This is a genomic window from Labrys sp. E2SS-1L (genome assembly GCF_057073705.1).
Genome location: NZ_CP172714.1, coordinates 379,131 through 436,129, shown reverse-complemented (window position 1 = coordinate 436,129; position 56,999 = coordinate 379,131). Strand labels below are relative to the sequence as shown.

The following is a 56,999-nucleotide window of genomic DNA, read 5'->3' as shown; positions in this document are numbered from 1 at the left end:
ACCACGTCGTAGCCGGAGCGGCCCGCCAGCAGCTTGGTCTCCAGCATCTCGTTGCCGTCGTAATTGTCGTAGACGACCTTGATTCCGGTCTCCTTCTGGAATTTCTCCACCGTGTCGGGCGCGATGTAGTCCGTCCAATTGTAGACATTGACGGTCTTCTCGTCCTCGGCCCGGACTGGAGCCAGGCCGATAAGGGCGAGACATATGACAAGGACGACCGAACGAAGCAGGGAGCGCATGCGAACCTCCTTTGCAGCCGATGGAGCGTTTCCGGTCCGCTCAGACCAGGAAGGTCCCATCTCGTTGAGATCATGAGGAGAATTATCCAAGCAGACCGAAGCCCGCTCTAACCGCGACGCCCGGCATAGACGGGCAGCGTGATGCAGGCGACATTGCCGCCGCCGAGCAGGATCTCGCGGGAATTCTCTATGCCGACGATGGCATGGCCGGGGAAAAGCCCGGCCAGGACGGCTTTGGCGGGACGATCCAGGGCACAGCCGAATTCGGGCACCACCACCACGCTGTTGCCGGGATAGTAGTTGATGTAGCTCGCCGCGATGCGGTTGCCCACCGGCCGCGCCCAGGTCAATTCGACCTGGTCCACCCCCTCGCTTTCCTCGGCCGTGGTCTCGATCGGCAGGGGATGGGGCAGCTTGTGCACTTTCAGCGCCCTGCCTTGGGCATCGCGCGCCGAGCGCAGCACGTCCTCGGCCTCGCGCACGATCTCATATTGCGGATCGTCCTTCTCGTCGGTCCAGCTCAACACCACCTCGCCCGGGCGCACGAAGCAGCAGATGTCGTCGACATGACCATCGGTCTCGTCGAAGGCGAAGCCCCGAGGCAACCAGACGATGGTGTCGATGCCGAGATAGTCGGCGAGTTGCTGCTCAACCGCTGCAAGGCCGAGATGGCCATTGCGGTTGGCATTGAGCAGGCATTGCGCGGTGGTGATCAGCGTGCCCTGCCCGTCGCATTGCAGGCCGCCACCCTCGGCGATCAGGGTGGAGCGATAGCGGTGCATCCCCTCCATTTCGAGGATCTTGTGGGCAAGCTGGTCGTCGAGGTCCCAGGGAAAATACAGCCCGCCATTCAGCCCGCCATAGGCGTTGAAGGTCCAGTCGACACCGCGCACCTCGCCGTGGTCGTTGACGACGAAATTGGGGCCGCTGTCGCGCAACCAGGAATCATTGCTCGACATTTCGACGAGCCGCACCGTGTCGGGCAGGCAGGCCCGGGCATGACGCCACTGCCGCGCCGAGACGATCACCGTGACCGGCTCGCTGGCGGCGATCGCGGTGGCGACGCGGGCGAACAGCTTCTGCGCAGGCTTGGCCCCCAGCCGCCAGGTGTCGGGCCGTTCGGGCCAGATCAACCAGCAACCGGCTTTCGGCTCGAACTCGCCGGGCGCGCGGAAACCATCCTGCCGCGGCGTGGTGGTGAGCGTCTTCGACAAGGCCTTCCCCTCTGATCCGGTACCGCCTCAGCGGCTTGCCGGCCATCGTAGGAGCCTTGTCGGCGCCGACGCCATGTCCCATTTGGGATAGAGCGTTTCGCAGGGAAGTCGCCGAAATCGTGCTTATGCCGGGCGGCTTACCCCGCCTTTCGCCGCGCCTCCACCGCCGTGATGAAACCGGCATAGCTCCAGGCCAGATGCTTGGCCGAGGTGTGTTCGCCGGTCGCCTGGTCGAACTGCTCGGACATTTCGCCGTCATCGGGCGTGAAGGCACGGATGGTCTCGAGATAGGCGTCGCCCCGCGCCTTGAGGCGATCGGCAGCGGCAGGGTCCGCCGCACGCAGGGCCGCCGCGCGCAGATAGCAGAATTCTGCCGCCGCCTGCGTCGAGAAGTAATAGGCCCCGCCGGAGTAATATTCGTCGCCCCGGTAGCGGCCAAGCGCAATGCCGCGTCCCTCGGGCCGGCCCCGGTTGATCGCATAGTCCTCTTCGAAGATCTCATCGAGGCGATCCAGCGTCGCTTCCATCCTGATATCGTGCGGCGAATGGGTGGGCAGGGCGCCGGCGGCATGGATCGCGGCGAGGATGACGGCGATGTCGAGATCCTTCGGCGTTGGCTTGCCGTCCTCGGTCAGGCGGGAGCGGTAGAACTCCTCCTCCGGCTGCCAGAAATGATGGAGGCGGCCCTGGATCTCCGCGGCATCCGCCCGGGCGCGCTGGGCGGTCGCGGCATCGCCCTGCGCCGCCAACCAGGAGGCCCCTTCCTCCAGCGCCGCCGCCTCGATGCGCAGCGTATAGTAGTGATGCGCCTTTTCCTCCTCCCAGATGTCGTAGCTCGGCTCGCGCCAATGGGCGAGGACGAAACGGATGTCCTGGTCCAGCAGGGTCGCGACGGCATCGTCGTGCCTGACACCGAAGGATCGGCCGGAGGCCCAGCGCAGCACGGTCAGCACACGGGCCGCGATGCCGTCATATTGCGGCCGGTTCCAGCGCGAGATGTCGAGGGATCCATCCGGGTTGACCCGCGTTTCTCCACGCACCACCGCGCTGGCCAGATCCGCATCCTCGCGCACGAATTGCCGATAGTCCTCGGCGACCTTGACGCGCCAACCCGGCTCCGCGACCAGATCGGCGCCCCTGAGAGCGTTGAGCGACAGGCTGAAATCGACGAAATCGCAGAAATGCGCCGCTGCCATATCGCCGTCCAGCCAGCGGGGATCGATCTGCCGGAGGGCATCGATCACCACGGCCGAGTCGCGGTACCAGTGAAAGAAATAGTCGGGGTCCGGATCGTAGGAGGCCGGTACGGGCGATGCCACCACCGAACCTCTTTTCGGCGTGATGGTCTGGCCGAAACCCGGCCGCTCCTTCACCGTGGCCGTGGCGGAGATCGCAAGCTGCATGTTCCTGACGGCAATGGGATATTGCTGTTCGATCCAGCGATCCAGATCCGTGATCACGCTCATCTGCCCTCTCCGATTCCCAGAGCAAAACACGTTAGCGGGAAACGTCGTTCTTGCTCTAACTCTTTGTTCCCGGCCAATTCAACGGATTGGCCACAGCGCCCTTGCGGTTCCTGGCGATTCCGCCAAACCGCACGATGTTCCGGCGATGCTAACCAAGGCGGGGGTTGAACAGAAGCCGCGAGGCGTTAAGCAAGGAAGAGAGGCTGATTTGCACATCGGCCCCGCCGATCCGGCGATCGGCGAAAGCCTGCCGAACGAGGAGTTATGATGAGCCGCATCGAGACCCTGTTGTCCAAGATGACGCTGCGAGAAAAACTCGGCCAGCTCAATATGGTTGCCTCGGGCTATGCGGTGACCGGCCCCCTGCTCGGCGGGGACTCGCCCGACGCCATCCGCTCCGGCGATATCGGCAATCTGCTCAACATGGTCGGCGTCGATCACGTCAACGAGGTCCAGCGCATCGCCGTGGAGGAATCGCGCCTCGGCATTCCGCTGCTGCTCGGCTTCGACGTCATCCACGGCCACAAGACGGCCTTCCCGGTGCCGCTGGCGGAAGCCGCCATGTTCGATCGGGCTGCCTGGGCCCGCACGGCGCGCATCGCGGCCGTGGAAGCCTGGAACGACGGCCTTGCCTTGACCTTCGCGCCGATGATCGATGTCTCCAGGGACCTGCGCTGGGGCCGCATCGTCGAAAGCGCGGGCGAGGATTCCTGGCTCAACGCCGAAATGGCGATTGCCAAGGTCAAGGGGTTCCAGGGCTCGGATCTGTCGGCCATTGGCTCGATCGCCGCCACCGCCAAGCATTTCTGTGCCTATGGCGCGCCGGTCGCCGGGCGTGAATATGCCTCGGTCGATATTTCGGATCGGGCTCTGCACGAGATCTATCTGCCGCCCTTCGAGGCTGCCGTCAAAGCCGGGGTGGCCGCGATCATGCCCGCCTTCAACAGCCTGGCCGGCATGCCGATGACGGCGCATGAGCCGCTGCTCAAGGGCTGGCTGCGCGACAAGCTCGGCTTCGACGGCGTCATCATCAGCGACTACAATGCGGTGGCCGAGCTGCTGAACCATGGTGTCGCGGGCGACCTCGCCGAGGCGGCAGCCCTCTCCCTGCGGGCCGGCGTCGACATCGACATGGTGTCCAACGCCTATCGCAAACATCTGCCGGAGGCCCTGTCGCGTGGCCTCGTCACCATGGCGGAGATCGACGCCTGCGTCAGGCGCGTCCTCGCCCTCAAGGAACGGCTCGGCCTGTTCGACCAGCCCTATCGGCGCGGTACGGCGCCCCTGGCCGCCATGGCCGGCAACATCGACCATCATGAGGTCGCGCGCGACGCGGCGCGCAAATCCTGCGTCCTGCTCACCAATTACAACGAGGCCCTGCCGCTCACGCGTACCGAGCGAATCGCTCTGATCGGTCCGCTCGCCGACGCCCAGGCCGACATGCGCGGTCCCTGGGGCGGCGCCTCGGTGGCCGAGGACAGCGTCACGCTGCGTACCAGCCTCGGCAAGGTCGCTACCGTCGTGGCACAGGCCGAGGGCGTGAAGATCAACTCGGACGACACCTCCGGCATCGCCACTGCGGTGGAAGCGGCGCGCGTTGCCGACACCGTGGTGCTCTGCCTGGGCGAGACGGCACCGATGAGCGGGGAAGCCGCCAGCCGCGCCCATCCGGAATTGCCGGGCAAGCAGCGCGAGCTCGCCGAGGCGATCCTGGCGCTCGGCAAGAAGGTGGTCGTCGTGCTCTTCGCCGGCCGGCCGCTGACCTTGCCCTGGCTGTTCCACAAGGCATCGGCCGTGCTGATGGCCTGGTGGCCCGGCGAACAGGCCGGCCCCGCCATCGGCGATCTCCTGATGGGGCAGGAATCGCCTTCCGGCCGCCTGCCGGTGAGCTGGCCCGATGCAGTCGGGCAGGCCCCCCTCTACTACGAGCAATATCCGACGGGCCGCCCCTTCAACCCGAACGACCACTACACCTCCAAATATATCGACGCCCCCAATGCGCCGGCCTTCCCTTTCGGCCATGGCCTCACCTATGGCGCCTTCAGCCTGTCGGGCCTGAAGGTGAGCAAGGCCGTGTTCGGCCCCGACGACACCATCGAGATCAGCGCCACTGTAACCAACACCGGCAAGCGCGCGGCCCAGGAAACCGTGTTCCTGTTCACGCATGATCTGGTGGCGAGCCTGTCCCGGCCCCTGCTGGAACTGAGGGGCTTTGCCAGGATCAGCCTCGATCCCGGCCAGAGCGGCACCGTCACCATCGCGCTGGCGGCGAGGGATCTCGCCTTCCCCGGCAGGGACCTGCAGCCGGTGTTGGAAGCTGGCGACTTCGAGATCAAGCTGGGTTCGAGCGCCAGGCGCAGTCAGCTCCTCAACACCAGGGTGACGCTCAAGCTGTGAGACGCCCCATCGCGGATCGCGCTTGCCGGACCGGGCGCGGGCCGGGAACCGTTTCAAGAACGCAGGCGAATGTTCTGGCGCGTGAGTTGGGCGACGGACGTGCAGCCCATCAGCTTCATGCCTCGCTCGATCTCGATCCGCATCAGCTCCAGGGCGCGCTCGACGGCGGGCTGCCCGCCTGCGGCAAGCGGGAATAGGTAATACCGGCCCAACCCGACAGCCTTGGCCCCCAAAGAGAGCGCCTTGAGGACATGCGTCCCGCGCTGGACACCGCCATCCATCATGACGTCGATCCGGTCTCCCACCGCATCGACGATCTCCGCCAGCTGGTCGAAGGCGCTGCGCGAGCCGTCGAGCTGGCGGCCGCCATGATTGGAAAGCACGATCGAACTGCAGCCGATTTCCGCCGCACGCCGTGCATCCTCGGCCGACATGATCCCCTTCAGGCAGAACGGTCCGTCCCAAAGCCGCACCATCTCCGCCACCTCGTGCCACGACATAGAGGGGTCGAGCATCTCGGTGAAATAGCGGCTGATCGACAGCGCCCCGCCGTCGAGCTTGAGGTGTTCCTGCAACTGAGGCAGCTGGAAGCGTTCATGGGTGAGATAGTTGATCGCCCAGGCCGGCTTGATCGCGAACTGGGCCATGCCGGCGAGCGTGAGCCTGAAGGGAATGGCAAATCCCGTGCGCTTGTCGCGCTCCCGATTGCCGCCGGTGATACTGTCGACGGTCAGCATCATCGCCTGCACGCCGGCGCTCTTGGCGCGCGCCATCATATCGTGGTTCAGGCCCCGATCCCTGTGGAAATAGAACTGGTAGACTTGCGGACCGCCGCTGATCCGCCGCGCCTCCTCCAGGCTGACGGTGCCGAGCGAGGACACCCCGAACATCGTGCCGTATTTTCCCGCCGCCGCCGCGACGGCCCGCTCGCCCTGGTGGTGGAAGAGGCGCTGCAGCGCGGTCGGCGAACAATAGACCGGCATGGCCAGCTTCTGGCCCATCACCGTGACCGACATGTCGACTTCCGCCACTCCGCGAAGCACGTTCGGAACCAGGTCGCAGGCCTCGAAGGCAGCGGTATTGCGCCGATAGGTCACCTCGTCATCAGCACCGCCGTCGATATAGTCGAAGATCGGCCCCGGCAGTCGCTGCCTGGCCATGCGACGGAAATCGTGAAAATTGTGGCACTGCCCGAGGCGCATCTGGTTGCTCTACCGGTTCGATCCGGGCGTACTCTACGGCATGGTTCGCAATATTGCCCAGGCGCCGCGTTGCAACCGGATGCACGAGGCTGAGGACGACAGGTGCGCCATCCAGCCACGGACGTTCATCGATCCTAGCCCGGCATGGGAGGCAGGCTGAGGCACTGCTCGAAACTGAACGGGCGCACCGTCAAGGGTGCGATCGAGCCCGCCTTGGGATGTCTCGGATTCATCAGGATGAGCCTGGCTTCCGGCAGCACGGCGGAGGGCACGGCTGCGAGCAGGGAGCGGTTCGAGGACAGCCATGCATCCCCCCTCGCCCGCTTCTCGACCGGATCCGGCGTGAAGGGAATGTCCTCCGGTTCTTCCTCAGTCTCGGTCCAGCCCAGCAAATAGTCCTGATCGATTCCCTCCAGATCCCGCGGCAAGTAACGCAGGACGATAAGGACGGAGAGGGCCGCTTCCGAGGCGAAATTGACGACCGGCCGGCCCGGCGACGTCCAGCGGGCGCCATGGCGCTCCGCGCCGCTGCCGTCGAGAGCCAGGAAGGAGCGTCGCGCCAATCGCCATAACCGCATATCCGTCCCGCTTCCCTCATCGCCTGCAACAGGTCGGCGCCGAGAGATACTCCGGCAGCAGCCTTTTACAACGGGAAAAGCGAACGATCTTGCGCGGGTCCTGTCGGCCCCACGTGCAGACGAACGTCCTTGTGGCAACGGGCGGACAACCCGTTCCGCCAACACGGAGACGAAGCCATGCCGAACGAAACCGCCTCCATCTCCAGGGGTGCCTATTGGACGGGCATCGTGCTCAGCACCCTGGTGGTGGTCTTCCTCCTCTTCGACGGTGCCATCAAGCTGATGCCCCTGCAGGTGGTTATCGACACCATGCAGGGCCTGGGCTATCCGCCCGAGCATGCCCGCACCATTGGCGTGATCACCCTCGCCGCCACGGTGCTCTACGCCATTCCGCGCAGCTCGATCCTGGGAGCGGTGCTGCTCACCGGCCTGCTGGGCGGCGCCATCGCCACCAATCTCAGGGCGGGCACGCCGGTCTTCAGCCACCTTCTCTTCGGTGTCTATCTCGGGGCGCTGATGTGGGGCGGCCTCTATCTGCGCGATGTCAGGGTCCGGGCCATCCTGCCCCTGCTGCGCTGAGGTGGGGGCTGGTTCAGCCCCGCACCATCACCGGGCCGCCGGCCGCCTTCTCGGCCTCGCTGAACTTGGCGGCGGCGCACAGGAAGGCGATGCCGCCGCAGACCAGAGCGATCTGGATCCACAGCGCATCATGGCCCGTCATCAGCACCACCTGGCCGGCTCCGGCCAGCAGCGAGAGCAGGAAGAACACCAGCAGGCTGTGGCGACCGAGCATGATCAGCGGCTGCATCACCCGCAGCGACGCCAGCTTGGGCGAGATGCCCAGTCCATAGATGAAGGCGGCCATGCCCAGGAAGTGCACGAGGCGGCCAAGGCCGAGATTGGTCTTGTCGAGGTCGAGCCAGCCATAAACAGCCTCACGCACGCCGAAGGACAGGCCGAAGCCGTTGGTGACGACGAAGGCACCCGCGAAGACGATCAGGCCGCCAAGGGCGAACAGCGGCTTGGAGATGGCGAGCCGCCCCTGCTGCAGCAGCAGGCCGACGGCGATACCGATCGCCATCATGAACTGCCAGGTGAAGGGGTTGAAGAACCAGCCGCCGGCGATCGGCCAGGACGGCAGGTTCCAGCCATAGTGGCGGGCCAAACCGTAGAGCAGTGCCGACGCGGCCAGCATCACACCGATATGCAGCCGCGCCAGATAGAACAGAGCGGGCACCAGGGCGATCAGGGCGATATAGAGCGGCAGGATGTTGAAATAGCCGATCTGATGGCCGAGCGAGAGCGTGCCGAGCAGGAAGGTGCCGGCATCCTGGATGTAGAGATCACGTCCATGCATCGCCATGAGATCGGGCATCCGCCAATGCAGGGCACCTGCCGCGAAGATGGCGATGCCGGCCAGCGTCATCAGGACATGCACGCCATAGAGCTTCAGGGCGCGCTTGCCGAGCGCCAGCGAGACATCGACTTCCTTGCCGGCATTGAACTTGCGGCCATAGGCAAGCGCCATGGCGACACCGGACATGAAGACGAAGGCTTCGGCCGAATCGGACAGACCGAAATTGCGCGAAGTGATGACCTCAAAGAGGTTGCCGGGCATGTGGTTGATGAAGATCGTGCACAGCACGAAGCCGCGCCACATGTCGACGGAGATGGCGCGCTGATTGGGCCTCACCGCCGGGCTGGCGGCAACCGGCTTCGGAGGGTTTTGCCGACGATCGGCAACATAGTCGATCAACAGGCGCACCGCCTCGCAAGCGCCGAAGATCAGGATCGCCGTAAGGGCAAACAAGGCCAGCGCCGGAAGCTGGGCGGGCGCCAGCCACAGCGTATAGAAGGGCTGGATGAACAGGAACGTGACGACGGTGGCCGTCAGCAGGATGGCAAACAGGCCAATGCCGAAGCCGAACAGAACTTCCGCAAGCACGACCGCCGGCAAGAAGACAAAGTATGAATAGCTGTGCCAGCCCAGGTAGGCCTGCAGAAAATAGCAGGGCACGAACAAAAGCGCCGTAAGCAGATAGGGGCGCATCGGCCGTGCCAGCTGCAAGAAGCTGAATTGATTGTTCATAATACGCGCCTTCCACTTCCATCACTGCTGTCGCCGCGGCGCGCTTGAATTGCCACGACAGGATGCCAGCACTTCGGCATCCTTCCTTCAGCACCTCGCTCAACCAAGTTCAGAAGCGATTCTTGGAGCCTGGCGACATAGTGGCGGCCTCATCCTGTACCGGGGATGAACGAAGTTGCGGCCAAAAAGTTGCATGCCCTGTTGCATCATCGCCACGCTGTTCGACAAAATGACGCTCCGGCAACGTCAAGGCCGGAAATTGTCGTTGTTTTCCAAATTTGTGACACAGCTTGCCGTCATAAGCGGCTGGTCAAACGGCCTCAGCGCAGCAACCATGCGATGGATGCGAGCAGCGATCGCCGGCTTTCGACGAATTCGCTTGTCGCACGGCACAATACGAGCTTGAAATGCGCATGGTCCGCACCGAACCCGCAGGAATTTTTGCTGTTGCCCGCAGGGCCATGACGCTTTGTCTCGGCCTCGTTACCGGATTGACCATGCTCGCCGGGGCCAGGGCCAGCACGCTCGAGGAAATGTCCTTTCCCAGCAAGGCCTTGGGCCGGCCCTTGACCGTGTCTGTCTATCGTCCGGACCTGCCGGCGCCGGAAACCGGCTGGCCGGTGCTCTATCTCCTGCATGGCCGCGACGCCAATAATCGCGACTGGTCGTCGCTCGCCACCATCAAGGTGACGCTCGACCGTCTGATCAAGAGCGGGCGCATCAACCCGATGCTGGTGGTGATGCCCTCCGCCGGCAACAGCTGGTATGTCGATTCCGCCGATGTGAAGGGGCCGGGCAATTACGAAACCGCGCTCCTCAACGAGCTGCCTACCGCTTTCGAGAAGCGCTTCGCACCCCATTGCACCCGCAAATCCCGCGCCATCGCCGGCATTTCCATGGGTGGATTCGGGGCGCTGCGCTTTGCCTTCAAGCGGCCGGACCGCTTCGTCGCGGTCGCCAGCCTGTCCGGTGCACTGTGGCAGAACATCCCGACCTCCCAGACCATGACGGCATGGGCGGGCGCGAGCGGCAGCTATTTCAAGCGCATCGACCAGGCCACCGTGGTCGGAGGCCCCGATCTGCCACCGGAGGGCGCCCATTTCGGCGGTGCCTTCGGTACGCCCTTCGACGCCCGGCGCTTCAATGACGCCAATGTGTTCACCCTGCTCGCCCGGCAGATCGAAGCCGGCAGCGAACTGCCGGCGATCTATCTCACCGTTGGCGACCATGACGGCCTCAATTTCTGGCGCGGCTCCATGGCCCTCTACGAGACACTGATGGCCGACAGGATCAACATCGAATTCCGCGTCACCGATGGCGACCACACCTGGTCGCTGTGGCGCAAGACTATCGAGGATGCCCTCGAATTCGTGGATTCGAAATTCACGCCGGTGACCGCCCCGCCCCTGGTGGCGGTGAGCCCTGCCATGCCGAGCAGCGCCAGCGGCGAACCGGCACCCAAGATGGCCGGCGGCGAGACCGTGGTGAAATAACCCGATCGGGGCTCTCCGCCGCTTCGATGCTTCAAGGGGCCGGCGCGCGAACCACGGTGAGTCCGGTGCGCCCGGAAAACCTCATTCCGGCAGCACGATGCCGAGCTTGGCCATCACGCCGCCATCGATCTTGAAATCGCTGCCGGTGATGAAACGCGCCTTGTCGCCGGCCAGGAACGCGACGGCCTCGGCGATCTCCCAGGGCTGGCCGATGCGCCCGATCGGGTGGCCCTTGCCCCAGGCGGCAAGGGTGGCTTCCGCGGTCGAATCGCCCTTGTAGAGATCGGCGGCCCAGCGCAGCATCGGCGTATCGACCGAGGCCGGGCAGACGCTGTTGACGGTGATGTTCTCGCCGGCATGGTCGAGCGCCATCGCCCGCACCAGCGCGTTGATGCCCCCTTTGCTGGCGGTATAGGCGGCAACCGAGGTCTGCGACGCGAAGGCCTGCACGGACGAGATCGCCACGATCGCGCCCCCGCCGCGCTTGCGCATCTCGGGAATGGCGTATTTGGCCGCCAGATAGATGCCCTTGAGATTGACGTCGAGCACGTCGTCCCAGACCTCCTCCGGCGTCTCGACCACCGTGCCGTAGCGCTGGATGCCGGCGCAGCACACCAGGATGTCGACGCCGCCAAAGGCGCTCGCCGCCTCAGCAGCGGCTGCCTGCATGTCTGCCGCCTTGCGCACATCGCCCACCAGGCCGCGCACCTGCGGGCCAAGGCTGGCAAGGGCGGTCTCGATGGACGCCTTGTCGTTCGCCACGATCAGCACATCCGCACCGCCCTGCACGAAGCGTGTGGCGCAGGCCAGCCCCATGCCAAGGCTGCCACCGGTCACGATCACGGACTTGCCGGCAAAATCACTCATGACTTCCCCCTTGCGCCAGCGGCCCTTGCCGGACCCGGCGCTTCATCTTTTCTTGCCGAGTTTCTGTAGAAAGATTCTGCCGCCCTGTCCCCTCTTTTGAAAGTCATGTCCAAGTCGGGCGGCATCGGCGCTGTTGCAAAAATGTCCCATTTAGGGCAGGAGCGACGCTGGCTTGCCGGTTTGTGCCGCGGAGGCCATTGATCTGCCACAATGGAGCTTCCAAAAAGGCAGTTCATTCTACTAAATTGTTTTTGTTTTTTATTTTGATCCAGTTTGTCTCGTGGCGCCGCATCACTGCGATGGGGATGCCAAGCGCCGCAGCGGCTGGCATCTTGCGACAGGGCGCGTGATGATAGCAGCAATTCTACGGCGTTTTCTTTCTTCCAATTCCTACGCCCAGCCCCGCCCCCTACCAATGCTCGCCCTCGCGGCATTGCTCGGCTCGACCGCGATGGTGCCGGTTTTCGTCTCGCCGGCCGCCGCCCAGATGCCCAACGCCGGTCCTCCGGCCGTCGGCTTCATCGTCGCCGCCAAGATGCCGATCACCCAGACCCAGCAATTCATCGGCCGCATCGAGGCGATCAATCGGGTCAGCATCGTAGCCCGCGTCACCGCCCAGCTCGAGGAAACCCCGTTCACGGAAGGACGCGAGGTCAAGAAGGGCGAAGTGCTCTTCCGGCTGGAGCAGCCGCCCTACCAGGCCGCCCTCGACGTCAACAAGGCCCTGATCGCCCAGTATGAAGCGCAGCTTCGCAATGCGAAGCTGACGACCGAGCGTGCGCAGGCCCTGCTCAAGACGCCTGCCGGCCAGCAATCGACGGTCGACACGGCGATCGCCTCGCAGCAGGCTCTCGAAGCCCAGATCCTGGGAGCGAACGCCCAGCTGCGCACCTCGCAGATCAATCTCGACTACACCACCATCACTTCGCCGATCGACGGCAAGATCGGGCGCTACGCCGTCACCACCGGCAACATCGTCGGACCGACCTCGGGAACGCTCGCCACCATCGTCAGCCAGGATCCGATGTATGTCACCTTCCCGGTGCCGTCGCCGCAATTCCTGGAAATGTCGAAATATTACGGCAGCCGCGGCGGCTTTGCCGCCGTGCGCATCAAGCTGAAGCTGCCCGACGGCTCGACCTATGAGCAGGACGGCAAGCTCAACTATGTCGATCCGACGATCGCCAACGGTACCGACACGGTGACCCTGCGCGGCGAGATCGCCAACCCCACCGTCTCCGGCGCAACGCCTGGCGAGATCAACCGCCGCCCGCTGATCGACGGTGAGTTCGTCACCGTGCTGCTGGAGGGCGTCGAGCCGATCCAGGTTCTGGGCATTCCGCGCGGTGCCGTGCTGACCGACCAGCAGGGCAGCTACGTCTATGTCGTCGGTCCCGACAACGCCGTCGAACAGCGGCGCGTCCAGCTTGGCCAGACGACGCCGGCAACCGCCATGGTCTCGGCCGGCCTCAACGAAGGCGAGAAGGTGATCGTGGACGGCATCCAGAAGGTCCGTCCCGGCATCAAGGTCGCCCCCTCGCCGGTCCCCGCCTCCAACAATGGGGCGGCCAAGTAAGATGTTTTCATCCGTCTTCATCGACCGGCCGCGCCTCGCCGTCGTCATCGCTATCGTCATCACCCTGGCGGGCGCGCTGGCGATGGGCTTCCTGCCCGTCGCCCAATATCCCGACCTGGTGCCGCCGCAGGTCCAGGTCAGCGCCACCTATCCGGGTGCCTCGGCTTCCGTGGTCGAGTCTTCCGTGGCCCAGCCGCTGGAAGCCCAGATCATCGGCGTCGACAAGATGCTGTACATGCAGTCGAACAGCGGCAATGACGGCAGCTACGGCCTCACCGTCTCCTTCGCGCTCGGCTCCGATCCCGACATCGACACGGTGAACGTCAACAACCGCGTGCAGGCCGCGCTCGCCAAGCTGCCGGACACAGTGCGAACCCAGGGCGTGACGGTGCAGAAGCGCTCGTCCTCGATCCTGCAATTCGTGCTGTTCTCGTCGGACGATCCCAAGCTCGATCCGCTGTTCATCACCAATTACCTGGCGATCAACGTGCTCGACCGGCTGTCCCGTACGCCCGGCGTCGGCCAGGCCAGCCTGTTCAGCAAGCAGAACTATTCCATGCGGATCTGGTTCGACACCCAGCGCATGACCAATCTGGGCCTGCAGCCCTCCGATATCGCCAGCGCGATCCAGTCTCAGAACGTGCAGGCGCCGGTCGGGCGCATCGGCGCGCAGCCGGCGGCCGCGGACCAGCAATTGCAGCTCAACCTGCAGACCCAGGGGCGCCTGACCACGCCGGAGCAGTTCGGCAATATCGTGGTGCGCGCCAATCCTGATGGCTCGGTGCTGCGCGTGCGTGACGTCGCCCGCGTCGAAATGGGCGCGCAAAACCTCGACACCACCTCGCGCCTCAACGGCAAGCCGGCCGTCGCGGTCGCCATCTATCTGTCGCCCGGCGCCAATGCCGTGGCAACTTCGAAGGAAGTGCAGAAGACCCTCGCCGCCGCGCAGAAGAACTTCCCCAAGGGGCTGTCCTCCACAATCGTCTACGACACCTCGACCTTCGTCTCCGATACCATCGGCGAGGTGATCCGGACACTGATCGAAGCCTTCATCCTGGTGGTGGTCGTCGTCTTCCTGTTCCTGGGCAGCCTGCGCGCCACCATCATTCCGGCCATCGCCGTGCCCGTCAGCCTCGTCGGCACCTTCGCCATCATGCTGGCGCTCGGCTATTCGGCCAATACGGTGTCGCTGCTGGCCCTGGTGCTCGCCATCGGCATCGTCGTCGACGACGCCATCGTCGTGGTGGAGAACGTCGAACGCGTGATGGAGGAGGAGCCGGAGCTGTCGCCGGTCGCCGCCACCAAGAAGGCGATGAGCCAGATCACCGCGCCGATCATCGCGATCACCCTGGTGCTGCTGTCGGTGTTCGTGCCGATCGCCTTCATCCCGGGCCTGACGGGCGAGCTGTTCCGCCAGTTCGCCGTGACCATCTCGGCCGCCATGCTGATCTCGGCCCTCAACGCCCTGACGCTGTCGCCCGCTTTGTGCGCCGTCTTCCTGCGCCACAGCAAGAAGCGCGGCATCATGGCCTGGGTGATGCGGCGGATCGACAATGTCCGCGACGGCTACGCCGCCGTGGTGACGAGGCTGGTGCGCGTCTCCGTGCTGAGCGTGGTTGCCGTCGCCGCCTTCGCGGCGGGTACCTATTTCCTTCAGCAGAAGACCCCCACCGGCTTCGTGCCTGAGGAGGACCAGGGTGCCTTCTTCATCGTCCTGCAATTGCCGGACGGCGCCTCGGTCAATCGCACCACAGCAGTGGTCGAACAGGTCGAAGGCATCCTCAAGAAAATGCCGCAGATCCAGGACAATCTGGCGATCGTCGGCTTCTCGTTCCTCGATGGCGGCGCCCAGTCGAACAGCGCCTTCATGGTGGCGCGCCTGAAGCCGTTCGAGGATCGCAAGAAGGCGGCCGATTCCGCCCAGACGCTCATCAGGCAGGTTTTTGGCGCTACGCAGTCGATCAACACCGCTCAGGTGCTGGCGCTCAACGTGCCGCCGATCATCGGCCTGTCCACCACGGGCGGCTTCCAGTACATGCTGGAAAACCTCGAGGGCGCCGAGCCGGCAACCATGGCAGGCGTGGCGCAGGGCCTGATCGCGGCTGCGAACCAGGATCCGAAATTGTCGCGCGTGTTCACCACTTTCAGCGCGAACAACCCGTCGATCTTCCTCGACATCGATCGTGACAAGGCCCAGGCCCTGGGGCTGCAGATGTCGGATGTGTTCGCCGCCCTGCAGGCGACGCTGGGCTCGGCCTATATCAACGACTTCAACCTGTATGGCCGTACCTGGCAGGTCAACATCCAGGGCGAGATCGGCGATCGCAACGATACCGAGGCGTTGTGGAAGATCTATATCCGCAACAACAAGAACGAGATGGTGCCGCTGCGCTCCATCACCTCGATCTCGACCCAGCTCGGGCCTCAGACGATCGCGCGCTATAACAATTATCGCGCCGTGAGCGTCAACGGCTCGCCCGGGGCCGGCATCTCCTCGGGCGATGCCATGTCGGCGATGGCCGAGGTCTCGGCCAAGACCCTGCCGCCCGGCTATGGCTTCGAATGGACGGGCACCTCCTATCAGGAGAGCCAGGCCTCCGGCCAGACGGGCATCATCCTTGGCCTTGCCGTGCTGTTTGCCTTCCTCTTCCTGGTGGCCCTGTATGAGAGCTGGGTGATTCCGATCCCCGTGTTACTGTCCGTGGTGGTGGCGGTGTTCACCTCCTTCCTCGGCATCCTGTTCGTCCCGCAATTCCTGGCCTGGGTCGGCTCGATAACCGGGATGCCGGTCGCCACGCTTTCTCTCGACGTCTACGCCCAGATCGGTCTGGTGGTGCTGATCGCACTCGCCGCCAAGAACGGCATTCTGATCGTCGAGTTCGCCAAGGAACAGCGCGAGGCCGGCCTGCCGATCCGGGATGCCGCCATTCTCGGTGCCAAGATGCGGTTCCGCGCGGTGATGATGACGTCGATCGCCTTCATCCTCGGCCTGGTGCCGCTGGTGATCGCCACCGGTGCCGCCATGGTCAGCCGCCGCGCCGTCGGTACGGCTGTGTTCGCCGGCATGGTGGGCGCCTCCGTTCTCGGCATCTTCCTGATCCCGATGCTCTATGTCTTCTTCCAGGGCTTGCGCGAATGGGTGAAGCAGCGTTTCGGGGGCAAGCCCCACGCGGGAGATAACCCCGCCCATTAGATCGGGCTCCTTCCGTAACGCACAAATCACCCCGCTACGGCAACGTAGCGGGGTTTTTCATGCGCAGGCCGGCAATGGAAAGAACTAAGATGGTAATTTGGCGGACGCACTACCCCATCGCAGGTCCTATCTAATACTTTTGGTTTAATTAAATATTTTTAATGTACGAAAAAGGATAGTATCCTCGGAATTATTATTGAAATTGAAGCATAAACGCGAAGCTCCAATCTTGACCGCCGCCTGAATCATTCTGTAAACGACCAAGGAAGCGCGATTATTCGATAATTATTTCAATCATACTGGGCCACCAGCAGCGTGTTGGAAAAAGCGACATCAGGCATCCTTGTCGACCCCCTGGTCCCGACCGTCTTCCATGAAGACTGGTGGCTGAACGCGGCTACGCTGGGGAAAGTCGAATTCGTGGAACATGAGGAAGGAGGACGCACCGTCGGACGCCTGCCCTATGTCCTGGAATCGCGTCTTGGCCTGCAGAGCGCCAACATGCCGCCGATGACGCATTTCCTCGGCCCCGGCGTTGTCGAACCCCAGGGATCGAAGCCGAACCGCTTCCTGAAGACGCAAGGGATCATCCGCGAACTGCTGCGCAAGCTCCCGGCAATCGCCTCCTTCCGCCAGAAAATGCATGCGGGCATTTCGGATGCTCTCGCTTTCCAGGCCGAGAATTACGAGGTCTCGGTGCAATTCACCTTCGAGATCCAGCCGGCAGAACAACAACAGCTCTGGCGCGGCATGCGTGACAAGACGCGCAACGTGATCCGCCGAGCCGAGGAGCACCATCTCGTCTCGCAGGACATGGATCCGGAGGAATTCTTCCGCTTCGCGAGCGCCAATCTGGAAGCGCGCAACGAAAGCGCCAATGTCGATTTTGCGGCCTGCCAAGCGGTCACGGCGGCCAGTCTGGAACGCAGACGCGGCCACTTCCTGGTAGCCCGCGATGGCGGAGTGGCCAAGGCGGCCGTCTTCTGCGCCTGGGACAGCAAGGCCTATTACTACCTGCTGTCGACCCGGTCGGCCGACAGCGCGAATGGCGTCATCCCCTTGCTGCTCTGGCACGGTATCCGAGAGGCGGTTGCCCGTGGCCTGACCTTCGACTTCGACGGGGTGGTCAATTCAGGCTCGATGCTGCTGTTCTCCGGCTTCGGGGGCACCGTGAGTCCGCGCTACATCGTCTCCAAGTCGACGCCGCTCTATCGCACCCTGCGGGAGATCCGCCGCTTCAACCCGGAAGTCTACAACGCGTTTTGCTGATATCTGCGTGCCACAACGCCGAGGGGCGGGCTCGCATTGCCGACGTGAGCAGCCGCGTACTGTTCGGATAAAAAAGCGATCGCAGCGGGCGATAAAAGGCCCGAAAACAGGCCGGTGCATCGAGCGACCTGGCGGATTTGCGCGGAACGGGACCCACAACAGAAAACGGAGGAATGAGCCTGCAACTCAATTCCTCCGGTCCTGAATTCACCAACGTCGAGTTCTCACAGGTGAGATCTACACTTGGATGCTACGTGAAGCACCGCCTGGCAGAAGAACACCCACAACCCCGCAACGTAGTCGCTAGCCTTGGCGCCCCTGCTAGCTTGGGTAGGATCTTACGGGAGAGAGCTCACAAGTCTACCCGTCAAAAATGCCGGGGTCTTTCCGGGAACATCCGCCCCGATATTTAGCGCTTCAAAATTCCTGTTTAAGTTCAATGAGATAAGCCCTCAAGGCAATCGCGTCCCGCCAATGGTCATCGGAATCTGAACGGCAACAGCACACACAAACGATATTACAAGCACAGTATCCCGATTTCATGGGAAAGGACGCGCGTTTCTTCATTTCTCCTTTGCACAAATTGGACAACCATGTAGAGAATATGTCCAAAATAGGGCTTTCCGAGATTGAGTTGGCCAAACACGATCCAGATGGAAACAATGACGGATAATTCTGCGATTGCTTATATCGATACGGAATACAAAAATCCGCTGCGTGATAGAATTACCCAGATCGAAGGGTGGGTGTCATCGCATAGCCCGATCGATTCACTTTCGGTTTTCGTCAATCGGCAGCCGCTTGGTTATGTCGAGACCTGCGAACGCCCCGACGTTCCCATCGCGACCAACCGGCCGCACGCGCTCGGCTGGCACGTCTATTTCGAACCCCGCAAACATCTGATCGGCGAGCTCGGCACCATCCTGATCGAGGTCGCAGTCAATGGCAGCGTGGTTCAACGCCGCTATCACCGTTATGACCCGCGTCCCCATTCGACGCGGCCGGCCGTCTATTTCATGCATATTCCCAAGACGGCAGGAACCAGCACCCGGCGAGCCCTGCAAAGCGACCCGGATATCCAGTTGCTGCAGGTCTATCATCAATATCCCTGCCTGCATGAAGAGCAGTTCGCCACCTTCAGCGACAGCGCCCTCGATGACGTCGACATCATCTTCGGCCACTACATGTACGGGCTTCACAGGCATTCCGGCAGGCGCCACCAGTATGTCTCGATCGTGAGGGACCCGATCGACCATGCCATCTCATGTTACCTCTACATGAAATATGTCATGAAGGACCCGAGGATCGTCACCCGCTCATCGATCTTCGATGCGTTCGACAATGTCGACGACGTGACATTCGATAATTACAGCACGCGATATCTGGCTGGATACCCTGACCAGCAGAAAGTCGGTCCGGCACAATTCGAGACGGCGCTGAAAAACGTCGACAACGACTTTGCCTATATCGGCACGGTCGAGAACTACAAGCAGAGCCTGGAGGCGATCAGCTTCTACCTCGGCAAGGAGCTGCCGCATCATGTCGACAACGTCACGCCGGCATCGGACGAGATGGCCGCGCTCGACAGGAACGAGGTGGCCGAACGCCTCGGTCCCCGGCTGGGCCATGACCTGAAGCTCTATCAGGCGATACGAGAGAGGTTTCCGGGCGACTATTTCTTCGATATGCGGGCGCGATCCCATGCGGGATAGGTCCATCGCGAACAGCGGCCACGCCACTGGCATGGAGTGACTTGACGGCCCTTGGCGTCCGGTTCAGGTTCACCGCCACGTTGCGAAAGTGAGGGAATGTTCATGCGCACGAAACTGATTCTGGCCGTGATGGCCGCCAGCCTGGCAATCGGACTGAGTGCGTGCGCGACGGAGCGCGGCATTCCCTACAGCGCCACTGATTGCGCCCGCGCCGGCCGCCTGCCAAAGCATTGGACACCGAGTGCCGGCAATTGGTGCCAGCACTTCAAACCAAGATGGCAGTCGAACCACTATTGGCGCCAGCCGGCCTGACCCTGGCAGCTTCCACGTGGAGAGCAGCAACCACCGCTTCCGCTCTCCCTGAAGCCACGATCGCCCGCTCCGGCATCGGGCCAAATCCCGCATCGGACTCGGTGTGGCTGGTTCTCCGGCCGCACCGACACCTTTTCTCGATCCGAAAGTCCATCCGCTTTTCCTGAAGATGTCCTAGCGGCTCCCCTCGAAATCCCGCGGTCCGCGTCCCGAGAAATAGCGCGCCGGCGATTCGCCGAAGGCACGCCGGAACATCGCGATGAAACTGCTGGGGGAGGCATAGTTCAGGGCGTCCGCAATGGTGGCGACCGGCTCCCCGCATGCAAGCATTTCGAGGGCATGGGTCAATCGGACCTGCTGGCGCCACGCCGCGAAACTGAGGCCGGTTTCGGCTTGCATCAGCCGGCGCAGCGTCCGCCCAGAGACCGCCCCCCAGGATGCCCATTGCTCCAATGTGCGGGTGTCGCCCGGCTCACTTAGGACAGCCCGCGCGATACGCGCCAACCGCGGGTCGGATGGCATGGGCAGATGGAGCGGCTCGTGCGGCGCGCGTGCCATCTCATCGAGCAGAACCTGCATGACACGCTGCTGCTCCGGGAACAGCGATGGCTGCATCGTCCAGGAAACAGCGCGCCGCACCAGCGCCCGCATCAACTCGCTGATGCCGAAGACGCAGGGCAGACCCGGCAATTGCCGGGCCTGCTCCGGCGCCACGACGACGCTCCAACCGCTGGTGGCACCGCTGACACTGGCCCAATGATGCTCCCCTGGCGGTATCCATCCGGCGCGGTGAGGCGGCAGCAGCCATGACCCGTGCGACGTGCGCACATGGACAAGCCCGCTCTCGACACAAAAGACCTGGCCGCGCACGTGGCAGTGCCAATCATATTCACGGGTGCCCAGACGATATCGGCTTTCCGGCTCCTCACCGCCCCATATCGCAACCAGCGGCGGCCCATCCGACCGCTCGATGAAATCCATGCCCTTAAGATCCGGCACCATCTTGGCCACTTCTCACTATTATTTGGCCAAATGTCGTTATCAGGATTTCCCGCTCTGCACTAGCCTGGTCTCCTTCACGCAGGAGCGTCTCCCGGGCCGGGCGGAATCGCCACGGACCGCAAAGACGCATCGAAACAGGAACGAGGGCAGGTACCTGGCCATGGCCGCGGATACCCTGTCCCGGAACAGGCTTCGCATGCCCCTTCATGTCGTTATCATCGGTGCAGGGCTGGGCGGCCTCTGTCTGGCCCAGGGACTGAGACAGCACGGCATCTCGTTTGGCGTCTATGAAAGAGACGAGGCGGCGGATAGCAGGACGCAGGGCTACAGGATCAGGATCGACGAGACGGGCCGACAGGCGCTGGCGGCCTGCCTGACACCGGAACTGAACCAACTTTTTCGCCAGACCTGTGCCATCTCTCACTCGAATGGACGTTTTCTCGATACCCGACTCGGGCCGGTCGAAGGTCGGCCTTCCGGCAACTGGCGCCCCGCGGCGGTGGGCGCAGACCCATCAAGCGATGGCGATCTCAGCGCCAACCGTCTCACCCTTCGGGAGCTTCTCCTGTGCGGCATCGAGGACCGTGTCCACTTCGGCAAGGCCTTTCGCCGTTTCGACGCGCGAAAGGAGGGCGCGGTTACAATAGGATTCGAAGACGGCACGGCGTGCGAAGCCGACATCCTCGTCGCCGCCGACGGCGTGAATTCCACCATACGTCGCCAGGCCTTGCCGCTGCTGGCACCGAAGGAGACCGGTGCCGTTTGCATCTACGGCAAATCCCATCGCCCCTTCGACGGTCAGGTTGCCGACACGCTCCTGGACGGTACGTCCGTGATCTTCGCCGATGACTTCGCGGTGATCGTCGATGCCATGACCTTCCGCTTCCCGCTGGCTGCGGCGGGGCTCACGCCGATCGCGGATTATCTCTATTGGGCCGTCATTGGCCGGCGGACGGGCCTGGGACTGGACGAGGCGACCTTGGGCGAGCTGGATGGCGAGGCACTGGCGGCTCGGGTGCGTTACCTCGCCCGTTCCTGGGCCGGTGGCTTGCGTGCCCTGTTTGCCGAGGCTGACAGGTCTACCATCGCTGCGGTCGCGATACGCAGTGCCGACGCCCTGCCCGCATGGACGCCAGGCCGCGTGACGATGCTGGGAGATGCGATCCACGCGATGAGCCCGGCCGGTGGCGTCGGTGCCAACACGGCGCTGGACGATGCCACCCATCTCGCCACCTGGCTGGGCATGGTGGCTGCCGGCAAGTCCCCACTTCCGGCAGCGATTGCCGCCTATGAAGACGATCTGCGCCGGCGGGCCAATGCGGCGATCGCGGCCTCCCAGCAGGGTGCGGACCGCCTTTTCGGCGAAGACACCGCCATCTGACCACGCAACCGAGGATCGCTCATGCCATTCGATCATCAAGCCTTCATCGTCCACGACGTTTCCGACTTTCCGATCATTCGGTCCCGGCCCGAGGCAATCGTTCCGGGCTATGCCGGGCGCTGGGTGAGCGAGATGGAGGCACTCCTTGCGCAAGGCCAGCCCTTCGTCGTGATCTTTCCAGGCGGCCAGGCGGAAGAAGCCCATGAGGATCGCAAGCGCAGGGGTATCTGGCTCAAGGCGAACAAGCAGGTCCTGGGCAGGCTCTGCCTGTCCCTGATCGCCATCGAGCCTGATCGCCTGAAGCGCATCGCGCTCCGGGCCCAGACGGCGATGGCCACCAAGGCCTTCGGGATCGCCATGGAAATTGCCGCCTCTTCCGAGGAAGCCGCGGCCCTCGCCACGCGGCTGATCGCGACTGGACGGGGAACCGCATGACCCGCCGGCTTGCGCTATGATGGAGGTGGCTGCACCTCCCCGTGGCCGGTGCAACCTATGGCTGCCATGATCTGAGGGCGCGCTGCGCGCAGCCCTTGAGCCCTACTTCACCAGCCTTATCGCCAGCAAGGCAGTGAACAATTGCTGCTTGTCCGATTCCCTCAGATTGGGCTCGTGTACTGCCTTGAAGAAGCTGGAGCGCTCGTCCGAGGTGAACCGTCCGCTTTTGAGGTCCTGCGCCACCTGCTGCAGAATCTCCTTGCTCAACTGGGCGATGTCCTGCCGTACCTTGTCGAGCGGCCGCGGTTGCCACCCCGTCTCAGGCTGCGCCAGCCAATCGGCCAGGTAGCGATACTCGACGGCCTTGGCAGCATTGATCTGGGCGATGATGAAAGGCTCCACCGTGGCAGGATCCAGCCCCAGTTTCTCCGCATCGGACTTGGCACTGGCCAGGACCTTGGCTTCCTGGGCCAGGTCTTCTATGGGCAGGTGATTTTGCGCCTTATATCCGGCGACATCCTTCATATAGGACAGCCGGTGGCCGACCTTTTCCGCCAAGGGCGTGATCCCGGCGGCAAAAGAACTCGTCTGAGCCGCCAGGAACAGGCTCACAAACAGCAATGGCAACAGCCACACCGCTGCCTGGTTCAATCCAATACGCGACATGTTCAATCCAAGATCCTCATTGGTGATTGAAGCTGATCGTGCAAATGGTGTTGCACCTTATTCCACGATCGCGGAAGCGAATTTGCCCTGCGCCGGCGCGAGATGCCGCGATCCTTCTTGCTCCATGAGCAACGAGCCGACACTATTTCTGCCTTCATGCCACGATCGAGGGAATCGGAAAACCGCGATGAATGAACTCTGGCGCTTGGACGCGGTGAGAATCGCCGCTCTCGTCAAATCCAGGCAGGTCTCTGCACGCGACGTCGCGGCGGCGGCCCTCGAGCGGCTGTCTGCCGTCAATCCGTCGATCAACGCCGTGGTCGACATGCGGCCCGGCGACGTCCTGGCCCAGGCGGGCCGGATCGATGCCGCCATTGCCCGCGGCGAGGAAACCGGCGCGCTGGCGGGGGTCCCCGTTACCGTCAAGGTCAATGTAGACCAGAAGGGATATGCCACCACCAACGGCGTGACTTTGCAGAAGGATCTGCTGGCCGCGGACAACAGCCCCGTCGTCGACAGCCTGCTCGAGGCCGGGGCGGTCCTGCTGGGCCGTACCAACACCCCCGCCTTCTCCTATCGCTGGTTCACCAACAACCGCCTGCATGGCCATACGCGGAATCCCCATGATCCCACGCTGACGCCCGGCGGATCATCCGGCGGCGCGGCCGCGGCGGTCGCGAGCGGCATCGGTGCCATTGCCCATGGCACGGATATCGCAGGCTCGATCCGCTATCCCGCCTATGCCTGCGGCGTCCATGGCCTGCGCCCCTCGCCCGGACGGGTGGCGGCCTACAACGCCTCGTCTCCCGAGCGCGACATCGTCGGCCAGATCACGGCGGTATCCGGGCCGCTGGCGCGCTCGATCGACGACATCGGGCTCGCGCTCAGGGCGCTGTCGCGTCGGGACGTACGCGATCCGTGGTGGACGCCCGCGCCGCTGACGGGGCCTGAGGTCGCAAGGCGTGTCGCCCTTTGCCTCGATCCGGGCCGGATCGGCACCTGTGAGGCCATTCGCGCCAAACTGCGCGAGGCCGCCCTGCATCTGGAGGCCGCCGGCTGGATCGTCGACGAAGTCGAGGACCTCCCACCGCTGCGCGAAGCCGCCGATTTGCAGGTCCGGTTGTGGATCGGCGAGGGCTACGAGGCCAAGCTTGCCGCCGCCGAGAAGGAGGGCGACCCAGGCGCGCTCGCCATTTTGCGGGGTCACCAGGCACTCGGTCATGCCACGACCCTCACCTCTTTTTCGCAGGCACTGACCCGGCGTGCCACTTTGATCCGGCAGTGGCAGCTCTTCATGGAGACCTATCCGGTGGTGTTGCTGCCCGTATCGGCCGACCTGCCGTTCGAGGATGATCTGGACCTCAAGGGCCAGGCCGCATTCGAGCGGGTCTGGGGCGCTCAGATCCCGCAAATCGGCGTGCCCTTCCTCGGTCTGCCGGGGCTCTCGGTCTTTACCGGAATGACCGGGCGGACCCCGACAGGGGTTCAGGTGCTGGCGCCGCGCTTTCGCGAGGACCTGTGCCTTGCGGCGGGCGCCGTCATCGAAGCCGCATTCGGATCACCCTGCGTGGTGGATCCCGCCGGCAGCTGAAACCTTTGCTGGCTCGGCCCGGAGGCTTTGTCGGAATGTGTTGCTTGATCTCATCGGCCGCGATCCCGCGGATAGCCGATCGCGACATGCGGGTGTTCGGGTAAGGGTGTCACCAGGCCATGCCGGCCGTCGCCGAGCACTCGCCTTGCAGCTTCTTCCGGAAGAAACCCAAAGCGTTTTGCGATGGGACGGAATCACCTCGAATCGCAAAGACGCGTCGAAACAAAGAGCTGGAGCAAACGAGCGTTCACACTTGAACGCACTTTGCTCTAGCGGCGCTGAAACTCGCGACGCTGGCGCAGGCATTCCATCCATTCCGGTCCGATGACGAAGCGAACGATGCCCGCCCCCGCCACGAGCCCGGCAAGGGGTAGAACCAGAAAGGGCCAAAGTTCGATGGTCATCGCGTCGCTCTCCTCACACGCGCGGCCTTCTGCCCTTCCGTCATGACAGGCGGATGACGTACGAGTCTGTAATCCCAGTCGAGTGTGTGTGAATCCGGCGGCCGCCTTGCGTCAGGAATTGGCCTGCGGGCCCCTGCTCTTCTCGGTGGCATAGAGGGCGACCGCCATGGCCCGATTGCGCACCTCGAGCTTGTCGTAGAGATTCTTGAGATGATATTTGACGGTGTTTTCCGAGATACCAGTGCGGGCGGCGATCTGCAGATTGGTCCAGCCATCGGCGAGCACGGCAAGCAGTTCGCGCTCGCGGGTCGTCAGGCGTGAAAGCGGGGTATCGTTGATTTTGGACACGTCCAGGTAAGGGATGCAGATCCGGCCATGGGCGACAGCCACCAGCGTGTCGAACAGGATGGCGGGGTCGTCGAACTGGTAGCAATAGCCTTGTACGCCCAGGCGCACGCACTGCTTGAGAATGGCAATGTCATGATCGTTCGAGAAGATGACGATGCGTGTATGCAGGCCGCGCTGGCGCATTTCCTCCAGGACTTCGGCGCCGTTCATGTCGGACAGTTTCCAGCCGAGAACGGCCAAATCGAATTTCGGCTCAGCCACAGCCGCCAGAAAGGCCTCGCCGGACTGCACGCTGGCAACCAGTTCGAAACGGGCATCATTCTTGATCATGTCGCCGAGAGCAGCCACAACCAAGGGGTTGCGCTCGGCGATCAGCACCCTGAACCGGCCTTCCGGAGCTCCCCGCATCCTATCGACCTCGATGCCCTGACGCTGGCTTTTCCCCTCGGCGTTCATATGCCCCTCGATTTGCGGCGCGCGCCACCTCTGATCCGACGTCTTCTGTTTTGGGCCTTCTCTGTTTCGGGGCGCTTCGAGCCACGACGACGATCCGGTACCTGCCTCAGTTCATATTCATACCGTGAAACATTTTTTCATTCCAGTGCGTTGTTTGATTTCACGGTGCTGGAGCGACTTCATTCCCCCATGGGTTGTGCGCAGTGAATCAATCTTTGTCCGCAAATCACAACATAGTTTGTCCTTAGGCAGGAAAAATCCGTTCCGAGCCCGTCTGATGGGCACTCGGTGCCGGCCTGCGAGCGTGAATTACGGCCACGGATTACAGAAACGAAAAAGGCAATTGCCGGAATCCCGAAGGAGCCCGGCAATCACCTTATCTTCTCGCCGTTGGCAGGTTATCGTGTCACTGCTCTCCGGGGTGGTTACTCGTAGCGGTCGTGGCGGCGCACCCAGTCCATTCCCTCGGCCTCGTTACGGCCTTTTGGTGCGAGATCGAGCATGTTGTAGGTACCCATCATCACCTCGACGCCGCGCCCGTAGGTGGAGTAGGTGCGGAAGACCTCGCCCGCATCGTCCTTGTAGAAGGCGCTGACGCCGGGCCATTCCCCGCTGGTTTCCTGCCATTCCCCGAAATTGTAGTCGATATGTCCGCTGGCGACTTCCTCGGGTGTGAAGCTGACGCGGAAGTCATAGTTGAAGTCGTTGCCGAAGGATGAGACCCATTTGAACTGCCAGCCCATGCGTTTGCGGTAGCGCTCGATCTCGGCGAGTGGCGCACGCGAGACGGCGATCATGGTGACGTCGTGATGCGCCAGATGCTTGTTCATGCCGTCGGTGTGATCGGCCATGTAGGAACAGCTCGGGCAGCCTTCCTTCCATCCCGGCGCGAACATGAAATGTTGCACCAGAAGCTGCGATCGACCGTCGAAGAGATCTGCCAGCGTGCGCGGGCCATCCGGCGTGTCGAACACATAGTCCTTGTCGATGCGCACCCATGGGAGGGCGAGCCGCTCCCTGGCGACCTTGTCGCGAAGATGGGTGAGCTCTTTTTCCGCCTTCAGGAAATTCCGGCGGGCGGTCAGCCATTCACCGTGTGAAACGACAGCGTTCTGCATTGTCAGTCTCCTTCGGTTTGGGTGGTGGGGACGTTGCGGCGCTGCAAACGGCCGGAAAGGAATTTCAGCCACGCCGAACCATGGAAAAAGCTCATCAGCAGGTACATCAGGGCCATGTCGTTGATCGGCATGAAGGTCGGGATGGTGGAGCACATCATCATGGCCGGCGAGCCAGCGGCAGAAATCCCGGCCATCAATGCGAAAGTCGGGGCAGCGGCGAGCCCGAGCCAGCCGGCCAGGTCAGTGGCAGGCTCTCGCAACGAACCGATCCTCCCTGCTGATGCAAACATCGTCATTTTCGATCCTCCGACATTTGCCGTTTCCGGGGTTGCGATACGAAGACGTTATCCCGGTCGGCAGGCCCAGCGAGAGTTACAAGTGTGACGGGATTTCAATGGACTCGCTTATCACTGCCACCGCACGCGCTCTCTCGGTTGCGCCCCTCGCTGCGCTGAAGAGGGTCACATTGCGCGATGACCCTCCGGGGCTGGCGTTGCGTGGCCTCGCGTTGGCGCAGCTGCAAACCGAAAGAGGCGGGAGCTCATGCGTGTTATGCCGTCGCCGAGGCAAAATCGTCCTTGCCCGTGCGATCTTGGCCGGTCCTTGCAAACGCTCGACGCGGCCCAGGCGACTGTCCGGGTTCGGTGGAACGGGCGAGCGTGACCGCCGCTTCTCCATGGGCTCGGTCGCCCAAGGGGCCCTCGGTCTCAGGGCCGCCGACACTTCCGCCAGCATGACGGATTTGGCAAAAGGCAAGTAACAAGGCGCTGTCGCTCACCGAGCAGGCGACGAACCGACATATCACCACGGGTGCAGGCCGCCCAACCAGATCCGGCTGGACGGCCTTGCGTTCATTGCTTGTGAGCTTCAGGCATAGCGTGTTTCAGCCCTCGAAGGCGAACTTCGGCTGGGGATTTGGCCCGCCAGTGTACAGGCCCCAGTGCGGGCCCTGGGCGCCTTCCTTGGTCTTCCACCGCTCGTCGAACATCTCGAACCAGTAGGTATCGAACTGCATTCCCATCGGGTTTCCGTAGTTCACCCACTTCTTCGTCGTCTCGAAGTTGATCCTTTCGTTTTCGACCGATGTCGCGCGGCCGCCGGCGCTCGGCCAGCCGATCTCTGCGATCACGATCTGCTTCTTGCGCGCCTGCACCTGCTTCAGGCCATTGTCCCACGACCACTGCATCTGCTTGTCGATATTGCCCGGATCGGCGCCGCCGTACCACGGATAGACCGTCAGCAAAGTGCGTTCGTCGCAAAAATCGACGACCGGCTGCCACTTGGCCGCGTTAGGGCCGGGTCCCAGGACCGTGCCGCTGAAGCAGGTCGTCACATAGACGCTATCCAGCGTTGGATACTTTTGTACTGCCTGCTTGGCATAAGCCATGCCGTTGCGGATGTCGGCCGGCGCATAGACGGCGACGTCCGTGCGATCGACCTCATTGCCGATGACCAGGTCCAAGTGCTCGAACCCGCCGTACTTCTTGGCGGCAGCGTCGAGCTGGCTCAACGCCAGGTCAATCTGCTTGTTCGTCGCCGATGCATCGTTGGGCGTGACCCAGACCCCGACCGACATCTTGCGGATGCCATTCTTCAGGGCCTTGTCGGCATTCCACTGATTGCCGCCATCGACGCCATAGGTGCGAATCTGCGTGAAGTGCGCAGCAACGATCTTCATGTCGGCTTCGACATCGGCTTCGGTGACGCCGCTGGGCGGGCCGCTGTCGGTTCGATGATAGGGAGAATAGCAAACGAACACTTGGCGCCTCCTTGTAAACACCCGATGCCGCCATGCGGCGGCGGATCCATTTGCTGAATCAATACAGCTCATCATTATTCTGTATAGTTACGCGAAAAATCAAGAAGATACTGGGGGATACTCTTAGTATATCAATCGAAGTCGAGGCATGACTTCAATGCGTTCTATATCTGAGTCAACCAGAGCACGTGGTTGGGATATGTCGGAATGAACGTCTGGAATCGGCAGCGATCCCGACGTCTCCTCGTGGCGCACCTCCGCCCCAAGCGGGATTGGGGCACATGGAAGCGGCGGCGCCCAGCCCTCTTCGGCCCAGCGTCCATAACAGCAAGAAGCTCACTAGCGACTGCGCTCGCAATCGAAACTCGTCCTCCGGGAGTGCTACAAAGATCGGCGCTCGGAGCATGGTTGTGTCACGGCCATCAACCTTCGGGAGTGCCCGCCTGATCCAATCCGTTGCTCACGCCTCCTGGCATGCTGGCGAGGCGGGTCCCGAGCTAGGTAGCCAGTAGCGCTTCATTCCGGATGATTTCGGCAAATCCCTGCCGCCATGAAGGATGGCGCGGCGACCAGTCGAGTTCCCGCTTGGCCTTGGCGTTCGATCCCGCACGCGATTCCGTCATCATGACAACGATATGCTGCCCGGCGGCAAGGCGGCCAAGCCATGCCGGCACGCTGAATGGCCGTTTTGCGCCCAGCATTGCAGCGATCTCGGTGAGCCAGGTGCGCACCGGCGCCGGATCGTCGTCGACAATATTGTAGATGCCCTCGCCACGCTCGACCGCCGCCGCGGTTGCCTCCGCCGCGTCATCGATATGCAGGAATGACCACCACGCGGTACCGCCAGCGATCAGCGGCATGCGACGCCCGCGAATCCGTTCGATCATGGCTGGATCGAAGACGCCCGTGTCGGGGCCATAGAATCCGCCATAGCGAAGCGCGACACCAACCAGGCCGGGCGTTGTCGTGACGGCGTGCTCGAGATAACGGATCGCATCGAGCGTACCGCGGAGCTCTTGCGGCGGATCCTGGTCGAGCGGATCGTCCTCGACTTTCACATCACCGCCAACCCGCGCATAAGGCCAGCCGCAAAAGCTTTGCGCGACGATCCGCTTCACGCCGCAGTCGCGCGCGGCTGCAAGAAGATGATCGGTCCCGGTGGTGCGCAGCCGATTGCTGCTCGCGAAAACGCGGTCGAATTTGCGCAGGTCCGAAGCCCCCTTCAAATCCGTCAGCTGATGCACGATCACGTCCGGGTTCGCAGCAGCGACCAATGCGCGGATGGCCGTTTCATCGAGCGCGTCGGCAACAACCGGCTCGGCGCCGAGTTCCTGCAAGAAGCCGGCCTTCGCCGGAGTTCGCGTCAATCCGACCACGCTATGGCCGTTGCCGATCAGACGCGGAACCAGGCGGCGTCCGACCGCGCCCGTCGCACCTGCAACGAAAATGCGCATCGTCTCACCTCACGACTTGCTAACCTACTTTGAAGTAGGTTAGTATCGATCTCGATGAAGTCAAGGGTGCGCAAACGTCTGAGCGCGGAAGAACGGCGGGCCCGGATCATCGCGGCCGCTGTGAGCGCATTTGCGCGCGACGGATATGACGGCACGAAAATGGACGACATCGCGGCCCGTGCGGAGATCACCAAACCGGTTCTCTACGATCATTTTCCTTCGAAACAGGCGCTATTCCTGGCCGTGCTCGAGTCAATCCGCGACAGCTTGATCCGCAAGGGCAAGGTGATCGCGCAGGATGACACCAGCCTCGAGCAAAAGTTCCGCCGCTCGATCGACGCCTTCCTGACATTCGTCGAGCAGTCGCCTGATGCCGCGCGGGTGCTGCTGACGGTTCCGGCGGGTGATCGGGTCGCGGCGAAAGTTTCGCGCGAGGTCCAGGCCGGCGCGTCCGCCGGCATCGCTGCGCTCTTGGCCGACTTCGCGCCAAATCAACCGTCATGGCAGCGACATGGCACGGCGGAGTTTCTGAAGGAAGGTCTCCACGCGGTTGCCGTGTGGTGGCTCGATCATCCGGGACCGAGGCGCGAGGAGATCCTCGAACTCGTGCTGAATGTCGCCTGGCTGGGATTTCGAACACAGGCGGACGCCAACGGAGCGGTAAAAAGCCCGGGCTCCATCGATCGAAACGGATAGGTGGATACAGGTTCCTCTGGCATTGTGTGAAGCTGGCATTCTCCCTGCAGGGATAGGCCCTGCTCTTTCTCGAGCGCGATAGACACAATCAAAAGTTGTATCCATTCGCACTATCAACCCGCGTTGACGCTCTTCCAATTTCGCGTTACACTATGTAACATAAAATTAGGAAACGACGCCATGTCTCCGCGAGCCTATCGTCAATCGGCGCGCGCCAACGCGGTTCAGGATACCGAGCAGCAGATCGTCGATGCCTTGACCACGCTCCTTTCAGAGCGCTGGTTCGACGAAATCACTCTCGACGACATCGCCGTCGCGGCCAACACCACCCGCCAAACCGTGATAAGGCGCTTCGGCAGCAAAACCGGTGTACTCAGCGCCATGGCGGCCCAGATGGATGTCTCGATCCGGGCCCAGCGTTGGCGCGCGCCGGCAGAGAGCGTGGCCGACATCGTCACGCTCCTGATGGACGACTATGAACGCACCGGCGACATCCTCGTGCGGACGCTCGGGCAGGAAGCCCGCATTCCCGAATTTGCCGCCGTCCTCGATCGCGGACGCAAAGGTCATCGCGAGTGGATCGGGGACATGTTCAAGGCCTGGCTCGACAAGCTCGATGACAAGGCTCGCGAGGATCGGCTCGCGCAGTTGCTGGCCCAGACCGATGTCTGGATCTGGCATCTGCTGCGCCGCGCGCAGGGACATTCGGCGGCGAATACACATCGGCTCATGACGCAGGCGATCGAGCGTCTGCTGCGTGAGGACTGAAGCAAAATACGAACTGATCCGGTCTCCATCGGGAAAGGAGCCAGGCAATGACAAAGACGACGGATGCGAGGCCGCATCTGCGCATCCTGGCCGCCAGCTGGGAGGGCGGTGGCAACGTGCCGCCGATGCTCGCCGCCATACGTGCCCTCGCCAGCCGGGGCCACGATGTGCGCCTGATCGCCGATGACACGATGAGAGCGGAAGCGATCGAGGCAGGCGCTCGATTCCTGCCATGGCAGCGTGCGCCGAACCGTCCAGATCGCTCCTTCGAAAGCTGTTTCATACGCGATTGGGAAACCGCCGACGCTCTGGCCGGCTTCCAAAGAGGGTGCGAACGGATCTTCGTCGGACCGGCACGATCCTATGCCGAGGATATTCTCGAGACCCTGGCGACGGAGCCGGCCGATATGCTTCTCGGCTCGGACCTGCTGTTCGGCAGCATGCTCGCCGGCGAAGTTGCCAAGGTTCCGACGGCCCTGCTCGCAAGCAATATCTCGCTCTGGCCCCTGCCTGGCCATCCGCCCTTCGGTCCCGGCTTTCAGCCTGCCCTTTCGGCGGCGGACCGGGCGCGCGACGCCGAGGTTTCGGCCCTGATCGAGCAAGCCTGGGACGGCTTCCTGCCTTGCCTCAATGCCACCCGCGCGCATTTCGGTGCCGCGCCGCTGGCCCATGTCCGCGAGCAGCCCCTGAGCGCAGGCCGCTATCTGCTTGCCACCAGCGCCAGCTTCGATTTTCCCGCCGAGCGCCTGCCGGACCACCTGCGCTATGTCGGGCCACTTCTGGAGCTGCCGAGCTGGGCCCACCAACGCTGGAGGAGGCCGCCTGCGCGCAAGATGCGGCCCCTCGTGCTCGTCTCGTTCAGCACCACCAATCAGGGGCAGGCCGACGTGCTCCAGCGGGTGATATCCGGCTTGGCCGGCGAGCCGGTCGAGGTGGTCGTCACCCTCGGCAAGGCACTCGAAGACCTTCGCCTGAAATCATCGGCGAATGTCACGATCGTTGCCAATGCCGTGCATGACGACATCCTGACCAAGGCCAGCGCCGTCGTCACCCATGGCGGGCACGGCACGGTCATGCGATCGCTGCACCACGGCGTCCCCCTCGTCGTTCTCCCGATGGGGCGCGACCAGAACGACAACGCCGCGCGCGTGGACTATCACGGCGCGGGCCTGCACCTGGATCCTTCAATTTCCCCGCAAAGGCTCGCTGAGGCCGTACGGCGTGTCCTCTCCGAGCCGAGTTTCGCCGCGCGGGCTTCGGCACTCGGGCGTGCCATCGCCCGGGAAGGCCCGGGGCCTGCGCGGCTCGTCGCCGAGATCGAGGATTTCGCACTGAGCCCTTCCCGAAGAACCCTGTCCGCCGCCTGATCGGCGGCCGCTGAGCGCGGCGGAAGCGCCGGCCACCGCCCCGTCGCTCCTTCCCGCACTACCGAACGCCGTTGCCCTCCGCACCGGCGAACGGCGGAGCCTTGTGCCAACTCGCCCATAGCAAGCTATCCGGCCCACCCCTTCGAACGGAGCCACCCCAATGAAGCGCCTTCCGACTGCCTTTTCTACTGTCCTCCTCTCCATCGCGACCGGAAAGGCACTCGGCGCCGAGGAGCTTCCCGCCGCCTCCTTCCGGCCCAAGAATGTCGTCCAGGTCTCACCCGTTCTTATGTTCCTGCTCGCATTGGCCATCGCGCTCGGCGCATTCCCGATCGAGGCGCAAGCGCAGTCATCCATCGAGCGGGGCAAATATCTGGTGACCGTCGCAGGCTGCTCGGATTGCCACACGCCCGGAACTTTCCTGGGCCATCCAGATAGGGGCCGCTATCTGGGTGGTTCGGATGTCGGCTTTGCCATACCAGGCCTCGGCGTTTTCGCGGGCCCGAATCTGACGCCCGACAAGGAGACGGGTATCGGCAATTGGAGCACACGGCAGATCGTGACCGCGATCACGACCGGCAAACGTCCCGACGGGCGCAGGCTTGCGCCGGTCATGCCCTTTGAAGCCTTCTCGCACCTTAGCAGCGCGGATGCCGAAGCCATTGCGGCCTATTTGAAGAGCATCAAGCCGGTCTCCAACAAGGTCGCAGGCCCCTTTGGCCCTTCCGAGAAGCCCAGCACCTTCGTGTTCGCCGTCATGCCCGCGGAGACCTATTCTTCATTGCCGAAGCCGCCGGCCCAATGAGGCAGGCTGGCTCTGATGACGCCTGACGACGCGGCGATCTCACTACGGGGCCCCTGAAACACAATCTCGCAAACCTCGAAATCGGTCCATCGAAAGGAACCGAAGGATGAAACACGTCCCTGCAAACGAAAATGGCATGGCCCTGACGCCTGCCCAATTGGATGCCTATCTCGCCAGGATTGGAATGGCGCGGTCGATTTCTCTCGATATCGACGGCCTGTCGAGGCTTCACCGCGCCCATCTCATGGCCTTCACCTGGGAGGCGCTGGATGCTTTCATGGGATGGCCCTCCTCAATCGCGCCGGCCGCGGCTTTCGCCAAGATGGTGCAAGGCAAGCGCGGCGGTTGGTGCTACGAGATGAACGGCCTGTTCGGCGCGGCGCTCGCCGCGCTCGGTTTCCGCGTGACCCGCCTGTGCGGCGGCGTCAATCGCGCCATATTGGGCGATGTCGCCATCGGCAACCATCTCACGCTACGCGTCGATCTCGACCGGACATACCTGGCCGAGGTCGGCCTGGCGGACGGCATCATCGAACCCATACCGCTTGCCGCCGGGCCGATCCGCCAGCGCGGCTTCGATTTTTCGATTGCCCCGACGGCCGATGGCTGGCTGCGTTTCAGCAACCATGCCAATGGCCTCGCACACAGCTTCGATTTCCGACCCGATCACAGCGACGAGGCCGCCATAGAAGCCACGCTCGGCTGGCTGACGCAGGATGCCGGCTCGCCGTTCACAAACGCCCTGGCGATCCTGCGGCATATCGAGAATGGCTATGTCGCCCTGAAGAACGACTGCCTGAGCACCGTGACGGCAAGCAGCATCAGCGAGCGGCGCATCACAAGCGCGGACCATCTCGCGGACATATTCGATACGATTTTCGGCCTCGACATTCCCAGGCCGGCACAGGTCTGGGAAAGAATCCAGGCAGTCAGCCACGAACAGGCCAGCTGAACAGGCATCCCTTGCCCTTGCAGCGGAGCGCGTCGGCTGCTCGGCGATCCGGCTGGTGCAAAATCGATTCCCGTTCAGGCCGAGATATAGGATAGTCGGAACGGAATTGGGCAATGCTCACCATGCGCGGCAATGGGCCGGGGCGTTCGTTTCAACTGGATGGATACGCATTCTTTCGGGCAGGCTGCTAGATCGAGAGGAGATGTCGATGGCAAAGGTTCTCGTACTCTATTACTCCGCCTATGGTCACATCGAGGCGATGGCCAACGCAGTCGCGGCGGGTGCTCGCGAGGCCGGAGCCATCGTCGACGTCAAGCGCGTGCCCGAACTGGTGCCGGAGGCGGTCGCCAAGGCATCGCACTACAAGCTTGATCAGGCCGCGCCGATCGCCAGGATCGAGGAGCTCGCCGATTATGATGCCATCGTCGTCGGCACCGGCACCCGCTTCGGCCGGATGTCCTCGCAAATGGCGAACTTCCTCGACCAGGCCGGCGGCCTCTGGGCCAAGGGCGCGCTGAACGGCAAGGTCGGCGGCGCCTTCACCTCGAGCGCGACCCAGCATGGGGGCCAGGAGACCACCCTGTTCTCGATCATCACCAATCTCCTGCATTTCGGCATGACGATCGTCGGTCTCAACTATGGCTTTGCCGGGCAGATGCGGCTCGACGAGGTCACCGGCGGCGCCCCCTATGGCGCCACCACCATCACCGGCGGCGACGGTAGCCGCCAGCCGAGCGAGAACGAACTGGCGGGCGCAGGCTATCAGGGCCGCGCGATCGCCGATACCGCAATCAAGCTGCATGGCTGACGATCTGAGGCTCTCTGACGGCAAGATCAGCCTCCCAGACCCACAGCTGTGGCCCAAAAATTTCCCGGTCCCTACGGACCGGGAATGGCACTGTCTCAAGCCGCTATCGCAGCATCGTTCCTGCCGCTTCCGACAGGTCGCCTGATACGCTACGCAACCCTGTCGGGCACGGACCGTCCCTCGAAGAAGGCGGTGAGATTGTCGACCGCCCTCATGCCCATCGCCACGCGGGTTTCTTCCGTAGCACTGCCGAGATGCGGCAACAGGACCACATTCTCCAGGCGCAGGAGCGCGGCGGGCACCGCCGGTTCGCCGTCATAGACGTCGAGCCCCGCGCCGGCGATCGTCCCGCTTTCGAGCGCATCGACCAGGGCCTGCTGGTCGACAACGTCGCCCCGCGCAGTATTGATCAGGAAGGCGCTCGGCTTCATCGCCCGCAATCTCGCGGCATTGATGAGATGCCGGTTCTCCGCGCCGCCCGGGCAATGCAGGGAGACGAAGTCCGCCTCGGCCAGCACATCCTCCACGCTTGCCAGCTGCCGCGCGCCCATGGCGCTGACAGCCTCGTCGTCGACTTTCGAGCGGTTGTAGAACACGACCTTCATGTCGAAGCCGAAATGGGCCCGCCTGGCCGTTGCCTTGCCGATCCGCCCCATGCCGATGATGCCGATGGTCTTGCCGCTCACCTTGGCACCGATCATGTGGGTGGGGCACCAGCCCGCCCACTCTCCGGCCCGCAATTGACGCTCCCCCTCCCCTGCCCGGCGCGCCACAGCGAGGAGCAGGCTGAGGGCGATGTCGGCGGTACAGTCGGTGAGGACGCCCGGCGTATTGGTCACCGTCATGCCGCGGGCGCGCGCCGCGTCAATGTCGATATGGCTGAAGCCGACGCCAAAATTGGCCAGGAGCTTGGTCCGCACATCCGCCTCGGGAAAGACCGAGGCCGGCAGCTTGTCGCTGACCGTGGGCAGGACAGCATCGAACTGTCTGAACGCGTCGCTCAGCTGCGATGCGGTCAGCGGCGTGTCGTTCTGGTTGAATGTCGTGTCGAACCTGTCGGCAAGGATGCGTTCGACCGCTTCAGGCCAGCGCCGCGTCACGAGAATCCGAGGTTTCATGGTCACTCCTTGCGATCGGCGGGATAGCAGGGCGCGCTTCGACCCGTAGGGCCGCGCGGCCCCTTTTGCTTTGCCTTGCCTCTCCCCATTCTAACGGGGAGAGGTCCGCACTTGCCTGCAGGTGCGTTGGCGAGGGGCGGCGTGACCTTGCCGGTCAGGCCGCCTTCCTGCTTTCGAGCACGCTTGCCACGGTCGGCCCGAATTCGGCCGGCGTCGGTACGATCGCGACACCGGCGTCACGCAGGATCTCGACCTTTTCCTGTGCCGACTCGCCGAAGGCGGAGATGATGGCGCCGGCATGGCCCATGCGCTTGCCCTTGGGTGCGGACAGGCCGGCGATATAGGCGATCAGCGGCTTGCGCATGTGATGCTTGGCCCATTCGGCGGCTTCCGCTTCCTGGGGGCCGCCGATCTCGCCGATCATCACCACGGCGTCGGTATCCGGATCTTCCTCGAAGAGCTTCAGGATGTCCTTGAAGGACGAGCCGTTGATCGGGTCACCGCCGATGCCGACGCTGGTGGAAACACCGATGCCCAGCGCCTTCATCTGCGAGGCCGCCTCATAGCCGAGCGTGCCCGAGCGACCGACGATGCCGACCCGGCCCGGCAGATAGATATTGCCAGGCATGATGCCCATCAGTGCCTGGCCGGGCGTGATGACACCGGCGCAGTTGGGGCCGATCAGGCGCATGCGGTCCTCGTAGCGGAAGCGGCGCATATAACGCTTCACGCGCATCATGTCCTGAGAGGGGATGCCGTCGGTAATGCAGACGCAGAACTTCAGGCCGGCATCGGCTGCTTCCATGATGGAATCAGCCGCGAAAGGCGGCGGCACGAACACGATCGAGGCCTCGGCACCCGTCTCCCGCACCGCGCCCTTGACCGTGTTGAAGACCGGAATGCCGTGATGCTCCTGGCCACCCTTGCCGGGGGTAACGCCGCCGACGACATTGGTGCCGTAACGCTTCATGTCCTGGGCGTGGAAGGAACCGATCTTGCCGGTCAGGCCCTGGACGATGACGCGCGTCTTGCGGTTCAACAGAACTGCCATTTCGCTTCCCCCTCAATGCTTCTTGGTTTTGGCAAAGGCCTGCATCGCCTCGACCGATTTTTCGGCCGCTTCGGCCAGGGTTTCGGCCACGATCACCTTCTCGCCGGACTCGGCAAGGATACGCCGTCCCTCTTCGACATTGGTGCCGGCCAGGCGCACCACCAGGGGCACGTTCACGCCGACCTCGCGCATTGCTTTCACCACGCCCTCGGCCACCCAGTCGCAGCGATTGATGCCGGCGAAGATGTTGACCAGGATGGTCTCGACATTCTTGTCGGCCAGCACGGCCCGGAACGCCTTGGCGACACGCTCGGGCGAGGCACCGCCACCGATATCGAGGAAGTTCGCCGGCTCACCGCCCGCGATCTTGATCATGTCCATCGTCGCCATGGCCAGGCCCGCACCGTTGATGATGCAGCCGATATTGCCATCGAGCCCGACATAGGACAGGCCACGATCGGAGGCGAAGGTCTCGCGCGGGTCTTCCTGCGACTTGTCGCGCAATTCCGAAATCTCGGCACGGCGGAACAGCGCATTCTCGTCGAAGGACATCTTGGCATCGAGGGCGATCAGGTTCCCGTCGCGGGTGACGACCAGCGGATTGATCTCCAGCATCGAGGCGTCGTAGTCGCGGAAGACGCGGTAGCAGCCGAGCAGCGTGTCGACGGCCTTGCCGATCAGGTTGTTCTCCAGCCCCAGGCCGAAGGCGATCTCGCGGGCCTGGAACTGCTGCATGCCCGCACCGGGATCGACGATGGCGCGGATGATGGAGTCAGGCTGCTTTTCGGCGATTTCCTCGATCTCCATGCCGCCGGAGGCCGATGCCACGATCATCACGCGCTCGGATTTGCGGTCGAGCACGATGCCGAGATAAAGCTCCTGGCGGATATCGACGGTTTCCTCGACATAGAGGCGCGAGACGAGCTTGCCCTTCGGGCCGGTCTGGTGGGTCACCAGCTTGCGGCCGAGCATGGCCTCGGCCGCATCCGACACTTCGCTGTCCGACTTGCAGATGCGGATGCCGCCGGCCTTGCCGCGGGCGCCGGAATGGATCTGGGCCTTGACCACCCATTTGTCGCCGCCGATCTCGCTGGCACGATAGGTCGCCTGCTCGGGGCTGTAGGCAAGCCCGCCGCGCGGGATCTGCACCGAATAGCGCGAGAGCAGTTCCTTGGCCTGGTATTCATGGATGTCCATAAGGGTACCTCGTCAGTTGGGCAGGCCGGCGCGCGGCTGGGTCGACTGTTGGATGGCCTCGTGCATGACCAGGACGTTGCGGGCCATGCGTTCGGATGCGGCATCGATCATCTTGCCGTCGAGGGCGGCAGCACCCTTGCCCTGCTCCTCGGCCTCCCGGAGCATCTCGATGATGCGGCGGGCACGGTTCACTTCCTTCTCGGGCGGCGAGAACACCTCATTGGCAAGCGCGATCTGGGTGGGATGGATCGCCCATTTGCCTTCGATGCCGAGCGCGGCGGCACGCCTCGCCGCCGCGATATAGGCTTCGGGATCGGAGAAGTCGCCGAACGGACCATCGATGGCGCGCAGGCCATAGGCCCGGCAGGCCACCGTCATGCGCGACAGGGCCGCATGCCACTGATCGCCGGGATAATCGGGATTGAGGCCGCCGATCGAGACCGTGCGCGCCTTGCAGCTCGCCGCATAGTCGGCAACGCCGAAATGCAGAGCCTCGAGCCGGCCGCCATAGGCGGCGATCGCCTCGACATTGGCCATGCCGAGCGCCGTCTCGATCAGACCCTCCAGGCCGACGCGGGTCTTGAAACCCTTGGCGGTCTCGATCTGGTTGACCATGGCCTCGACCATGTAGAGATCGGCCGGCACGCCGACCTTGGGCACCAGGATGGTGTCGAGCCGGTCACCCGCCTGCTCCATCACGTCGACGACGTCGCGATACATGTAATGCGTGTCGAGGCCGTTGATGCGCACGGAGATGGTCTTGCCACGCGCGCGCCAGTCGATCTCGTTGAGGGCCTCGATGATGTTCTTGCGGGCCCGCTCCTTGTCCGGCGGGGCGACCGCATCCTCGATGTCGAGGAAGATATAGTCGGCCTCGCCGTCGGCGGCCTTGCGGATCATGTCCGGATTGGAGCCCGGTACCGCGAGTTCGCTGCGCTGCAGCCGCAGTTTTCGCAGGTGATGGATGGTGTGGCTCATGATGTTCCTCCCTCCGGGTTGCCGCAGCTTCGAGCGTGGGCGCGACCCATTGGCACTGGCTTCAAGTCTTTATGGAGCATATCTTCGCCCTCCCCCGGATGGGGAGGGCGGAGTTGCGTCTTAGGCAGCCTTGGCCAGGCTCGGCTGGGCCGACAGGCGATAATGTTCGAGGGCCGCGCCCACGCCGGAGCCGGGCTGGACTTTCACGCCGCAATCGCGCAGCGCCATTTCAGCCGCCGAGATCGCACCGCACATCATCACGTCGTTGACCCAGCCGAGATGACCGATGCGGAACACTTTGCCGGCAACCTTGTTGAGCCCGACGCCGAGGGAGGTCTGGTAGCCGTAATGGGCCCGCCGCACGATCTCGGCACTGTCGATGCCTTCGGGCACCAGCACCGCGCTGACCGTGTCGGAATTCCACTTGGCTTCCTTGGCGCAGAGCTTCAGCCCCCAGGCCTCTACCGCCTTGCGCACGCCGGTAGCCAGACGGTTGTGACGCTCGAAGACAGCCTCGAGGCCCTCCTCGTGGAGGAGATCAAGCGCCACGCGAAGCCCACGCAGGAGCTGAACGGCCGGCGTATAGGGGAAATAGCCGGTGTCGTTGGCGCGAATCTGATCCTCGAAGGAGAAGTAGCAGCGCTTGTGCCCGGCGGTCTTGGCGGCTGCGAGAGCTTTCTGGCTGACCGACAGGAAGCCCAGGCCAGGCGGCAGCATGAAGCCCTTCTGCGAACCGGAGACGGCGCAGTCGACGCCCCAATCCTCCTGGCGGAAATCGATCGAGCCGATCGAGGAAACACCGTCGGCGAAGAGCAGGGCCGGATGTTTGGCCGCGTTGAGCGCGGCCCGCACGCCGGCGACATCGCTGGTCACGCCGGTCGCCGTTTCATTATGCGTGACGAAGACAGCCTTGATGCGGTGCTCCTTGTCCTGGAGAAGCCGCTCGGCATAGATCTCGACAGGGCAGCCGGTGCCCCATTCGACATCGACCACATCGACGTCGAGGCCGAAGCGTTCGCACATGTCGACCCATAGATGCGAGAACTGGCCGAAGCGCGACATCAGCACGCGGTCACCCGGGCTGAGCGTATTGGTGATTGCCGATTCCCAGGCGCCCGTGCCCGAGGAGGGGAAAATGAAGACGCGTCCGGTCTCGTTGCGGAACACCTTCATCAGGTCGGTGAACAGACCGCGGGTGAAGTCTGGATAGTCAGGCGCGCGCATGTCCTCCATCGGCATGTTCATCGCCTGGCGAACGACTTCCGGAACATTGGTCGGTCCTGGAACGAAAAGCTGGGTGAAGCCGGCCATCTAAATCCTCCCGAAATGTGCGGCGGGTCCTGAGCCTGCCGGTTGCTTTCGAGGGTGATGATCGGTCGGGGGGCCTCCTGCCCACAACACCTGTCGGGATAGATTCACGAGCCTGAGGGCGTTGGACGCCCCCTACACTTTCAGAGCCTGCCGCACCCCATCGGATGGGTGAGACCCTACCCGGACTGCCCCGAGAGGATCAAACCGCCCCCAGCAACAAGCGGCCTCAATGCCCGGAAGGGCCGAGATCGTCGGAGTAGCCGGCCTTGAGGCGGGACCACTGGGCGGTGGGGCGCCCATCGACACGCATCCTGTCGACCCCTTCGAGCCGTCGCGGCCATCCGGCAGGCGAGTCCTCCCACGCCTCCTGCCGTCCATAGACGGTCAAATCGAGCAGCCGGTAATTGTTGTCCATCGCCTCGATGCCACGCCACGTCGTCCAATAGGTCTCGAAGACGTCCGACCCCAGCCGCAGATAGCAGACGATATACATCAGGCCTACCCGGCGCCCGACCAGGAGCGCATCGAGCGAGGCACGAGGCGCGCAATACCAGGGCATCTGCCAGCCCATGAAATCCCGATAGCGGGCACTTTCCGGGTAGGGCCCCTGGCAGAAGGTGGCGTAGGTGACATCGCGCGAATGCACATAGGACAGTTCGCGGACCTGCGAAGTGACCCAGGTACAGCCTTCGCATTGCTCCGGCGCAGGATGGCCGGCATGCCACATGAAGTAATAGGCGATGAGCATGCGGCGCCCTTCGAAGGCATCCAGCAAGGTCACTGCCCCCTGGGTACCGATGAGCGGGATTGCCCCATCCACCTTGACCATGGGCAGCCGCCGGCGGGCTGCGGCGATGGCATCGCCCTCCCGGGTGTGAACCTTTTCCCGGGCCAGCAACGCCTCTATCTTCGCCTGGAAACTATCCTGATCGACTATTTCGGGAGTTCCAAGTCGATCTGCGGTGTTGTCGTCGATCATCGTTCTCGCCTTCCCCGGCCTGTATCGATGGCGACCAGGCTAGCGCGGGATGTCCGAACGCTGCGAGTGACAAGTGTGTCGGGATTCCGACGCGGGCTCGTCCGCGATCCAAGCGCCGCCAACTTTTCACCCTTGTTCACTTCTGTATGATATTACCTATGCTCTCTCTTACAGAGGGAGGGGCTCCGGCGTAAGCCAGGCTCTGCCCAGCCCGGATTTGGGGCCGTCCGAAGATCGGCACGATGAAGGCGGAATCGGCGGCTGCAAATACCCGTGAGAACAAGTTTCACCGCCCACCATCATACCAACGTATAATACTGGCAGAAACATTCAGTAAAAAAAGCCGGTATAAATGTGATGGTACGGTGGAGGGAGTGCAATCCTCGATTGAGGTAAGTGGCTTGGGGGCGAGCCGCACTTTCGGACTGATCTGCCGGAGGAAACGCCAGGATGGTTTCAAAGCCCGCATGACCTTATCGCCGACAGAGATTCTAATCGGGGTTCGCGTGGACGAAGGACGTTGCTTGCATGCCCTGCAGGCCGAACGAACCTTCGACACCTATGGTCTCACCCAATGCAGGAGCGCCGGAACGCGCACCAACATACCTCCGATATCCATCGATCTGATCGGCGGCTGCGGCCTCCACCGCACGGCCTTGATGCGCTGCCTCACGGCGTCGGAGACCGCTCTTGCAGTGGAGGGCTTCAAGGATGTCGAGGTTTGGGCGAGTGCTTCCCTTCGTGCCAACGACGTTCTTCTCATCGCTTCGGAGCATTCTCCCAGCATCGCGGCGATCGGCAGGGACATTGGGGCGATCCTCGAGACCGCACCTGCAGCCCGCATTCTCGTGCTCGCCGACGTTACCACCCAGGCCATGCTGATCGCTCTTCTCAAGCAGGGCGCAAGGGGTGTCGTCCCCTCGGAATCGACGATCGACAATGTCATCTTTGCCGCCCGCCTCGTGCGTCGGGGCGGATTGTTCACGCCGCTCCTGGAAGCGGACCGAAGGAAATCCGCTACGCCCGATCCGAAGGAACAGGAGCAGCCCCTGCAGGCACTGCTGACACCCAGGCAGCTGGAAATCGTCCTCGAATTGCGCAAGGGTTCGGCCAACAAGGACATTGCCCGCGAACTCGGGATGAGCGAGTTCACCGTGAGAGTGCACGTCCGCAACATCCTACGCAGGCTGAAGGCTCGCAGCCGCACCGAGGTCGTAGCGAGAACGAATGCCCTGCAGCTCCAGCCCGCCCGGTCCTGCGGGATGCAGGAAGCCCCCATCGGCGTCCATCAAGCTCGCTAGCCCGTTTATTTGCCTCCTTCGCCGGCGCCGTCCATTCGTCCTCGCCTCGAATGGATCGCCGGACGCAGCGAGCCCTCACGATCAGCCGCCTGCCGCGCGGACCGGAAGCGCCCATGCCTCACAAGCTCTATGCATTGCTGCGAACACTGGAACGGCATCGCCTCTGGTTCATGATGGATCGTTTGGGTTCCGACTCCGTCACCCTGACGATCACGGTCGAGGAAAACCGGCTCGAGATCGACGTCTTCGAGGACGAGCGGGTCGAATATACCTGCTACAAGTCCAATCAGAAAATCGCCGCCGGGGGCAAGAACCTGGACGCCCTGATCTCGGGACTGGCCGCCATCGGGCGACAATGGCCACCCATGCCACGGTAGCGCGAGGGAGAGGACAGCTCCTCCCCCCAAGACATATTGGCGGATGACATGCCGAAGATCCGGCTGGCAGCTTCCGTTCCCATTACTCCCCCATGGGGGCAGTGAGACCTGCCTCGTATCTGCCAAGGCCCGCGCAGAGCATCGCCCGTTTCAAGCGGTCCCCGAAGTCCCGGTGCGCAGGCCTCCAGCCGCGCCGCCTTCCGCACGATTCCCCGCGGCTCTCCACCCAAAGCGAAACCCGACCAGGGAGGTCAATTCCTGGCCGGGCTCCAATAGCTCAGGGTCTCGCGAACCCAAGAAGAAGATAGGGAATCGCCTGCCTTTGCACCACAAGCGCGAGGTTGCATTGTGCCTCAATCAGATAGTTATTGCGTGTAATCATTCCAGATTACGATACAACTAAGGGGCGATTTTAGTAATGTAAATTCGAATAATCGGTTGTATTTTTAAAGAAATATCTTCATACTCACCCATGAACACTGATTAGATTGTGGCCTTTTTGTTACACAGATGCCTAAAAAGGCCACACCAACTGACACATTGATCGGATTCTTTTTGCGATGACTCAGGAAGTGTCGCAATCTCACCCCCGGTAACAACCTCAAAGGGGGAGTCGCATGGCGACCAAATCTCTGCTTCTAGGAACCATAGCCGGCATCGCCGTCGTCGGTATCGCCCAGGCCGCCGATCTGCCCATGACCAAGGGCGAAGCCGTTGAATATGTGAAGGTCTGCACGGCGTTCGGCCCGGGCTTCTTCTATATTCCCGGCACCGACACCTGCCTGAAGATCGGCGGCGAAATCCGTGCCGATTACCGCGGCTTCGGCGGCAGCGGCAGCGGCCGCGTCGAGACGACCGTCAACGGCGGAACACCGACGGTCACGCGCTCGAACTTCAAGTGGAGCCGCAACAACGATCGCACGGCGTTCAACACCCAGGCCCGCATCTGGTTCGATGCCCGCACCCAGACCGACTGGGGCCTGCTGCGCTCCTATTTTCAGATCAATGCCGACTCGCATCCGATCAGCCACCAGGGCCGCGGCGGCGTCTATAACGGCAACACCTTCACCATCGACAAGGCCTTCATCCAGTTCGGCGGCCTGACCGCTGGCTACGCCCATTCGTTCTTCGGCTTCTACGACAACGAATATGGCGATACGATCTGGGCGCCCTATTATGCCGAGAGCAACACCGTCAACCTGCTGGCCTACACCGCCCAGTTCGGCGGTGGCTTCAGTGCCACGCTGTCGGTCGAAGACGGCCGCGATCACCGCTCCAACGTCGCGGTGAAACAGGGCGGCCAGCAGGTTCCGGACGTGGTCGGCCAGTTGCGCTGGGATCAAAGCTGGGGCTCGGTCGCCATCCAGGCTGCAGGCCACCAGTTCCGTTCGGCCGAGGCCGTCGATGCCAATGGCGTTCCGCTTCTGGCCACCGACCCCGACTATATCCCCCACAAGCAGAAATATGGCTGGGCCGTGGGCGGCACGGGCCTGTTGAAACTGCCCTTCATCGATGGCGGGCACTTCATCGTTGAAGGCCAGTATGCCGATGGCGCCCTCGACTATCTCGGCGCCGGCAACAGCATCTTCAACAACTACAGCGACTATTATTTCGGCTCGAACAGCACCTTCCGCGCCGGCAAGGGCTGGTCGGTCGTCGGCGAACTGGGCGGCAATATCACGCCCGTCCTGAACGCCAACCTCGTGGCGAGCTATATCGACGTTCGCTACGACGACCTGCTCGGCTTCGCCGGCAAGAAGTCCTTCGACAAGGAATTCACGGTCGCCGCCAACCTCACCTACACGATCGTCAAGGGCCTTACCATCGGCGCCGAAGTCGCCTACACCCGGGCCGACTTCAATCTGGGTTCGAGCAGCACCACTACGACCGACGGCGAAACCACCACCACGGTCACCAATACCAAGGCTACGCCCAATATCTGGCAGGCCGGCATCCGCATACGGCGCGTGTTCTAAGTCTCTGTCTTCAGCGACAAACCATGAGGGTTCGGCTTGCGCCGAGCCCTTTTCATTGGATCATCCGCTGCAATGATCACCGGATTACAACGCCGCTAAATCCGGCCAGCGAGCACCGAGCTGCGTTCTCCTTAGCCTATGAAATCGATGCAGATAGCCGGCTACCAATAGCGCTCACCGGCAGCGAAAAGCCTCGGCCTTGGCGCGATTGCCGCAGGTGCGCATGTCGCACCAGCGTCGACCTGCTCCCCGCCCGCGATCGACGAAGAGCCAGGTGCAGCGTGCGCATTGCCGCAGGCGCGCGACGTCCTCGCTGCGCAGGAAATCCTCGAGGCCCAAGGCGACGGCGTCCAGCCAACGCTCGGAACTGCCGGCGTCCGGCCGCCAGCGGAATCGCCCCCCCTCCTCCCGGAAAGCGCCTCGTCCCAAGGCCTCGCGGATCGCCTCTTCCACATGCTCCATGCCCTGATACGCCATGCCCTGGCGAGCCGTATCCGCAAGGCCAGCAAGGCCGAGCATCCCCTCATAGGCCTGCTCCCGCAGGTCATGCAGTCTGGCCAACGCGCCATCATCGTCGAGCTCGGGGTCCTGCAGGAACGCCGCGAGTTCCTGCTTCGAGAGCAGCCCTGCCCCGCCAACCCAATCGCGCAGCGCCTCCCAGCTGCCGATCTTGTCGCCCAGGCGGGTCTTGCCGGTGTCGGCAACGGTGTTGATGAAATCAAGCGCGGGATGGCCGCCGACATAATCGGCTTCGCTCCACCCTTGGGAAAATCGGCTCTGAGACTCGGGAATAACCATTATTTTGAATTTAGCGGTTGCGCACTGAAAAATCCAGTCTAACCTATAATTCGAATAAAGAGGTTATTCCGGAGGAGCCGCCATGCTGGAACTCACCAACCGTTTCACCTTCGAAGGCAGCCAGATCGCCTGGGGTATGCTGGGCGATGGTCCCCCCATGGTGCTGGTGCATGGCACCCCCTTCTCGTCGCAGGTCTGGCGCCGCATCGCTCCCTGGCTCGCCCGCAGGCGGCGGGTCTTCTTCTACGACCTGCTCGGCTACGGCCAATCCGACATGCCGGACAGGGATGTTTCACTCGGCATGCAGAACCGGCTTCTCGGTGCCATGCTGCGCGAATGGGGCCTCGAGAGGCCGCAGGTACTCGCCCATGATTTCGGCGGTGCCACCGCTCTGCGTATGCATTTCCTCGACGATGTCGCCTTTTCCGGCCTGACGTTGATCGATCCCGTCGCGATCGCACCGCAGGGGTCTGCCTTCGTCCGGCATGTCGGTCACCATGAAGCCGCCTTTGCTGGACTGCCGGCCTATGCCCACCATGCCCTCGTCTCGGCCTATATCGGCAATGCCGTCGCGCAGCCTCTGAGCGAAGAGGCGCTGTCGATCTATCGAGGTCCTTGGCTAGGCGACATCGGCCAGCGCGCCTTCTATCGCCAGATCGCGCAGATGAACCAACGCTATATCGAGGAGGTCGAGGCTCGCTATCGACGTCCCGACTTTCCGACCCGCATCGTCTGGGGAGCGGACGACGCCTGGATTCCCATCGCCCAGGGGCGCAAGCTCGCCGACCGCCTCACCGATGGTGCCCTCATCTCCGTGCCTCGCGCCGGCCATCTCGTCCAGGAGGATGCACCGGAGGCCATCGTCGCTGCCGTCCTCGACGATCCCGCCTGAGAAAAGTTGGTACTCCCCTGCGTCACGCAGAGACTCGACAAGAGCGGAGTCTGTCGCCCAGTCGCGGAGCGCCTGACGGCAGGCCCCTTGCGGAACACCCGCATCGCTCCCTCCCCTCCGGCACTTTTCCGAAACGCAGGCCCAGCACTGCAATTGCGATTTTCGTTTGAGCGGGCTTGGGAGTGTCAGCTTCCGGCTGACACCTTGGAAACGAAACACCGGACAACAGGATGTCAGCCTCGCCCCGCCATCTGACGAAGCTGAGAAGCTGACTCTTCATATATCGAGCGCATCTTCAGCAAACACAACGGCGGTGGTGGATCTCAGCGACGGCCCGGCGGCGCTGTCAGCGCTCGGCCGCATCCTGAGCCCCTTGGCGATCGATCGGTCAGCGAATTCTCAGGGAGGCTGATCTGCGTTCCAGGCGAGGCCTCGGGCACTCCCATGCCATCCTGCGGTCCGAGATTGGCATCGCAGTCAGAAGTCTACCCCAAGGTGGACCTTTCCCGGCATTCCGCACAGGACACCCATGCCCTCCCCTTTCCAGGAAGGATTCCGAGCGCGCTTGATCGCCCGCAATCGATCGGCATTTGCGCGAATGGCAAATCGCCACTCCTGAAATCGGCAGCCCTTCGCGGTCACAAGCACAGCGCGCTGCCCTCGTCTTGAGATATTTGCTTCGGAGAGGATAGAATCTTCGGGAATCAGACTTCGATTCCCGTCAATAGGCAGCGCTGCAAATCTTTTATTTTTCTTGCCGGCCTCAGGCGGCGTTTTGACAGCCGTGCAAACCGCAAAAAACCAGCGATAATACAAAAAGATAGAATCGAAACAGGCTGTGCCGGAAGTGATTCGAGACACTATTTCGGCGTTAACCTTTCATTAACCTAAAATTCATTGCCGCTTCGCGAGAATCGGGCATAATTCCCGCTTGAAATGTTGTTTCATGCGAAAAAGCGTTATTCCGAGAATCGTAGTCGATGAACATGTCGATCTCAAACCAGGATCTGGAGGCATTCAGCTTTCACGAGACCATCCTCCAGCAGGGGGAGTTGATCTCGGACAAGCTAAATATGCTCCGGGTGGAGCACTATCCGCCGAATGCGATGAAGAGCCTGCGCTCGTTCTCGCTGGCGGAGGTTGCCTATTTCCTTGGCGTCACCCAATCCAACGTCAAGAAACTGCATCTGGAAGGCAAGGGTCCGATTCCGACCACTTCCAGCTCGGGGCGACGCAGCTACACGGCTGAGCAGATGCTGGAGCTGCGGCAATATCTCGACCGGCATGGCCGGGCGGACTTCAAGAAATATGTCCCGCATCGCCGCGCCGGCGAAAAGCTACAGATCCTTTCCGTGGTGAACTTCAAGGGCGGCAGCGGCAAGACCACCACAGCCGCCCATCTCGCCCAGCACCTTGCCCTCACCGGGCACCGGGTACTGGCCATCGATCTCGACCCGCAGGCCTCGCTTTCGGCATTGCACGGCATCCAGCCCGAACTCGACAAGAATCTCTCGCTCTATGAGGCCCTGCGCTACGACGACCAGAGGAAGCCGATCACCCAGGTGATCCGGCCGACCAATTTCCCGGGCCTCGACATCGTGCCGGCCAATCTGGAGCTGCAGGAATACGAGTACGACACGCCGCTCGCCGCCTCCAACCGCGCCTCGCCGGATGGACGGCTGTTCTTCACGCGCATCACCAACGCGTTGAAGGAAGTCGAGGATCGTTATGACGTCGTGGTGATCGATTGCCCGCCCCAGCTCGGCTATCTCACCCTGACGGCGCTGACGGCATCGACCTCGGTGCTGATCACGATCCACCCTCAGATGCTCGACGTCATGTCGATGAGCCAGTTCCTGCTGATGCTGGGCGGCGTCCTGCGCTCGATCAGCAAGGCGGGAGCGGAAGTGCGCCTGCAGTGGTTCCGATATCTGGTCACCCGTTTCGAACCCATAGACGGTCCTCAGACCCAGATGGTCGGCTTCATGCAGGCGTTGTTCCCCCATCAGATGCTGAAAAGCCCGATGCTGAAATCCACCGCGATTTCGGATGCCGGCATCACCAACCAGACCCTCTACGAAGTCGACCGCTCCCAATTCATCCGATCGACCTATGACCGCGCGATCGAGGCTCTCAATGCCGTGAATGAGGAGATCACCGCTCTGGTCCACAAGGCATGGGGGCGGCGATGAAAGCGTTTTTTGACAGCCGTGCAGACCGGCAAAAAAATACATTCTTTCAATATGTTGGACGAGAGCAGGGGAGGGCGCTTTGGCACGCAAGAATCTTCTAGCGAGCATCACCGGCCCGGCTGCGGATCGGACGATGCATGAAACGCGCTCCGACTATGCTTCGCGCGGGGCATCGCGCTCCATGATGCTGTCGATCGAAGAACTGGCCGAGAGTGCCAAACGTCTCACCGATGGCGAGACCATTGTCGCGCTTGATCCGGACCTTCTCGACGCTTCCTTCGTCTCCGATCGTATCGAGGACGACGAGGAGGAATTTGCCCTATTCCGCCAGGGGATCGAGAAGGATGGCCAGCTTCAGCCCATTCTTGTTCGCCCTCATCCGGACAGTGACGGGCGCTATATGATCGTCTTTGGCCATCGACGGGCGCGCGCAGCACGGGAGCTCGGCATACGGGTGCGTGCCGTGGTCAAGAATGTCGAGGAAATCGCCCATATCATCGCGCAGGGCCAGGAAAACACCCGCAGGGCCGACCTGTCCTTCATCGAGAAATCGCTGTTTGCCGCCAAACTGCTCGCGATGGGCCAAAGCAAGGATACGATCAAATCGGCCCTCACCGTCGACGATACGCTGTTGTCGCGCATGCTGTCGGTGGCTGAGATCGTACCCGCCTCGATCATCGAGACGATCGGTGCCGCCAAGATGATCGGCCGTGACCGCTGGGAAGAACTCAAGAAGCTCCTGCTACGGCCCGGCGCAGCCAGCCAGGCGGAGGAACTTCTCGCCGAGGAAGACTTCCGCCATCTCGATACGCCTGCCCGCTTCAACCAGTTGCTCACCCATCTCCAGCGCGCACGCAGACCGGTCCGCGCAGCACCCGCACCACAATCGGCCGGCAACTGGGCTGCGCAGGACAAGCGCGTGGCGGCCAGTTACCGAAACACCGGCAAGTCCTTCAGCCTCTCGCTCAAATCGAAGGATGCGGGCGAGTTCGGCAATTACCTCTCGTCCAACCTGGAGGCACTTTACGAGGCCTTCAGGGAGGCAAAACAACGCAACCAAACAGGAGATTAACCCCGCAAAAGAAAAAAGCCCCCGAGCGTCGCCGCGCGGAAGCCTTTTCTGTCGTAAGCAAACAGAGAATCTCATTTCCGCGAATCACTGTCAAGCGTTTCAGGCGTCGTACTTCGACGAGCGGATTTCTTTTGCCTGGATAAGGTGAAAGAGAGTGCAGATTCATCATGCAACGTCGCCCTTTGGGCGGCGAACGCTGACACTTGCCCAAATTGCAAGTCAAGCGATCGCCAAGACGCGTCCAACCACGCGCGCACGACCAAAGTGGGAGATCTACCAGGCCCTATGCACGGCACGAGCTCGTCTCGACATTTCCGAGCGCTCTCTTGCCGTCCTCAATGCCCTGCTGACTTTCCACCCCGAGACCACTCTTTCGGGTGAAGCCATCATCGTGTTTCCATCCAACGAGCAGCTCAGCCGCCGCGCCCACGGCATGCCCGCCTCGACACTGCGACGCCATCTTGCCGTCCTCGTCGAAGCCGGCCTGATCATCCGGCGCGACAGCCCCAACGGCAAGCGCTATGCCCGTCGCAATCGCGGCGGCAGCATCGAGCTCGCCTATGGCTTCGACCTCGCCCCCCTGCTTGCCCGTGCCGACGAGTTCATGCAGCTCGCCACCGAGGTCGAGGACGCCGCCCGATCGCTCAAGCTCGCCCGTGAGCGCATCACCATCTGCCGGCGCGACATCTCCAAAATGATCGCCGCCGCACAACAGGAACTGATGCACGAGTCCCCTGAGAAAGCAGAGGGCCAAATCTGGCTCGACCTGCACACCCTCTATCGCGACCTTGTCGAAAGCCTGCCACGACGCGCCACCCTCGAACAGCTCGAGACCTTGGCGAACCAGCTTTCAGCACTGGCCGACGACATTCTCAACCGCTTGGAACTACAGATCAAAACTGCAAAAGTGAGCACCATTGAGTCCAGCAATGGGCGCCACATACAGAAATCAGATCCAGAATCCCTTATTGATTCTGAACCAGCGACATCCGCCGCTCAGGCGCCGAAACCGGCACCGGCAAGCCATGCCGCTACGCTCGACGGCAGCTACACGCTCGGCATGGTCTTGCGCGCCTGCCCCGACATTGTCGATTACACCCGCAACGGTATCGGCAATTGGCGTGATTTCCTCGGAGCCACCAACCTGGCCCGCTCCATCCTGCGGATCAGCCCAAGCGCCTGGGAGGAGGCGCAAACCGTGATGGGCGAAGCACAGGCTGCCGTCGTCATCGCCTGCATCGTGCAGCGAGCTGCCAATATCAATTCGGCTGGCGGTTACCTGCGCAGCCTCACCCGCAAGGCCGAGGCAGGGCAATTGTCGCTTGGCCCCATTCTGATGGCACAAATCCATGCCCGCGAACCACAGCCCTCACGAACCTGACGATCATCATGGCCAGGATGAAACGAATGATGACCTTTGCAAAAAAAACGGCCGGAAAACCGGCCGCTGCTTGGATAGGCATCCAAGAAGTTTCTCTTGGGAGGAAACCCCGGGAACCCATCAACCCACCGGGGAAGAATGGGGACGTGCTCCCGACAACGGGGATATGGAGAGAGGCAGGCTCCGCTTCAAGGTCGGACAGCGTTAAATATCGGCAAGGTCGGAATTGGAAGCCCATCTTCCGACGACGAAGGTCAAAAGAAGACCTTCTCGATGTGGCGGAAGCTAAATATGTGTTAGGTTCCGTTATTTGATTTTTCATTAGGGTTATCAGGCCTTTGAAAATAGCTGGTTTGGAGCTTGGAAAGCTACCCTGGGGCGAAATTGCGGTCCCTCTCGCCATCGCGGAGGATGGACTTGCGCGGCTCGACGAGAGGCTACGCACCAGCCCGATCCGGCAGGGCTGGATCGCGCGCACCCACTTCTACGATGCCGCCGGCAGCTTGTGGCTCGACGGCGAATTGGTACATCTCGAAGACCTTGTGCTGCACGACGCGGCCATGGACGCACGCACACCGACCCATGAGCTTACCCGGGCCCATACCGTCCTGCGGGCCCGGCGACGCATTGCGTCTGCTCCAGCCGACTGGGCTCTCTCGCAGGAAGGACTGGCGAGCCTGCTCGGCAGGGAAGCCCCCCCGCAAGGTGGATCACCTCCCGCGTCCCGGGAAGCAGATGATCCCGAGCGCCAAGGAAAGGACAGGGCGATCGCCCAACCCGGTGAAACGGAGGAGGACCAGGCCTGGGCCGCCGAACTCGCAGCCATCGATGCCATAGTCTCGCGCTCATCAGCCGTGCTCGCCGGCGAAACCGCCTCGGCGCCCAATCGCAAGCCGGACATCTATGATGCCGACTGGGACGAAGAGGCGCGCCTTGAGGAATGGCGCGAAGACATCAGGCACCTGGACGGTCTGCCACCGGTGCTGGCCGCAGCAACTGCGGTCCTCGCTTGGGAAACCATCGAGCCCCTGCAATATGCCGCCTGGCTCGGGCGCGCGCTGGGAGCCGCTGTCCTGCGGGCGCGCGACAAGGCGCGCTTTCATCTGCCTTGCCTGTGCGTGGGCTTGCGTGCCTTGCCTCGTGAAACGCGATTTGCCCATGGTCCCGGGCCGCGGCTCCTGGCCTTCATCCAGGCCATCGCGGTGGCGGCAGAACAGGGATTGAAGGATCACGACCGCTGGATGTTGGCTCGACATCAGCTCGAACGACACCTCGCCGGCCGTCGCTCCACCTCGAAACTACCGGCCTTGATCGAGCTGCTGCTGACGACGCCTCTCGCCTCGGCACAGCTCATCGCCAAGCGGCTCGATATCACGCCGCGGGCGGCGCAGGACCTCATTGCGGAACTGGGCGTGAGGGAGATCACCGGGCGAGGCCGCTATCGGGCCTGGGCGATCATATAAGCGGACATGGCAAGGCTGTCTGCGGTTCCCTATAGCGTTTGCTCTAGGCCGGCTGAGGCCGGTGAGCGCCCAGTTCGTGCAGACGCTTGGCAGCTCCTTCGGAAAGGGCACGAGAGCGGCGCGTGCTGTTGTCGACGAGTACCACGACGCTCTGTCCCTGCGCGACACACGCCCCGTTCTGGAATACGGCCTGATCGAGCGTAATCGAACTGCGGCCGAAGGCGCTGACCCTTGTGCCGATCTCCACCGTCCCGGGCCAAAGCACCTCGGCACGAAAATCGATGACCACGCGTGCAAGCACGAAAGAGCTGCCGGCATCCGCGATGGGGGCGGCGAGATCATGGAGGAGTTCAACCCGGCCCGTCTCCAGGAAGGTTGCAAAGACCGCATTGTTCACATGGCCCTGCCGGTCCGTATCGCCATAGCGCAGCTTGTCGGTGGTCAGGAACTCGTAGTCTGCCGGCACGGGCAACTCAGGCATCGGGCAACTCCGAAACGACCTTGTGGTGGGGAGCCTGACGCGCAAGACCATCGAAGAGATCGAGCAGGCGCTCGCGCCAGGCATGGATGGTGTCGTCAGCCGCCAGGAGGGTGACATCACTGGTGCAGCGGGCCCACATGAACATGCCGAAGACGCAGTAATCGGCATAACTGGGCTGCAAGCCTCCGAGGAAGGCCTGTCCACCAAGCAAGTGGCGCAGGGGTGTGAGCGTGTGGCGCAGCCTGTCGAGATGGAGCTGCTGGTCCTCGACGACCTGTTCCAATGTCTTGCCGTAGCGCTGTTCGCGGCTCGCGCGAAAATAGTCCCGGTCCTTCTCGTCGAGGATAGTGTAGATATCCAGCAGGATCAGGCGGGCGATGGCCGGCAGCAGGGCCGTATCGGCCCAGCTGTTGACGAAACGCGTCACGGCTGCCGCTTGCGGCGCGCCGAAGAGGGGAGGGCGGTCGGCAAAGCGCTCGTCGAGGTGAAGCGCGATGCGCCAGGAATCGGAGACGACATTGGCGCCATCGATGAGAACCGGCACCAGCCCCTGGCCCGAGAAGGCGATGGCTTCCTTGTCGGTGAAACGCCACGGCCTGCGATCGGCCTGAAGCCCCTTATGGGCCAGGGCCATCCGGATCTTCCAGCAATGCGGGCTGAAGCGAAGCTGCGGGTCGGACCCGGCGAGTTCGTAGAGGATGAGTCTTGGCTCGTTCATGCCGCCTCCCATGCACAAGATGGCGTCCGGCCGCATGGTGTCGGGCCGGACAGGCATCCGGGTGCGAGAATCAGGATCGATTACACCTCATCGGCTATAACACGAGAGGGACCTGACTCGGTTCCGCGCATGCCTGGAATATGATCGGCCGAGATGACCTCCCGGCAATGAGCCTCGAAGGCGTCGACGATGCGCGGGCGCCGCATGTCCTTCAGGCAGGCCAGCCCCATCACCATCGGGGCGGTATTGCCCTCGAGCTCGACATAGGCGAGAGGGCGGCCGTTTTCCGCCATCATGTTCACCGGCCTCACCGTCAGCATGGAAAAGCCGAGGCCCGCACCGACATAGGACCGCAGGGTCGAGGGGCTGGCCGTTTCGGCGACGATCCTCGGGGTGATGCTGCGCTGCTCGAACATGGAGAGGAAATATTGGCGGCTGAGCGGCAGGTCGAGCAGGATGAAGGGCTCGTCGGCCAGTTCCTCCAGGCGTACGCTTGATCTGGTGGCGAAACGGTGGTCGGCCGCCAGCAGCACATAGGAGGGCATCTCCACCAGGGACTGGAAGCTCATGTCCGGCGTCAGGTTGAGCTGGTAGGTGAGGGCGATGTCGATCCGGGCAGAGCGTAGGCCTTCCAGCAACTCGGCCTCGCTGCCCTCGGTCACCACCATCTGGGCATCGGGATATTTGGCGATGAAACCGCGCCAGAGCTCCGGCATGATCAGGGAGGAGAAAGTGCGGAAGGAGCCGACATTGATCGGGCCCGACACGATGGAGCCGGCGGCATTGGCGACGTCGTAGAGTTCATAGGCGGCGCGCAGCGATTCCTTGGCGGCCCTGAGCAGGCGCTTGCCCGGTGTGGTCAAGGACAGGCCCTGGGCGTGCTGGCGTACGAAGATCTGCACGCCGAGCTCGGTCTCCAGATGCGAGATCGCCGCCGAGACCGAGGGCTGGGAGATGTTGACCAGCTCGGCCGCCCGGGTGACGCTGCCGGTCTCGCCGGCGGCGACGAAATAGCTCAATTGTCGCAAGGTAAAACGCATGGGTTGCTCCTCACGCGGCCTGCGGCGGCATCGGCGCCTCGCGTTGCAGGCCCTGAATCATTCGATCAACTGCCAGACAAAATCCTCGCTTCGGCACGGTCCGTCAAAGCGGCAACTGGCCGCTCGGGCACGCGATCACAGGCCGACGGCAAGGCGATCGACCAGTGCGGCAAGCATGGCATCGCAACGGCCGAGCTGATCGGCGCCGACATATTCGTCGGGCTTGTGGCCCTGCGCCATGAAACCGGGGCCGCAGACCGCCGTCGCCAGGCCGAGCCTATCCTGGAACAAGCCTCCCTCCGTACCGAAGGCGACCTTGAAGGTCGGCTCCCGGCTTTCATTGATCAGGCGCAGCAGCGTCACCACCGGGGAATCGACGGGTGTCTCCAGGCCCGGATAGGCATTGACCTCGTCGATGGCGATGGCGGCTTCCGGAAAGGCCGGACGCAGCGGCGCGACGATCGCCTCGGCATCGTCCTTCAGATCGGCAATGATGGTCTGGGGATCATCGCCGACGACGTTGCGGATCTCGAACTCGATCTCGCAGCATTCCGGCACGATGTTGAGGGCCTGGCCGCCGCTCATGCGCCCGGCGTGAAGGGTGGTGTACGGGATCTCATAGTGCTCGTCGCGCCTGCCGGTCTCGGCGAGGAGACGCTGGCGCTCGCGCAGCCTGCCGAGGAAGTCTGCCCCCAGATGCAGGGCGTTGAGCGCGAGCGGCGCCAGGGCCGAATGGCCGGCGCGGCCGGTGCAGCAGGCCCGCAGCGCTACCTTGCCCTTGTGCCCGGTGGCAATGCGCATGCCGGTCGGTTCTCCCACGATACACAGAGCAGGGCGGATCGGATGGCTCGACAGCCGGTCGATCAGGCTACGCACGCCGACGCAGCCGATTTCCTCGTCGTAGGAAAAGGCAAGATGAAGAGGCGTCTTCAGTTCGCACCTAGCTACCCGCAAAGCCGTGGCAAGGGCCGATGCCACGAAACCCTTCATGTCAGTGGTGCCGCGGCCATAATAACGGCCGTCCCGTTCGCAAAGGGCGAACGGATCCGTGCTCCAG

The 56,999-nt window shown here is 62.9% G+C and carries 51 protein-coding genes and 1 pseudogene (2 of these 52 cut by a window edge); 26 read left to right on the top strand and 26 right to left on the bottom strand.

Annotated elements, in window-relative coordinates:
• The 3 genes from ACIGJE_RS34945 to ACIGJE_RS34935 form a co-directional block, all read right to left on the bottom strand.
• Nucleotides 1–239 carry the 5' end (the start) of a polyamine ABC transporter substrate-binding protein gene (locus tag ACIGJE_RS34945; protein ID WP_415083112.1) on the bottom strand. The gene continues 865 nt to the left of window position 1, outside the view, so only the first 239 of its 1,104 coding nucleotides appear in the window; the start codon lies at nt 237–239; its stop codon lies beyond the left edge, outside the window.
• A 107-nt stretch (nt 240–346) separates the two neighbouring features.
• On the bottom strand, nt 347–1,453 hold the full coding sequence (gene aguA, locus ACIGJE_RS34940; protein WP_415083110.1) for an agmatine deiminase: 1,107 nt from the start codon (nt 1,451–1,453) through the stop codon (nt 347–349).
• A 137-nt stretch (nt 1,454–1,590) separates the two neighbouring features.
• On the bottom strand, nt 1,591–2,919 hold the full coding sequence (locus ACIGJE_RS34935; protein ID WP_483681298.1) for a glycoside hydrolase family 15 protein: 1,329 nt from the start codon (nt 2,917–2,919) through the stop codon (nt 1,591–1,593).
• A gap of 267 nt (nt 2,920–3,186) precedes the next feature.
• Between ACIGJE_RS34935 and ACIGJE_RS34930 the strand changes: the two genes are divergently transcribed.
• Nucleotides 3,187–5,316 (top strand): glycoside hydrolase family 3 N-terminal domain-containing protein, encoded by a 2,130-nt coding sequence (locus ACIGJE_RS34930; RefSeq protein ID WP_483681780.1) that lies wholly within the window; start codon nt 3,187–3,189, stop codon nt 5,314–5,316.
• Between the two features lie 53 nt (nt 5,317–5,369).
• On the opposite strand, the gene ACIGJE_RS34925 is transcribed toward ACIGJE_RS34930, so the two are convergent.
• Both ACIGJE_RS34925 and ACIGJE_RS34920 read right to left on the bottom strand, forming a co-directional pair.
• Nucleotides 5,370–6,518: an alpha-hydroxy acid oxidase gene (locus ACIGJE_RS34925; protein WP_415083106.1), complete on the bottom strand. Its 1,149-nt coding sequence runs from the start codon at nt 6,516–6,518 to the stop codon at nt 5,370–5,372.
• Between the two features lie 134 nt (nt 6,519–6,652).
• The gene (locus tag ACIGJE_RS34920) at nt 6,653–7,096 is read right to left on the bottom strand and encodes an RES family NAD+ phosphorylase (RefSeq protein WP_415083104.1); all 444 of its coding nucleotides are present in this window, start codon (nt 7,094–7,096) and stop codon (nt 6,653–6,655) included.
• 177 nt (nt 7,097–7,273) lie between these two features.
• Between ACIGJE_RS34920 and ACIGJE_RS34915 the strand changes: the two genes are divergently transcribed.
• Nucleotides 7,274–7,675 carry a DoxX family protein gene (locus tag ACIGJE_RS34915; protein ID WP_415083102.1) on the top strand — a complete coding sequence of 134 codons (402 nt, stop codon included), beginning with the start codon at nt 7,274–7,276 and terminating at the stop codon, nt 7,673–7,675.
• A gap of 13 nt (nt 7,676–7,688) precedes the next feature.
• On the opposite strand, the gene opgC is transcribed toward ACIGJE_RS34915, so the two are convergent.
• Nucleotides 7,689–9,185 carry an OpgC domain-containing protein gene (gene opgC, locus ACIGJE_RS34910; RefSeq protein WP_367625027.1) on the bottom strand — a complete coding sequence of 499 codons (1,497 nt, stop codon included), beginning with the start codon at nt 9,183–9,185 and terminating at the stop codon, nt 7,689–7,691.
• Between the two features lie 413 nt (nt 9,186–9,598).
• On the opposite strand from opgC, the gene ACIGJE_RS34905 reads away from it, so the two are divergent.
• Nucleotides 9,599–10,678: an alpha/beta hydrolase-fold protein gene (locus ACIGJE_RS34905; RefSeq protein ID WP_415083100.1), complete on the top strand. Its 1,080-nt coding sequence runs from the start codon at nt 9,599–9,601 to the stop codon at nt 10,676–10,678.
• 81 nt (nt 10,679–10,759) lie between these two features.
• Here ACIGJE_RS34905 and ACIGJE_RS34900 read toward each other — a convergent pair whose 3' ends face one another.
• Entirely contained in the window at nt 10,760–11,545 is a 786-nt protein-coding gene (locus tag ACIGJE_RS34900) for an SDR family NAD(P)-dependent oxidoreductase (protein WP_311944800.1), read from the bottom strand.
• Between the two features lie 349 nt (nt 11,546–11,894).
• Between ACIGJE_RS34900 and ACIGJE_RS34895 the strand changes: the two genes are divergently transcribed.
• From ACIGJE_RS34895 to ACIGJE_RS34875, 5 genes are all read left to right on the top strand, one after another.
• Nucleotides 11,895–13,121 (top strand): efflux RND transporter periplasmic adaptor subunit, encoded by a 1,227-nt coding sequence (locus ACIGJE_RS34895; protein ID WP_415083097.1) that lies wholly within the window; start codon nt 11,895–11,897, stop codon nt 13,119–13,121.
• A gap of 1 nt (nt 13,122) precedes the next feature.
• The gene (locus tag ACIGJE_RS34890) at nt 13,123–16,314 is read left to right on the top strand and encodes an efflux RND transporter permease subunit (RefSeq protein WP_367625025.1); all 3,192 of its coding nucleotides are present in this window, start codon (nt 13,123–13,125) and stop codon (nt 16,312–16,314) included.
• Nucleotides 16,315–16,632: 318 nt separating this feature from the next.
• Nucleotides 16,633–17,583, top strand: coding sequence for a GNAT family N-acetyltransferase (locus ACIGJE_RS34885; RefSeq protein ID WP_415083095.1), 951 nt, complete (start codon nt 16,633–16,635; stop codon nt 17,581–17,583).
• Nucleotides 17,584–18,329: 746 nt separating this feature from the next.
• Nucleotides 18,330–19,295 (top strand): sulfotransferase family protein, encoded by a 966-nt coding sequence (locus tag ACIGJE_RS34880; protein WP_367625023.1) that lies wholly within the window; start codon nt 18,330–18,332, stop codon nt 19,293–19,295.
• A 102-nt stretch (nt 19,296–19,397) separates the two neighbouring features.
• Nucleotides 19,398–19,607: a hypothetical protein gene (locus ACIGJE_RS34875; protein WP_311944808.1), complete on the top strand. Its 210-nt coding sequence runs from the start codon at nt 19,398–19,400 to the stop codon at nt 19,605–19,607.
• A gap of 174 nt (nt 19,608–19,781) precedes the next feature.
• Here ACIGJE_RS34875 and ACIGJE_RS34870 read toward each other — a convergent pair whose 3' ends face one another.
• Complete coding sequence (locus ACIGJE_RS34870; RefSeq protein WP_483681294.1) at nt 19,782–20,588, bottom strand: AraC family transcriptional regulator; 807 nt, start codon at nt 20,586–20,588, stop codon at nt 19,782–19,784.
• 217 nt (nt 20,589–20,805) lie between these two features.
• Between ACIGJE_RS34870 and ACIGJE_RS34865 the strand changes: the two genes are divergently transcribed.
• A complete protein-coding gene (locus ACIGJE_RS34865) occupies nt 20,806–21,990 on the top strand; it encodes an FAD-dependent oxidoreductase (RefSeq protein WP_483681293.1) in 1,185 nt (394 codons plus the stop codon).
• Nucleotides 21,991–22,011: 21 nt separating this feature from the next.
• On the top strand, nt 22,012–22,425 hold the full coding sequence (locus ACIGJE_RS34860) for a hypothetical protein (protein ID WP_483681291.1): 414 nt from the start codon (nt 22,012–22,014) through the stop codon (nt 22,423–22,425).
• A gap of 102 nt (nt 22,426–22,527) precedes the next feature.
• On the opposite strand, the gene ACIGJE_RS34855 is transcribed toward ACIGJE_RS34860, so the two are convergent.
• On the bottom strand, nt 22,528–23,043 hold the full coding sequence (locus ACIGJE_RS34855; protein WP_483681778.1) for a chorismate mutase: 516 nt from the start codon (nt 23,041–23,043) through the stop codon (nt 22,528–22,530).
• Nucleotides 23,044–23,278: 235 nt separating this feature from the next.
• Here ACIGJE_RS34855 and ACIGJE_RS34850 point away from each other — a divergent pair, with 235 nt between their 5' ends.
• Nucleotides 23,279–24,682 (top strand): amidase family protein, encoded by a 1,404-nt coding sequence (locus ACIGJE_RS34850; protein ID WP_415083089.1) that lies wholly within the window; start codon nt 23,279–23,281, stop codon nt 24,680–24,682.
• 269 nt (nt 24,683–24,951) lie between these two features.
• On the opposite strand, the gene ACIGJE_RS34845 is transcribed toward ACIGJE_RS34850, so the two are convergent.
• From ACIGJE_RS34845 to ACIGJE_RS34830, 4 genes are all read right to left on the bottom strand, one after another.
• The gene (locus ACIGJE_RS34845) at nt 24,952–25,086 is read right to left on the bottom strand and encodes a hypothetical protein (RefSeq protein ID WP_311944816.1); all 135 of its coding nucleotides are present in this window, start codon (nt 25,084–25,086) and stop codon (nt 24,952–24,954) included.
• 111 nt (nt 25,087–25,197) lie between these two features.
• Complete coding sequence (locus ACIGJE_RS34840) at nt 25,198–25,842, bottom strand: LuxR C-terminal-related transcriptional regulator (protein ID WP_311944880.1); 645 nt, start codon at nt 25,840–25,842, stop codon at nt 25,198–25,200.
• 473 nt (nt 25,843–26,315) lie between these two features.
• Complete coding sequence (locus ACIGJE_RS34835; protein WP_483681290.1) at nt 26,316–27,008, bottom strand: DUF899 domain-containing protein; 693 nt, start codon at nt 27,006–27,008, stop codon at nt 26,316–26,318.
• Nucleotides 27,009–27,010: 2 nt separating this feature from the next.
• On the bottom strand, nt 27,011–27,304 hold the full coding sequence (locus tag ACIGJE_RS34830; protein WP_483681289.1) for a hypothetical protein: 294 nt from the start codon (nt 27,302–27,304) through the stop codon (nt 27,011–27,013).
• 98 nt (nt 27,305–27,402) lie between these two features.
• Between ACIGJE_RS34830 and ACIGJE_RS34825 the strand changes: the two are divergent.
• Nucleotides 27,403–27,528: pseudogene (locus ACIGJE_RS34825) on the top strand (helix-turn-helix domain-containing protein); the annotation flags it as partial.
• Between the two features lie 363 nt (nt 27,529–27,891).
• Here the strand turns inward: ACIGJE_RS34825 and ACIGJE_RS34820 are convergent.
• Together ACIGJE_RS34820 and ACIGJE_RS34815 are read right to left on the bottom strand one after the other, a co-directional pair.
• A complete protein-coding gene (locus tag ACIGJE_RS34820) occupies nt 27,892–28,767 on the bottom strand; it encodes a glycosyl hydrolase family 17 protein (protein ID WP_367625015.1) in 876 nt (291 codons plus the stop codon).
• Nucleotides 28,768–29,264: 497 nt separating this feature from the next.
• A complete protein-coding gene (locus tag ACIGJE_RS34815; RefSeq protein WP_483681288.1) occupies nt 29,265–30,221 on the bottom strand; it encodes an NAD-dependent epimerase/dehydratase family protein in 957 nt (318 codons plus the stop codon).
• A gap of 66 nt (nt 30,222–30,287) precedes the next feature.
• Between ACIGJE_RS34815 and ACIGJE_RS34810 the strand changes: the two genes are divergently transcribed.
• The 6 genes from ACIGJE_RS34810 (at nt 30,288) to wrbA (ending at nt 35,617) form a co-directional block, all read left to right on the top strand.
• Nucleotides 30,288–30,917 (top strand): TetR/AcrR family transcriptional regulator, encoded by a 630-nt coding sequence (locus ACIGJE_RS34810; RefSeq protein WP_483681287.1) that lies wholly within the window; start codon nt 30,288–30,290, stop codon nt 30,915–30,917.
• Between the two features lie 180 nt (nt 30,918–31,097).
• Nucleotides 31,098–31,685, top strand: coding sequence for a TetR/AcrR family transcriptional regulator (locus ACIGJE_RS34805; RefSeq protein ID WP_483681286.1), 588 nt, complete (start codon nt 31,098–31,100; stop codon nt 31,683–31,685).
• Between the two features lie 47 nt (nt 31,686–31,732).
• Entirely contained in the window at nt 31,733–33,052 is a 1,320-nt protein-coding gene (locus tag ACIGJE_RS34800) for a glycosyltransferase (RefSeq protein ID WP_483681285.1), read from the top strand.
• 289 nt (nt 33,053–33,341) lie between these two features.
• Nucleotides 33,342–33,857, top strand: coding sequence for a c-type cytochrome (locus ACIGJE_RS34795; protein ID WP_440726368.1), 516 nt, complete (start codon nt 33,342–33,344; stop codon nt 33,855–33,857).
• Nucleotides 33,858–33,963: 106 nt separating this feature from the next.
• Nucleotides 33,964–34,809 carry an arylamine N-acetyltransferase family protein gene (locus ACIGJE_RS34790; protein WP_483681284.1) on the top strand — a complete coding sequence of 282 codons (846 nt, stop codon included), beginning with the start codon at nt 33,964–33,966 and terminating at the stop codon, nt 34,807–34,809.
• 208 nt (nt 34,810–35,017) lie between these two features.
• Nucleotides 35,018–35,617 carry an NAD(P)H:quinone oxidoreductase gene (gene wrbA, locus ACIGJE_RS34785; protein ID WP_415083076.1) on the top strand — a complete coding sequence of 200 codons (600 nt, stop codon included), beginning with the start codon at nt 35,018–35,020 and terminating at the stop codon, nt 35,615–35,617.
• Nucleotides 35,618–35,766: 149 nt separating this feature from the next.
• Here the strand turns inward: wrbA and ACIGJE_RS34780 are convergent, their stop codons facing one another.
• The 6 genes from ACIGJE_RS34780 to ACIGJE_RS34755 all read right to left on the bottom strand — a co-directional run bounded on the left by ACIGJE_RS34780 (nt 35,767) and on the right by ACIGJE_RS34755 (nt 42,251).
• Nucleotides 35,767–36,735, bottom strand: coding sequence for a 2-hydroxyacid dehydrogenase (locus ACIGJE_RS34780; protein ID WP_415083074.1), 969 nt, complete (start codon nt 36,733–36,735; stop codon nt 35,767–35,769).
• 154 nt (nt 36,736–36,889) lie between these two features.
• The gene (gene sucD, locus ACIGJE_RS34775; RefSeq protein ID WP_311944831.1) at nt 36,890–37,786 is read right to left on the bottom strand and encodes a succinate--CoA ligase subunit alpha; all 897 of its coding nucleotides are present in this window, start codon (nt 37,784–37,786) and stop codon (nt 36,890–36,892) included.
• 12 nt (nt 37,787–37,798) lie between these two features.
• Nucleotides 37,799–38,983 carry a malate--CoA ligase subunit beta gene (locus ACIGJE_RS34770; RefSeq protein ID WP_311944832.1) on the bottom strand — a complete coding sequence of 395 codons (1,185 nt, stop codon included), beginning with the start codon at nt 38,981–38,983 and terminating at the stop codon, nt 37,799–37,801.
• A gap of 12 nt (nt 38,984–38,995) precedes the next feature.
• A complete protein-coding gene (locus tag ACIGJE_RS34765; protein ID WP_068289226.1) occupies nt 38,996–39,961 on the bottom strand; it encodes an HpcH/HpaI aldolase/citrate lyase family protein in 966 nt (321 codons plus the stop codon).
• Between the two features lie 120 nt (nt 39,962–40,081).
• A complete protein-coding gene (locus ACIGJE_RS34760; protein ID WP_311944834.1) occupies nt 40,082–41,272 on the bottom strand; it encodes an aminotransferase class V-fold PLP-dependent enzyme in 1,191 nt (396 codons plus the stop codon).
• 226 nt (nt 41,273–41,498) lie between these two features.
• A complete protein-coding gene (locus ACIGJE_RS34755; protein ID WP_483681281.1) occupies nt 41,499–42,251 on the bottom strand; it encodes a DUF899 family protein in 753 nt (250 codons plus the stop codon).
• 242 nt (nt 42,252–42,493) lie between these two features.
• Here ACIGJE_RS34755 and ACIGJE_RS34750 point away from each other — a divergent pair, with 242 nt between their 5' ends.
• From ACIGJE_RS34750 to ACIGJE_RS34740, 3 genes are all read left to right on the top strand, one after another.
• The gene (locus ACIGJE_RS34750; protein WP_415083069.1) at nt 42,494–43,552 is read left to right on the top strand and encodes a response regulator transcription factor; all 1,059 of its coding nucleotides are present in this window, start codon (nt 42,494–42,496) and stop codon (nt 43,550–43,552) included.
• 113 nt (nt 43,553–43,665) lie between these two features.
• Nucleotides 43,666–43,929 (top strand): hypothetical protein, encoded by a 264-nt coding sequence (locus tag ACIGJE_RS34745; RefSeq protein ID WP_311944838.1) that lies wholly within the window; start codon nt 43,666–43,668, stop codon nt 43,927–43,929.
• A gap of 617 nt (nt 43,930–44,546) precedes the next feature.
• Nucleotides 44,547–45,905 (top strand): porin, encoded by a 1,359-nt coding sequence (locus ACIGJE_RS34740; RefSeq protein WP_311944840.1) that lies wholly within the window; start codon nt 44,547–44,549, stop codon nt 45,903–45,905.
• A 174-nt stretch (nt 45,906–46,079) separates the two neighbouring features.
• Here the strand turns inward: ACIGJE_RS34740 and ACIGJE_RS34735 are convergent, their stop codons facing one another.
• A complete protein-coding gene (locus tag ACIGJE_RS34735) occupies nt 46,080–46,703 on the bottom strand; it encodes a CGNR zinc finger domain-containing protein (RefSeq protein WP_415083067.1) in 624 nt (207 codons plus the stop codon).
• An 82-nt stretch (nt 46,704–46,785) separates the two neighbouring features.
• On the opposite strand from ACIGJE_RS34735, the gene ACIGJE_RS34730 reads away from it, so the two are divergent.
• The 5 genes from ACIGJE_RS34730 to ACIGJE_RS34710 all read left to right on the top strand — a co-directional run bounded on the left by ACIGJE_RS34730 (nt 46,786) and on the right by ACIGJE_RS34710 (nt 53,703).
• The gene (locus ACIGJE_RS34730; protein ID WP_415083065.1) at nt 46,786–47,595 is read left to right on the top strand and encodes an alpha/beta fold hydrolase; all 810 of its coding nucleotides are present in this window, start codon (nt 46,786–46,788) and stop codon (nt 47,593–47,595) included.
• Nucleotides 47,596–48,581: 986 nt separating this feature from the next.
• Entirely contained in the window at nt 48,582–49,787 is a 1,206-nt protein-coding gene (gene repA / locus ACIGJE_RS34725) for a plasmid partitioning protein RepA (RefSeq protein ID WP_483681775.1), read from the top strand.
• A 79-nt stretch (nt 49,788–49,866) separates the two neighbouring features.
• Entirely contained in the window at nt 49,867–50,859 is a 993-nt protein-coding gene (repB, locus tag ACIGJE_RS34720) for a plasmid partitioning protein RepB (RefSeq protein ID WP_311944845.1), read from the top strand.
• Between the two features lie 154 nt (nt 50,860–51,013).
• Nucleotides 51,014–52,240, top strand: coding sequence for a plasmid replication protein RepC (gene repC / locus ACIGJE_RS34715; RefSeq protein WP_415083062.1), 1,227 nt, complete (start codon nt 51,014–51,016; stop codon nt 52,238–52,240).
• A 353-nt stretch (nt 52,241–52,593) separates the two neighbouring features.
• Nucleotides 52,594–53,703: an RHE_PE00001 family protein gene (locus ACIGJE_RS34710; protein ID WP_415083060.1), complete on the top strand. Its 1,110-nt coding sequence runs from the start codon at nt 52,594–52,596 to the stop codon at nt 53,701–53,703.
• A gap of 43 nt (nt 53,704–53,746) precedes the next feature.
• Here ACIGJE_RS34710 and ACIGJE_RS34705 read toward each other — a convergent pair whose 3' ends face one another.
• The 4 genes from ACIGJE_RS34705 to argE all read right to left on the bottom strand — a co-directional run.
• The gene (locus tag ACIGJE_RS34705; RefSeq protein ID WP_311944849.1) at nt 53,747–54,184 is read right to left on the bottom strand and encodes an acyl-CoA thioesterase; all 438 of its coding nucleotides are present in this window, start codon (nt 54,182–54,184) and stop codon (nt 53,747–53,749) included.
• On the bottom strand, nt 54,177–54,902 hold the full coding sequence (locus tag ACIGJE_RS34700) for a glutathione S-transferase family protein (RefSeq protein ID WP_415083058.1): 726 nt from the start codon (nt 54,900–54,902) through the stop codon (nt 54,177–54,179). The genes ACIGJE_RS34705 and ACIGJE_RS34700 overlap by 8 nt, the downstream gene beginning before the upstream one ends.
• Before the next feature lie 80 nt (nt 54,903–54,982).
• Complete coding sequence (locus ACIGJE_RS34695; RefSeq protein ID WP_415083056.1) at nt 54,983–55,942, bottom strand: LysR family transcriptional regulator; 960 nt, start codon at nt 55,940–55,942, stop codon at nt 54,983–54,985.
• A 135-nt stretch (nt 55,943–56,077) separates the two neighbouring features.
• On the bottom strand, nt 56,078–56,999 hold the 3' portion of the coding sequence (argE, locus tag ACIGJE_RS34690) for an acetylornithine deacetylase (protein ID WP_415083054.1). 248 nt of this gene lie beyond the right edge of the window; the window shows 922 of its 1,170 coding nt (coding positions 249–1,170); its start codon lies beyond the right edge, outside the window; the stop codon is at nt 56,078–56,080.

Coding starts and splice junctions, on each gene's coding strand:
- ACIGJE_RS34705 (WP_311944849.1), bottom strand. CDS start 54,184: ATGCCTGAGTTGCCCGTGCCGGCAGACTACGAGTTCCTGACCACCGAC.
- ACIGJE_RS34920 (WP_415083104.1), bottom strand. CDS start 7,096: ATGCGGTTATGGCGATTGGCGCGACGCTCCTTCCTGGCTCTCGACGGC.
- ACIGJE_RS34735 (WP_415083067.1), bottom strand. CDS start 46,703: ATGGTTATTCCCGAGTCTCAGAGCCGATTTTCCCAAGGGTGGAGCGAA.
- ACIGJE_RS34770 (WP_311944832.1), bottom strand. CDS start 38,983: ATGGACATCCATGAATACCAGGCCAAGGAACTGCTCTCGCGCTATTCG.
- ACIGJE_RS34930 (WP_483681780.1), top strand. CDS start 3,187: ATGAGCCGCATCGAGACCCTGTTGTCCAAGATGACGCTGCGAGAAAAA.
- ACIGJE_RS34840 (WP_311944880.1), bottom strand. CDS start 25,842: ATGCGGGGAGCTCCGGAAGGCCGGTTCAGGGTGCTGATCGCCGAGCGC.
- ACIGJE_RS34695 (WP_415083056.1), bottom strand. CDS start 55,942: ATGCGTTTTACCTTGCGACAATTGAGCTATTTCGTCGCCGCCGGCGAG.
- ACIGJE_RS34815 (WP_483681288.1), bottom strand. CDS start 30,221: ATGCGCATTTTCGTTGCAGGTGCGACGGGCGCGGTCGGACGCCGCCTG.
- opgC (WP_367625027.1), bottom strand. CDS start 9,185: ATGAACAATCAATTCAGCTTCTTGCAGCTGGCACGGCCGATGCGCCCC.
- ACIGJE_RS34795 (WP_440726368.1), top strand. CDS start 33,342: ATGTTCCTGCTCGCATTGGCCATCGCGCTCGGCGCATTCCCGATCGAG.
- ACIGJE_RS34845 (WP_311944816.1), bottom strand. CDS start 25,086: ATGACCATCGAACTTTGGCCCTTTCTGGTTCTACCCCTTGCCGGGCTC.
- ACIGJE_RS34800 (WP_483681285.1), top strand. CDS start 31,733: ATGACAAAGACGACGGATGCGAGGCCGCATCTGCGCATCCTGGCCGCC.
- ACIGJE_RS34755 (WP_483681281.1), bottom strand. CDS start 42,251: ATGATCGACGACAACACCGCAGATCGACTTGGAACTCCCGAAATAGTC.
- ACIGJE_RS34900 (WP_311944800.1), bottom strand. CDS start 11,545: ATGAGTGATTTTGCCGGCAAGTCCGTGATCGTGACCGGTGGCAGCCTT.
- ACIGJE_RS34740 (WP_311944840.1), top strand. CDS start 44,547: ATGGCGACCAAATCTCTGCTTCTAGGAACCATAGCCGGCATCGCCGTC.
- ACIGJE_RS34905 (WP_415083100.1), top strand. CDS start 9,599: ATGGTCCGCACCGAACCCGCAGGAATTTTTGCTGTTGCCCGCAGGGCC.
- repA (WP_483681775.1), top strand. CDS start 48,582: ATGTCGATCTCAAACCAGGATCTGGAGGCATTCAGCTTTCACGAGACC.
- ACIGJE_RS34805 (WP_483681286.1), top strand. CDS start 31,098: ATGTCTCCGCGAGCCTATCGTCAATCGGCGCGCGCCAACGCGGTTCAG.
- ACIGJE_RS34870 (WP_483681294.1), bottom strand. CDS start 20,588: ATGGATTTCATCGAGCGGTCGGATGGGCCGCCGCTGGTTGCGATATGG.
- ACIGJE_RS34875 (WP_311944808.1), top strand. CDS start 19,398: ATGCGCACGAAACTGATTCTGGCCGTGATGGCCGCCAGCCTGGCAATC.
- wrbA (WP_415083076.1), top strand. CDS start 35,018: ATGGCAAAGGTTCTCGTACTCTATTACTCCGCCTATGGTCACATCGAG.
- ACIGJE_RS34935 (WP_483681298.1), bottom strand. CDS start 2,919: ATGAGCGTGATCACGGATCTGGATCGCTGGATCGAACAGCAATATCCC.
- ACIGJE_RS34790 (WP_483681284.1), top strand. CDS start 33,964: ATGAAACACGTCCCTGCAAACGAAAATGGCATGGCCCTGACGCCTGCC.
- sucD (WP_311944831.1), bottom strand. CDS start 37,786: ATGGCAGTTCTGTTGAACCGCAAGACGCGCGTCATCGTCCAGGGCCTG.
- ACIGJE_RS34860 (WP_483681291.1), top strand. CDS start 22,012: ATGCCATTCGATCATCAAGCCTTCATCGTCCACGACGTTTCCGACTTT.
- ACIGJE_RS34835 (WP_483681290.1), bottom strand. CDS start 27,008: ATGCAGAACGCTGTCGTTTCACACGGTGAATGGCTGACCGCCCGCCGG.
- ACIGJE_RS34895 (WP_415083097.1), top strand. CDS start 11,895: ATGATAGCAGCAATTCTACGGCGTTTTCTTTCTTCCAATTCCTACGCC.
- ACIGJE_RS34750 (WP_415083069.1), top strand. CDS start 42,494: ATGAAGGCGGAATCGGCGGCTGCAAATACCCGTGAGAACAAGTTTCAC.
- ACIGJE_RS34780 (WP_415083074.1), bottom strand. CDS start 36,735: ATGAAACCTCGGATTCTCGTGACGCGGCGCTGGCCTGAAGCGGTCGAA.
- ACIGJE_RS34890 (WP_367625025.1), top strand. CDS start 13,123: ATGTTTTCATCCGTCTTCATCGACCGGCCGCGCCTCGCCGTCGTCATC.
- ACIGJE_RS34765 (WP_068289226.1), bottom strand. CDS start 39,961: ATGAGCCACACCATCCATCACCTGCGAAAACTGCGGCTGCAGCGCAGC.
- ACIGJE_RS34730 (WP_415083065.1), top strand. CDS start 46,786: ATGCTGGAACTCACCAACCGTTTCACCTTCGAAGGCAGCCAGATCGCC.
- ACIGJE_RS34700 (WP_415083058.1), bottom strand. CDS start 54,902: ATGAACGAGCCAAGACTCATCCTCTACGAACTCGCCGGGTCCGACCCG.
- ACIGJE_RS34865 (WP_483681293.1), top strand. CDS start 20,806: ATGCCCCTTCATGTCGTTATCATCGGTGCAGGGCTGGGCGGCCTCTGT.
- ACIGJE_RS34745 (WP_311944838.1), top strand. CDS start 43,666: ATGCCTCACAAGCTCTATGCATTGCTGCGAACACTGGAACGGCATCGC.
- ACIGJE_RS34830 (WP_483681289.1), bottom strand. CDS start 27,304: ATGACGATGTTTGCATCAGCAGGGAGGATCGGTTCGTTGCGAGAGCCT.
- ACIGJE_RS34850 (WP_415083089.1), top strand. CDS start 23,279: ATGAATGAACTCTGGCGCTTGGACGCGGTGAGAATCGCCGCTCTCGTC.
- ACIGJE_RS34915 (WP_415083102.1), top strand. CDS start 7,274: ATGCCGAACGAAACCGCCTCCATCTCCAGGGGTGCCTATTGGACGGGC.
- ACIGJE_RS34925 (WP_415083106.1), bottom strand. CDS start 6,518: ATGCGCCTCGGGCAGTGCCACAATTTTCACGATTTCCGTCGCATGGCC.
- ACIGJE_RS34760 (WP_311944834.1), bottom strand. CDS start 41,272: ATGGCCGGCTTCACCCAGCTTTTCGTTCCAGGACCGACCAATGTTCCG.